Below are 56,723 nucleotides of genomic sequence, written 5' to 3'. Positions count from 1 at the left end.
GCAGGTGTCGGCCAGTGCGCTGGGCCAGTCCTCCACTGAACTGGGCAACGACGCGAGCCAGGCCCAACAACGCAGCCAGCAACAATCGCAGCAGATGGAGCTGGTGGCGACGGCCATCAACGAAGTCACCTACGGCGTGCAGGATGTGGCGAAGAACGCCGAGCATGCCGCCAACGAAATGCGCGATGCCGAAGCCCAGGCGCAGCAAGGCCAGATCAACATCGATAGCAGCCTGCAGCAGATCGACAAGCTGTCCGGCACCATTGATCAGGCCGTCGAAGTCATCCGTACGCTGGCGACGGAAAGCACGCAGATCGGCAGTGTTCTGGAAGTGATCCGTTCGATTGCCGAGCAGACAAACCTGCTGGCACTCAACGCCGCCATCGAAGCCGCCCGGGCCGGCGAACAGGGCCGTGGTTTTGCCGTGGTGGCCGATGAAGTCCGCCTGTTGGCGCAACGCACGCAGAAATCCACGGCGGAAATCCAGTCGATGATCGAGCGCCTGCAAAATCATTCCGAAGCCGCGGTGAAAGTGATCGGCGACAGCAGCAAGGCGTCGCAACTGACCATCGAGCAGGCCGGACTGGCCGGCGCCAGCCTCAATGCCATCGGCCAGGCGCTGCGCAACCTCAATGGCCTGAACGCATCGATTGCCAGTGCGACCCTGCAACAGGCGCACGTGGTCGAGGACATCAACCAGAACGTCACCCAGGCCGCCGGCCTTTCCCACAGCACCGCACTGGCTGCCGAGCAATCGAGTGCCGCCAGCGTGCGACTCGGACAGTTGAGCGAGCAACTGAACGGTTTGCTGCGCCAGTTCCGCGTGTGATCCCGGCCACCGGTGGGAGCTCACTCCCGCCGGTTTTTGGGTACAATCCGCTCCCTCTTTTACTCCCTCCAAGGATCTTGCATGTCCGGGCTCGAACTGTTTGCCGCCGCCCTCGGTGTGATCGCCGTCTGGCTGACGGTCAAACAGAACCCCTGGTGCTGGCCGATCGGGCTGGTCATGGTGCTGCTCTACAGCTGGATCTTCTTCGAGGTGAAGCTGTATTCGGACATGTTGCTGCAAGTGGTTTATGCCGCGCTGCAAGTTTACGGCTGGTGGCAATGGACCCGGGCCGGGACGATGCATGACGGGCGTGAGGTCAGCCGGCTCGACTCCCGTTCGATTCTGCAAGGGCTGGCCATCGGCGCCGCCGGCAGCCTTTTTCTGGGCGCGGCCATGGCGCACTGGACCGATGCCGCGCAGCCCTGGCTCGACGCAGCGCTGACCGCTTTCAGCCTGGTCGCGCAATTCTGGATGGCCCACAAGCGCCTGCAATGCTGGGCGCTGTGGTTCGTGCTGGATGTGATCTTCGTTGGCCTGTTTCTTTATAAAGGCCTTTACCTCACCGCTGCGCTGTACGCCCTGTTCACGTTGATCGCAGTGCAGGGCTGGCGGGAATGGCGCGCCGATCCGGCGTTACGCGCATGAAAGTCGTTGTTCTGACCGGGCCGGAATCCACAGGCAAGAGCTGGCTGGCGGCCGGGCTGCAGCAACAGTTCGGCGGTTTGCGGGTGGACGAGTACGTGCGCTGGTTCATCGAGCAGAATCCCCGGGACACCTGCCTCGCCGATATCCCCGAGATCGCTCGCGGCCAATTGCAGTGGGAAGACGAGGCGCGAGCGCAGCAGCCGTCGTTGCTGATTCTCGACACTCATCTGTTGAGCAATATTCTCTGGAGCCAGACGTTGTTCGGCGACTGTCCCGACTGGCTGGAACCGGAACTGCTGGCGCGTCATTACGACTTGCACCTGTTGCTCTCCCCCGAGCAGATCGACTGGACCGACGATGGCCAACGTTGTCAGCCAGCGCTCCGCGAACGCCTGGCCTTCTACGACGCCACCAAAACCTGGCTGGAAGAGCATCGACAACCTTTGCAGATCATTCACGGCGACTGGGCCGAGCGGCAGGTTCAAGCCTTCAACGCCGTCCGTAACCTGCTGGCAGGTTGACCCGGCTTTCGGGTTGCCTGCCCCGTGCATTTCCCCCGATTCGGGGTAAAAGTGTCCGATCCTGAAACACTCCTTCCCCTGCAAAGTCCCCGTTTCAACGGCCTTCATCGCTTTGTCACGCGACTTGTTACATCGCTGAAACACCCTTCTGCAAACCCTTGTCCCAGAGCATTGCAACGGCTTTGCCCAGCAGAATCGACAGGGGTCTGTTTCAGCGTTGAAACAGCATTTGTATCAGCCCTGCACACTCTTTGGCCAACCCATTGAAAAACCGACAGATTTGAAAACCGGCACAGCTTTCGCTCTCTCCTTCACAACGCTGACTTGGGCCAGCCCACTGAAGAAGGAATTGCCGCCGTGGGAAATATCAACAAAGCCTTCACTTGCCTTCTGCTGATCGGATCAGCAGCCAGCACATTCCTCAGTTTCAACGTTCAGGCCGAAGGCAATGGCGTGATCGTGCTCAATCGCGACGTCCAGCCCATTCCGATCGGGCGCAGCGCTCCCGGCAAAGACCCCTATCCGACCACGGTGAATGCCAATCCATCGGGTCGTATCAATCAAGCGATGACCAGCACCGAACTCAACGACGGTGACTTTGCCAGTGTAGCCAGCGGCGCCTCCATTCGCGGCAACATCGGGGTGGATTCCAGTCTGCCCGGCATGAACGTCCTGACCAATCCAAACGGTCTGCCCGGCATGAGCGCCGGTCACGGCGGCGGCGGTGGCGGCACGATTTCCAACACCATCAACCGCTCCCTCAGCACCGGTCTGGCTCCGCTGACCCGCATGGCCGGAGGCCAATAAGATGAATCGTTCCCTGCTCCTGCTGGCTCTGCTTGGCTGCACCAGCGTCATGGCCGATCCGAGCGCCGTGGACAGCGCCAACATTCAGAACTCCGGCGTTCAGTACAACGGCAACTTCAACGTCAACCAGGCCGCCGGCGATCAGCAGCAACAGACTAACGTCAAGTCGATTGCCATCGGCACGTCGGCCAGCGCGACCACCACCATTCACCAGAAACTCGACACCCCCGCCGACCGCTCGATCAACGCGAGCTCGACCATCGGCGGCACCTCATTCAGTAACGGCAACGGCGCACTGGGCGTGAACCAGGGCTCCGGGGCCAACAACCAGATGGCCAACGCCATGCGCATCAGCATCAGTGCTGCACCGCAGAGCGTTGACGATAGCGCCCTTTCCCAACAGAACGTGGCGTTGTTACCGAGCTCAGGAGCAACTGGCACCCCCGGCAGTCGCCAGGTCACGACAAGTGATCAGGCCTTCACCGGCAGTCGCGGGGTAATCCAGGTGAACCAGAGTGCCGGGGTGGGGAACCGAATGGCTAACACCCTGAGCATCCGGGTCGCAGACTGACCCAAACAAGAAGCAGTGCAATTAGAAAGTACCAACACTTAACCAACTAATAAGCACGTCGGAGAAACACCATGAAACCTACAATGGCTCTCAAACCACTGGTTTTCGCACTCGCAGCAGTGATGGCAATCGCAGCACAGGCAGGCGGTCGTGATGACAATCACGGTCATGGTCACGATCACGGCCCAAAAGGCCCAACCCTTGAAGAACTGCTACAAATCGGCGCTGGTGCCGGTGCTGCAGTACTCGACACGCAAAACAACTCTGGCAACACCGTGCTGAACCAGGGCACTCAAAACAACGCTAACGCAAGTAACGCTGTCAATGGCGCCAACGGCAACATTGGGATGAACAACGCCGCTGGCGATGGCAACCAGCAAGACAACGCCGCTGCACTGGCAACCGCCGACGAAAGCTTCATCTTCGGCTCCGCCGTATCCGCCTCCAGCGCAACCCAGGTCAACTCCAACAACACCGTTGCCAACTACTCCAGCACTGCCAACGCCAGCCTGAACAACGTCGGCAACGGCGGCTCGGGTAACATCGGCGTGAACAACGCCGCCGGCAACTTCAACCAACAGAAAAACAACCTGGCAATCGCTGTATCCGGTGGTCGTGTAGCGCAAGCCGCTGCCGCCGCCAACCAAAGCACCACCGGTCTGCAAGTCGGCAACAACGGCACTCAGACCTACAAAAAAGATACCCTTACTGACACATTCACCGCAGGCGGCGCATTCGTGGCCGCAGGCACTGCAACTACCAAAGACGATGATCACGGTCATGGTGGTTATGGTGGTGGCTACGGCGACAACGACCGTGGCCACGGTGGTAACGGCGGCAAAGATCAGAAATCTGATTTCGTTGCCGTGGGTGTCTTCGGTCTGGCTGGTGTGACCACTCAACAAGTGATGACTCCAGACGGCTGGAAAAACCCTGTCACCAACAACGCCAGCATGAGCAACGTAGGCAACAACTGGTCCGGCAACGGTGGCTTCAACAACGCAGCCGGCGTTGGCAACCAACAAAGCAACTCGCTGTCCATCGCTGCAGGTTGCAAAGCCTGCATGTAATCGCGATCGAAACGAAAGCCCCGGAAACGGGGCTTTTCCTCAGTCCGCATAGGCGTATCGATCATGCGTAAGACGACCCTCCTCGCCCTGCTTTGCCTGTCCGGCCTTGCCCAGGCTGCCCAGATGCCCGTGGCTGCCCTGCCGGGTGGCACACTCGTCTACAAGAACGTGCAAAGCATTCGTGAGCGCAAGTTTTCCGACATCGTCGAACAAAAAACCGATTTCAGCTGTGGCGCCGCCGCACTGGCAACGGTACTGCGCCAGGCTTATTGGCTCGACGTCGATGAAGAGCACATCATCAAAGGCATGCTGGTCAACTCCGACCAGGACCTTGTCCGTACACAAGGTTTCTCCATGCTGGACATGAAGCGCTACATAGAAAGCATCGGCATGCGCGCCAGGGGCTACAAGATTCCTCCGGAAAAACTCGACGCGGTCACTATTCCGGTGGTGGTACTGATGGAAATTCGCGGCTACAAGCATTTCGTGGTGCTGCAGCGGGCAGACAAGGATTGGGTCTACATCGGAGACCCGGTTTTAGGACACAAACGCTACAGCCATGATGACTTTGTCAAAGGTTGGAACGGCATCGTCTTTGCCATCGTCGGCCCCGGATACGACAAGACCAATGCGTTACGCAGTCCTCCGGCACCGCTGACCGCCAAGAACAAGCTGGATAACTTCAACCCCGTCAAAGATGCTGAATTGATGGACTTCGGGTTCATACAGAGCGACTTCTTTTAATCGCCGATTATAAAGAGTGGGGCTGGATGTCCCGGGAGCAGCAGATGAAAACCTCATACTGGCTGGCCGCCGCCTGCCTGGCAGCGAGTGCGTCAGGCTATGCCAATGCAGGATTCAAACCCATAGAAATCCAGGATTCGGAGCTGTCACAGCTTCGCGGTCGTTATGTCATGCCGGGGCGGATCATCAGCTTCGGCATCGTCATGAGCAGTACCTGGCGCAACGCCAGCGGTGATCTGATCGGGGCTGCGACCTCGATGCAATTGCAGGCAGCAACCGTAAAACCCGAATTCTATGTCTCGACCATCAAGGAAACCGGCAACGGCAGCACCCCGCAAACGGGTACCGGCTCGGTCATTGGTGGCGCGGGACTCAACAGTTCCCAGGGCGTGACGCAAAGCGTGCGCGCCGCCGGCGACGGCAATACGGCCTACAACAACGTTGCAATCAACGTTTCTGAAGCGAACCAGGCACCGGCGTTGGTACCGGTTCAAGGGCAAGCCTTGATGGCCGGACAAACGATTTCCGGCAGTAACGCTGCCGGCAGCGTCGCGGTTTCGGCCACCGGCGGTGGCGTGCAGATGGCCATCCAGGCTGCCGGCAATCAGGGCACGGCCCTGCAACAAGTGGCTCAAGGAGGCCTGCTGCAAAACACCCGCCTGCTCGGTAACGCGAACGTAGTCAACAACCTGACAACACTCAACGTTGTCCTGAACAACAACGGTATGAGCCCTGGTGCTCTGGACTGCAATCTCTCTCAACTAAGAGCACTACGCAATATCGGATATTGAACTACGCTGAGTCTCGATCCATTGGGCTTAAAGGGACGGCTTATTCATGTATCGATCAGTATCACTGCGTGCCGCTGTATGTTTGAGTACTCTTCTACCCGCGGCGATGCTGCAAGCAGCACCCGATGCGGATGTGGAGACCCTGAAACAGGAACTTCTGGAGCTTAAGCAACGATACGAAGTACAACAGAAAGCCCTGGCGGTGCTCGAACAACGGGTCCGCCAGGTCGAAGATCAACCGGCTTCTCCACCACCAAAACGTCTGGCCAAATCGCCAGCCGACATGAAAGGCAATCCCAAAGTGGCCACCGGTACCGGGGCTGCAGCAGCGTCGGGGGGCGCCGCCGGGGGCAGTGGCGCATCCTATGGCCAGTCGCTGGCCGACGATTCACAACCTGCACAGAGTGTGTCCAACCTGTACGACGAGGCCAGCGGCTTCTTTGGTGGGGGCAAGTTCAGCTTCGAAACCGGTATCACCTATTCGCGTTATGACACGCGCCAGTTGATTCTCAATGGCTTCCTGGCTCTGGACTCGATCTTTCTGGGCAACATCAACCTTGACCGGATCAAGGCCGACACCTGGACCCTCGACCTGACGGGCCGCTACAACTTCGATAACCGCTGGCAGTTCGACGTGAACGTACCGGTGGTGTATCGCGATTCGACTTATCAGTCGGGCGGCGGCAACCAGGGCGCGGCCAACGTGACCACGGAACAGGATGTAACGCGGGATCCGACCATTGGCGACGTCAACTTCGGCATCGCCTACAAGTTCCTGGACGAGTCGGTCAACACCCCGGACGCGGTGGTTACCCTGCGGGTCAAGGCGCCAACCGGCAAGGATCCGTTCGGCATCAAGCTGCGCCAGAGCGACGCCAATTCCAACCTGTTCGTGCCTGACACCCTGCCGACCGGCAACGGCGTCTGGTCGATCACCCCCGGTGTATCGCTGGTCAAGACGTTTGACCCGGCCGTGCTGTTCGGCAGTCTGTCCTACACCCATAACCTGGAAGAGTCGTTCGACGACATCAGCTCGACCGTCAACCAGAAAACACCGGGCAAGGTCCGTATTGGTGACAGCTTCCAGATTGGCGCAGGCATCGCCTTCGCACTCAACGAAAAAATGAGTATGTCGTTCTCGGTGTCCGACCTTGTGCAACGCAAGAGCAAGCTGAAACAGGATGGCGGAGACTGGCAATCGGTGGTGTCCAGCGACGCCAACGCCGGTTACTTTAACGTCGGCATGACCATCGCGGCCACCGACAACCTGACCATCGTGCCCAACTTGTCCATCGGCATGACCGACGATGCCCCGGACTTTTCCTTCAGCCTGAAATTCCCGTACTACTTCTAACCCGCCACAACATGAAAAGGCCCGCTGCGATGCACTCGCAGCGGGCCTTTTTCAGCTTCTTCCCCGAAGAAGCACCGCGCCCTAGCGGATCTGGTGTTTGTGCAACAAGCGGTAGAACGTCGGCCGTGAAACCCCCAGCACTTTGGCAGCCACACTGAGGTTGTCGCTGTGGCGGTTGAGCACATCGCACAATGCCTGGCGTTCGGCCCGGGTCTTGTAGTCTTCGAGGGTGCCCATCGGAGTGGCCAGCGACTGCTGACTGATCAGCCCCAGGTCACGGGCCTCGATCTGCCGCCCTTCAGCCAACACCAGCCCCCGGCGTACACGGTTGGCCAGTTCCCGGACATTGCCCGGCCAGTCGTGCTTGCCCATGGCAATCAGCGCGTCTTCACTGAAGCTACGCGGCCGACGGCCGGTTTCGTGGCTGTAGAAATGGGAAAAGTGGTTGGCCAGCATCGACAGATCACCATGCCGCTCTCGCAACGGCGCGGTCACGACTTGCAGCACATTGAGCCGGTAGTACAAGTCCTCACGAAAGCGCTTTTTCTCGATCGCCGCTTCAAGATCGACGTGGGTGGCCGCCAGCACCCGGACATCCACCGGGATCGGCTGGCTGCCGCCGACTCGTTCAATGTGTTTTTCCTGGAGAAAGCGCAGCAGATTGGCTTGCAGCTCCAGCGGCAGATCGCCGATTTCATCGAGAAACAATGTGCCGCCGTTTGCCGCCTCGATGCGTCCGACCTTGCGTTGATGGGCGCCGGTGAACGCGCCTTTTTCATGACCGAACAGCTCGGACTGGATCAGATGCTCAGGAATCGCCCCGCAGTTGATGGCCACGAACGGTTTGCTATGGCGCTGCGACTGTCGGTGCAGGGTTCGGGCGACCAGTTCTTTACCGGTCCCGCTTTCGCCGCGAATCAGTACCGGTGACTCGGTGGGGGCCAGTTTGCTGAGCAGTTTGCGTAATTCGCGGACCGGTTTGCTGTCACCCAGCAACTCGTGTTCCGGCTGGTCCACATGGACATTGCCTTGGCCACGCAGGCGCGCCATGCCGAATGCCCGACCAAGCGTGACCTGCACCCGCGACACGTCGAACGGCAAGGTATGAAAGTCGAAAAACCATTCACAAACGAAGTCCCCGACGTTCTGCAGGCGCAGCACTTCCTGATTCAGCACGGCGATCCACTCGGTACCGCTGCGGCTGATCAATTCTTTAACCGCTTCGGGACGTTCCAGGTGAAAGGGCTGCAAACGCAGCAAGCCGACATCGCAACTGCGGTCGGCGGCATTTTCGAGGCTACAACTATCAACATCCCAGCCTACGGCGCGTAAACCGGGCAACAATCGGTGACAGTCGTCACAAGGGTCGACTACCAATAAACGTCGTAACGCAGGCGCTTCGCTCATGACTGTTCCTTGGCGCCAAATTATAGGAAATGATTGTAAAAACAGTCATTTGGCAGACCTGGCTGTAACATTAGCAAGAATTTGACGGCGCCTTGTATCGATTGCTTATAGGTGTACAAGTGAAGCAGTTATAAGAACCTGTTTTGTTAGTTGGCTATCGACTCGAATCTTTCACCCAGCTTTCAAAAACTCTCGTCATAGAGATTGTATGAAAGAAAGACGAAATTTCTTCAAATCCTGTGTGACCTGTCAGCGGGTTGCGTGCATCAGTACAAGTAACTCGCCGCACGGTAAGCCCAACCGACGGCACATCACTTGATTGGGCATTACAGAGAGAAGACCCCATGACCGCCCCGCTCCGTATCAACGAAGCTCTTTTGATTGCCAACCACGCCTTTAAACCTTTCCAATGCGTGGCCTGGGCCCCACAAGACGGCAATGGCGAACTGAGCCTGACCGTTATCGACCGCACCAACTCGCAGATTGGTCGCACCCGTATTCCAAGCAGCGCCTATTCCGATCCGGCTCAGCTCGAATTCCTCTTGCAACAGGCTCGTGCCGAACTGAGTGATGAGGGTTATGCACTGCAGTCCTGGTCGATGCCACACTGATCCAAGGGCCATGCGGATGACTTTCAAGTCATCCGCCCTCTTCTTTTAAGTTGCTGAATCCTTTTTAACTTCAGCCACTTTGTACAACTTTCCTCCACACTTTCGCGCCTGAATGCTTGGCAGGCTTGCGACTGGTTCAAAAAGTCACTGTTCTGGCACACAACGACGCTCCACCTGTTAGTTCTGTCAGTTGTACTTGCCCCTGTTCAGGGATTGAATGTTTCGCCATGCAGTTACCGACCCGGCTCCCGGCTATTGGTCAACTTGCAAGGAGGAGCAGGTATGTCAATCCAGTCCGCTATTGCGCTCCCGGCGCTGGCGAATAACGCCGGACAACTCGACAAGAGATTTGCCAATAACGGCGTGGCTCAGGTTTATTTTTCCGGCAGCACGTCCAGCCTGACCCAGCATGTCGCACTTGACCCGCAAGGTCGCATCCTGATCGCCGCCAAGGTCGGCACGCCACAAGGCAGCCGTTTCGGCCTGGCCCGTCTGCTGAATGATGGTTCTGCGGATCTTGGCTTCGGCTTTCAGGGCAGCGTGATCGGCCAGTTCGCCTCTGGTTTCGAAGCCACGGGCAGCAAGGTTCAGGTATTGCCTGACGGGCGAATTCTGCTGGCAGGTCTGCATTACGAGTCCGAACATCGCACCTTGCCCGCCCTCGCCCTGTTCGATGCAGAGGGTCGGCCGGCCCCGGAATTCGGCGACAACGGCCGGAAAATAGTGCGTTTGCCCGGCGATCTGTCCATGGGCACCCGGGACACCTGGCTGCCCCCCGGCGTTCCGGGGGCAGAAGCCTGCGATTTTGCAGTCCAGGATGACGGGCATATTCTGTTGATTGCCAACCACCACTGCTCTTTGGCCGACCATGTCGGCATGCTGATCCGCGTCAAACCCGACGGTAATCTTGATGCAACCTTCAATGGCCGAGGGTTTGTCATGATCCGGCACTTGCTGCTCAATACCTGGCTGGGGAGCTTGTTGCTGCAAGAGGACGGACGAATCGTGGTGGCCGGCGCCATCGACTTCCCGCAGGAAGGCCTGCTCGCACGCTACCTGCCGGACGGGCAGCTCGACGAACGCTTTGCGCTGGACGGTTTCCTGGCCTTCAAGGCTCAAGGGCACAGCGCGCTGGTCAACCAGGTCATCGAATCCGCGAATCACCTGCATTGCTTTGGCAGCAGCCGCGACCCGATCCGTTGCATGGCGCTGTCTGTCCATGGCAACGGTCGCGCCGACCTGCACTGCAACAACGGTCAACCCACCCTTCTGGACATCGGCCCCAGCGGCTGCCAGTGGAGCGCCGCACAACGCATGCCGGACGGTCGGCTTATCGCGGCTGGCGCGACGATTGGCGGGGTCGAGGCCGATTTCATCGTTGCGCGTTATCTGGCCGACGGCCGACTGGACAACAGCTTTGGCGCCGGTCATGGCTGGTTACGTACGCGACTGGGCCGCAGTCTCGACACCGCTACATCCCTGGTGTTGCAACCGGAAGGCGGGATTCTGGTGGGCGGATATTCACTCGATGGCAACTACCGCGCCGTGGTTGCGCGCTATCTGAACCCATGAACAGAAACTTCCCACACTTGATCTTGCTCAACGCTTACGGCACCTTGCGCGCTTCTTAAAGCAAGGAGCAACCGATGTCCGGTTCGATGGCCCAGGCGTTCGCGCACAATTTTCTCGGGCATTCGCCCCGCTGGTACAAGGCGTGCATCGTCGGGTTCCTGATTCTCAACGCCGTGGTGTTGTGGCTGGCAGGTCCCGTTGCCGCCGGCTGGCTGCTGGTGATCGAGTTCATTTTCACCTTGGCCATGGCGCTCAAATGCTACCCGCTGATGCCCGGCGGCTTGCTGCTGATCGAAGCCTTGCTGTTGAAGATGACTACGCCTCAGGCGCTGTACGAAGAGCTTCAACACAACTTCCCGGTGATTCTGCTGCTGATGTTCATGGTCGCCGGCATCTATTTCATGAAGGATCTGCTGCTGTTCCTGTTCTCGCGGCTGCTGCTCGGCGTGCGTTCGAAGATGCTGCTGGCACTGATGTTCTGCTTTTTGTCGGCGTTTCTTTCGGCCTTTCTCGATGCGCTGACCGTAACCGCCGTGATCATCAGTGCCGCCGTCGGCTTCTATTCGGTCTATCACCGTGTCGCCTCCGGCAACGATCCGCGTCAGGACAGCGAATTCAGCGACGATCAGCATTTGCCGAAGCTGCATCACGAGGATTTGGAGCAGTTCCGTGCTTTCCTGCGCAGCCTGCTGATGCATGGCGCTGTCGGGACTGCGCTGGGCGGCGTCTGCACACTGGTTGGCGAGCCGCAGAACCTGCTGATCGGCCACGAGATGGGCTGGCACTTCGCCGAGTTTTTCCTCAAGGTCGCGCCGGTGTCTCTGCCGGTGCTGGTGGCCGGTCTGTTGACCTGCATGTTGCTGGAGAAGCTGCGTTGGTTCGGCTACGGCACCTTGCTGCCGAACAATGTCCGCGCAGTGCTGGCCGATTACGCCCGTGAAGACGATGCCGAACGCACGCCTCGCCAGCGTGCCGCGCTGTTGGTGCAAGGCGCGGCCGCATTGATCCTGATTGCCGGCCTCGCGTTCCATGTCGCCGAAGTGGGCCTGATCGGTCTGATGGTCATTATCCTGATCACCGCATTTACCGGCATCACTGACGAGCATCGTCTGGGCAGCGCGTTCAAGGACGCCATGCCGTTCACTGCACTGCTGGTGGTGTTTTTTGCCGTAGTGGCGGTGATCCATGATCAGCAACTGTTCGCGCCGTTGATCCAGTGGGTACTGGCACTGCCTGCCGAGCAGCAACCGGGGATGCTGTTCATCGCCAACGGTCTGTTGTCGGCGATCAGTGACAACGTGTTCGTGGCGACGATCTACATCACCGAAGTGAAACAGGCATTCCTGTCCGGCCACATGAGCCGTGAACACTTCGAGACCCTGGCGATTGCGATCAACACCGGCACCAACCTGCCGAGCGTGGCGACGCCCAATGGTCAGGCTGCGTTTCTGTTTCTGCTGACGTCGGCGATTGCACCGCTGGTACGGTTGTCCTACGGGCGGATGGTATGGATGGCGTTGCCTTACACCGTGGTGATGGGGCTGCTCGGCTGGTATGCCGTGAGTTACTGGCTGTAGAAACAACAACGGGAGCCCTGGGGCTCCCGTTTTTTTATGCGTCGATCAACGCGGCAAAATGTATTTCTCGATGGCCTGCGCCACACCGTCCTCGGTGTTCGGCCCGGTCACCGCGTCCGCCTGCCGCTTCACGGCGTCTTCTGCCTGGCCCATGGCGATCGACAGGCCGGCGACATGAAACATCGCCGGGTCGTTGCCACCATCGCCAATTGCTGCGGTCTGCGCCAATGGCACGCCGAGATGCTCGGCAAGAGTCGTCAGTGCAGCGCCCTTGTTGGCCTCCAGCGCCGTCACGTCCAGATACACCGGCTGCGAACGCGAGACCTGCGCCATGCCCTCGACCTTCGGCAGCAAGCGCGCCTCCAATTCGATCAGCAGTTCGGTGTTGTTGCTGGTCGCGACGATCTTGTCGATGCGCTCCAGATACGGCTCGAAGCTGTCGACCACCACCGGCGGATAACCCAGACCATGTTGTTCGCGAGGAACCATCGGCCCGTGCGGATCCTTGAGCAGCCAGTCACCACCACTGAACACCCAGATCTCGACTTCCGGCTGATCAGCGAAGAGCGCCAGCGCCGTCAGTGCCGCAGTGGCTGGCAGGTAGTGAGCGACCAGAATGCTGCCGTCCGGATTGACGATCGTGCCGCCGTTGAATGCCGCCGTCGGCAGATCGACGCCCAGGGCTTCGATCTGCTGCAGCATGGCCTTTGGGGGTCGCCCGGTAGCGAGGCTGAACAACACGCCCGCCTCGCGTAGCGCCCGGACGGCATCAATGGTGCGCTGGCTCAGGCTGTGATCGGGCAGCAACAGCGTGCCGTCCATGTCGCTCAGCAGAAAACGGATTGGCTCACTCATCCGAGACCATGCCAGACGCGACCATCGCGAGTCAGCAGATCATCGGCAGCCTGAGGCCCGTCTTCGCCGGCGGCATAAGGCTGAACGCTCGCGTCCTGTTGCCAGGCATCGAGAAACGGCTGCACCGCACGCCAGCCATTCTCGATATTGTCGGCGCGCTGGAACAGCGTCTGGTCACCGGTCAGGCAGTCGTAGATCAGGGTTTCGTAGCCGGTGGAAGGCTGCATTTCGAAGAAATCCTTGTAGGCGAATCCAAGCTCGATGTTGGCCATGTTCAGTGCCGGCCCCGGCCGCTTGGCCAAAAGGTCGAACCACATGCCTTCGTTGGGCTGGATCTGGATGCGCAGGTAGGTCGGCTGCAATTCGTCGACCTCGGTGTCGCGGAACTGCGCATACGGCGCCGGTTTGAAGCAGATGACGATCTCGGTGTCGCGCACGCTCATGCGTTTGCCGGTACGCAGGTAGAATGGCACGCCGACCCAGCGCCAGTTGTCGATCATCACCTTGAGCGCCACGTAGGTTTCGGTGGTGCTGTCGGGCGACACGTTGGCTTCTTCGCGATAACCGGCCAGTGGCTTGCCGTCGATTTCGCCGGCGCTGTACTGGCCGCGCACCGAATTGGCCCGCGCCTCTTCGGTGGTCCATGGACGAATCGCACCGACCACCTTGGCCTTCTCGCCCCGCACCGCATCGGCGCCGAACGCGGCCGGCGGCTCCATCGCCACCATGGCCAGCAACTGGAACAGGTGATTGGGCACCATGTCCCGCAGGGCGCCGGTGTGTTCGTAGAAACTGCCACGGGTTTCGACGCCGACGGTTTCGGCGGCGGTGATCTGTACGTGGTCGATGTAGTGGTTGTTCCAGAACGCTTCGAACAGGCTGTTGGAGAACCGGCTGACCAGAATGTTCTGTACGGTTTCCTTGCCCAGATAGTGATCGATCCGGTAGATCTGCTTTTCCGACATGACCTTGAGCAGGCGGGCGTTCAACGCCTCGGCGGTTTGCAGGTCGGAGCCGAACGGTTTTTCGATCACTACCCTTCTGAAGGCTTCCGGGGTTTCTTCCAGCAGTTTCGCGGCGCCGAGGCGACGCACCACTTCGCTGAAGAAACGCGGCGCGGTGGCCAGGTAGAACACCGCATTGCCGGTGCCGCTGTCGGCGATTTTCGCCGCCAGCGCGGAATAAGTGCTGTCGTCCAGGAAATCGCCCTGGACGTAGCTGATACCTTTGGCGAGCTTGGCCCACAAGGCCGGATCAAGCATCTGATCGCCCTTGCCGACCTTCGCCGCCACTTCGGTACGGATGAAGTCTTCGAGCTTTTGCGCGAAGGCTTCATCCGTGATGGCGTTGTGGTCAACGCCGACGATCCGCAGATTTTCGTCAAGCAAGCCGTCGCGACTGAGGTTGTACAGCGCCGGCATCAGCAAGCGCTTGACCAGGTCGCCGTGGGCACCGAACAAAAACAGCGTGGTCGGTGGTGCGGGTTCTGCCTTGGATTTTCTGCGGATCGTATGGGTCATTTCTTAGCCGTCTCTACGTGGCCGCCGAAGCCGAAGCGCTGGGCCGAGAGGATCTTGTCACCGAACGTGCCCTGACCGCGGGAGCGGTAGCGCGAGAACAGTGAGTTGGACAGCACCGGTACCGGCACCTTTTGTTCCATTGCCGCTTCGATGGTCCATTGACCTTCGCCGCTGTCGGCCACGGAACCGGAGAAGCCATCGAGTTTCGGGTCGACCGCCAGGGCATCGGCGGTCAGGTCGAGCAGCCACGACGACACCACGCTGCCGCGACGCCAGACTTCGGCGATGTCGGCCACGTTCAAGTCGAAACGCTGATCTTCCGGCAGAAGCTCGCTGGACTTGGTCTTGAGGATGTCGAAGCCTTCGGCGAAGGCCGCCATCATGCCGTACTCGATACCGTTGTGAATCATCTTCACGAAGTGACCGGCACCGGCGGGACCGGCGTGGATGTAGCCGTGCTCGGCACGGTGGTCATCGGACTTGCGGTCCTTGGTGCGCGGGATGTCGCCCATGCCCGGCGCCAGTGCGGCGAACAGCGGGTCCAGACGCTTAACGGTCTCGGCATCGCCGCCGATCATCATGCAGTAGCCGCGCTCAAGGCCCCAGACGCCCCCGGAGGTGCCGACGTCGATGTAGTGCAGGCCCTTCTCGGCCAGGGTCTTGGCCCGGCGGATGTCGTCCTTATAGTTGGTGTTGCCGCCATCGATGATGGTGTCGCCCGCCTCGAGCAGCGTGCTCAGGGTTTCGATGGTGTCTTCGGTCGGCGCGCCGGCCGGCAGCATGACCCACACGGCACGCGGCTTGGCCAGGCCTGCGACCAAGGCAGGCAGATCGGCAACGCCGGTAGAGCCCTCGGCGGCCAGGGTGTCGACAAAGGCGGTATTGCGGTCGTAAACAACGGTGGTGTGACCGTTGAGCATCAGACGCCGTGCAATATTGCCGCCCATGCGGCCCAGTCCAATAATCCCGAGTTGCATGTGCTGATGCTCCTTACTACAAATAAAAGTGTGTCAAAGGTTATAGCCCAACGCTCTCATGGAGGTTAGTCCAGAGCGTCGGTGTGAAGTTTCCGGGCATTGTGCCCGATCCAGACTGATAACGTCGGGAAACGTGGCGAAGACACAACGACCATGAAAAATAAAAAAGTTCCATTCACGAGCAAAAGAAACCAGAATCGGCGCCGATAGCAGATCAGCGCCCGTTATCGGGAGCGATCTGCAGTTGAGACACGCCATTTGCGAGGTGAGCAATGGGCACAGTACACACAGCAATGCCGCCACAAACCCTGTACGTCACGATCCGCCGCGATGAATTGCGTCAATTGAAAGACGAACGCGATCAGCTTAAACAAGAGCTGGCGCAACTGCGCCTGATGACCCAAGGCGCCGAGCCAAAGCCTCTGCCACGCGTCCAGCGCTCACCCCACGCCTGACCGCCCGCCTGATCGGGAACCGCTGCCCAGCCGTTCCCGACATGATCCACCCTCTGCCATTTGCGGCAACTAACGAAGTTTTCACATTGGCTTGTTGATACTCCGGCCCATTCTGCCGTGCGCGTCCGCGCGCGGCTTCCGTTCGTCGGTTTCATGCGCCCGATTTCATGAAACGTCCCGGCGGTGGCAATGGTGACTGAGTTGGAGTGCTGAATGGCATGGTTTAAACGCAGCAAGACTGCTGCGGCAGGTTTTGACTGGGCCGGTTTCATCTGGCTGTTTGTGTTCTTCTGGTACTTCTCCGGTATCACTCAACTGCTGATCCAGCTGACCGGCACCTCGGGCTTCACCGGATTCCGTCAGGCATTCGTGATGAGCGCGGTGTGGCTGGCGCCGATGCTGCTGTTCCCCAAACGCACCCGCCTGCTCGCCGCCGTGATCGGCGTGGTGCTGTGGGCCTGCTCGATGGCCAGCCTGGGCTACTTCTTCATCTATCAGCAGGAATTCTCCCAGAGCGTCATCTTCATCATGTTCGAGTCGAACGTGTCTGAAGCCGGCGAGTACATCACCCAGTACTTCGCCTGGTGGATGATTCCTGCGTTCCTCGCTCACACCGCATTCGCCTATTTCCTGTGGACCCGCCTGCGTCCGGTCTACATGCCGCGCGGCCGTGCCTTCGTGGCGGCCATGGCGATCCTGATCGCGGTGGTCGGTTATCCGCTGGTCAAGCAGACCCAGCGCACCGGCAGCTTCGCCGGCGGTTTCGAGAAATTCGAAACCCGCATCGAACCGGCCGTGCCGTGGCAGATGGCCGTGGCCTACCACCGTTACCTGGAAACTCTGGGCGAAATGCAGGGCATGCTCCACAGCGCGAGCAAGATCCCGCCGCTGCATAACCTCAAGGATGCCGGCGCCAATCAGCCTGCGACCCTGGTGCTGGTGATCGGCGAGTCCACCAACCGCCAGCGCATGAGCCTCTATGGCTATCAGCGCAAGACCACGCCGGAGCTGGACAAGCTCAAGGACCAGCTTTCGGTCTTCGATAACGTCGTCACCCCGCGCCCGTACACCATCGAAGCGCTGCAGCAGGTGCTGACCTTCGCCGACGAAGAAAACCCGGATCTGTACCTGTCCACGCCGTCGCTGGTCAGCATGATGAAACAGGCGGGCTACAAAACGTTCTGGATCACCAACCAGCAGACCATGACCAAGCGCAACACCATGCTCACGACCTTCTCCGAACAGGCCGACGAGCAGGTGTACCTGAATAACAACCGCAACCAGAACGCCGCGCAGTACGACGGCGACGTGATCGAGCCGTTCAACAAGGCCCTGACCGACCCGGCACCACGCAAGCTGATCGTCGTGCATCTGCTCGGCACGCACATGAGCTACCAGTACCGTTATCCGCCGAGCTACGACAAGTTCCAGGACCGCACTGGCGTTCCGGCCGGCGTGCGTGACGATCAGGTGCCGACCTACAACAGCTACGACAACGCGGTGCTGTACAACGACTTCGTGGTCTCGAGCCTGATCAAGGACTACGCCAAGTCCGATCCTAACGGTTTCCTGCTGTACCTCTCCGACCACGGTGAAGACGTGTTCGACTCGGCGGGTCACACCACACTGGGTCGTAACGAAAACAAACCGACCGCGCCGATGTACACCATTCCGTTCATGGCCTGGGCCTCGCCGAAATGGCGTGAAAACCACGACTGGAGTTTTGCCGCCGATCTGAGCCGGCCTTACAGCAGCGCCCACCTGATCCACACCTGGGCGGATCTGGCCGGTCTGAGTTTCGATGAGCTGGACCGCAGCAAAAGCGTGGTCAGCGACAGCTTCAAGCCGCGTCCGCTGCTGATCGGCAACCCTTACGAACGTGAACAGCGCGCCCTGATCGACTTCAGTCTGATGAAGCCGAAAAAAGCCCGAAGACGCTCCGAAAGAAGTGGTCAAGCAGTAACCTGAAAAGGGCCGGAAACGGCCCTTTTTTTATTCTGTCGCAACACCTCGAAATGACAATATTTCTCGTTTGTTACTAAATCGCCCTCTCCCCCTTCGTCTTTGAACCAAAGGAAATTTTCCCTCGAAGACAAGGAGTCGGCTGCGATGTTCGCGCCCATCACCCGTTCCATGACCCTCACCCTGGGCCTGTGCAGCGTTGCACTGAGCCCTGACCTGCTGGCTGAAACCGAGGCTGAAAAACAGCCACAAAACGCCGCTTCGGCACTGGAGCTGGCCTCCACCAGCGTCACCGCCGAAAGCCTCGGCAGCACCACCGAAGACACCGGGTCCTACACCACCGGCGCCATGAACACGGCGACGCGATTGAACCTGTCGATCAAGGAAACCCCGCAATCGGTGTCCGTCATCACCCGTCAGCAAATGAATGATTTCAAACTCGGTACATTGTCGGAGGCCATGAGCCAGACCACCGGCGTGGTGGTCCAGCACAACGACTCGGACCGGGTCAGCTATTCGGCACGCGGATACCCGATCAATAACTTCCAGATCGACGGGATGCTCAACACTTTCAATCGGATGAAGTCCGACTCCGACACGATCATTTACGACCGGATCGAAGTGGTTCGCGGCGCTACTGGCCTCACCACCGGTGCGGGCGATCCTTCGGCGACGATCAACATGGTGCGCAAACGCCCCACGACGCAATTGCAGGCGCAGGCCGGTGTCAGTGGTGGTAGCTACGACGATTACTACAGCTACGTGGACGTGGGCGGTCCCCTTGCCTTCGATGGCCGTCTGCGCGGGCGCAGCGTACTGGCCTATCGCGACAGCCAGTCGTTTCGCGACAAATACGCCCTGCAACGGGAAGTCGGCTACGGCATTCTCGAAGCCGACCTGACGGAGTCGACGGTGCTGGCTGTCGGATATGACTATCAGGACAAACAGGTGCAAGGCAGCTCCTGGGGCACCGTGCCCTATTGGAACGCCGACGGTGGCAAGGCCGGCCTGGGTCGCTCGACCAACATGGCGACGTCCTGGAGTTCCTGGCCGATCAAGGACAAGACCGCCTTCGCCACCCTGGACCAGGCGCTGGCCGGCGGCTGGCACCTGAAAGCGGCCTATACCCATCGCCAGAGCGATACTGACGGCAAGGTCTACTACGGCGGTGCGGGGTTCCCTGCAGACGATCGCAGCGGGATGACGGCCTACACGTCGCACATGATCGGCACGCAGAAAATGAAGGTGTATGACTTCAATGTCTCGGGGCCCTACGCCTTGTTCGGTCGCGAACACGAGTTGATGTTCGGTTACGGCGAGGCGGACCGCAGCGAACGCAACCCTTACACGATCGCAGGCGTGGTGCCCCCAGGTTACGGGCAGATTCGCGACTGGAAGTACATGGGTGACATCGCCAGATTCCCCGACACCGTCACCGGCTTGACCGGCTCAACCTCCAGCACCCGACAAAAGGCCGGTTACCTGGCCACGCGCCTGAACTTGACCGATGACCTGCATGCAGTGCTCGGCAGCCGCTACGGCAGCTGGAAGTCCTCGACCTCCTCCACCTCGTTCGATGACAACCTGCAAGTGAGCGGTGTCGATGCCAGCAGCCAGCAACACAACGACATGTGGACACCGTACGCCGGCCTGCTCTACGACCTGACGCCCGAATACACCGTGTATGTCAGCTACACCGACATCTTCAACCCGCAGGAATACCGCGACGCCAACCGCAAGTTCATCGAGCCGGTGGTCGGCAGCAACTATGAAGTGGGCCTCAAGGGCAGCCTGCTGGACGAGCGCCTGAACCTGGCCACCGCCGTGTTCTGGAGCAAGCAGGACAATGTCGCCGAGCTGGATGATTCGGTCGCGCCGGATCCGGTGACGGGCGAAGAGTTCTACAAGTCCGGCGGCAAGGGCAACAAGGTCAATGGTTTCGAAGCCGAAGTCTCGGGAGAGATCCTCGATGGCTGGAACATGACCGCCGGCTACACCTACACCCACGCGGTCAATGGCGAAAAGAATCGCGCCAACACCAACCAGCCGCTGAACATGCTGCGGCTGTCCACGGCCTATCGCCTGCCGGGCGACTGGCATGCCTTGACCGTCGGCGGTGCGGTGAACTGGCAGAGCGATGTCTATGGCAGTTCGAACCGGCCTGTCGGCCGTAGCACCGATGGCCGGATCATTACCGAACGGGCGCGGATCAGTCAGGGTGCGTACACGGTGGTCAAGTTGATGTCGCGCTATGAGTTCGACAGACACCTGTCAGCATCGCTGAACGTCGACAACCTGTTCGACAAGAAGTATTACGACAACGTCGGTTTCTACAACGGTGTTTACTGGGGCGATCCACGCACCGTGACGCTGAGCCTCGACTGGAAACTCTGAAGCCCTTCCCCGCACCCTGCACGCGTCGACCGCGCGTGCAGCGGTCGCCCTCCGACCCCGGAAACATGGAGTAAAAATGACTGAACGAGCGTTAACCCTTTGTTAATGCCCCGGGCAAACACTGCATCCCGAGAGTCTGATTCGTGGAGGAACGGCTCCGGTATTTTTAAGGAGGCACCATGAAAATCACGACTGCAATCCTTGCCAGTCTACTCACACTTGCATCCGCCAGCGCTTTCGCCGAGGGCGGTGCCGAGCGGATGCGTTATCACTGGGAGAACTTCCCGGTCCACACCGCGCAAAGCCAACAGGCTGACACCAAGGCCAACGAGCTTCGCGTCCCGGACGACCAGACCGCACAGGTCACCGAGGATTACCGTCCGTGATGTAGCAAGGTTTACCGATGGACCTGCGATGGCTCCGCTCTGGCTTCGCAGATGACAGTTGGGCGCCCTTCGGGGCGCCTTTTTTATGCCTGCAGTTCCTTGATCCAGAACAGCATGCGCCCGTGATTCGGGTCGAACATTCCCGGCGCAAAGCCGAATTTGGTGTAGGAGCCCTGAGCGACGGCATTACCTTCGAGCACTTCCAGGGTGATCTTGCAGCAGCCGCGCTGACGGGCGATTTCCTCGACCTTGTGCAGCATTTTCTGACTCAGTCCCAGGCCGCGAAATTTCGACACCACCGACACGTCGTGCACGTTGACCAGTGGTTTGCAGGCGAAGGTCGAAAAACCCTCGAAGCAGTTCACCAGCCCGGCCGGCTCCCCACCGACAAAGGCCAGCACGCTGAACGCGTGAGGCCGCTTGGCCAGCTCTACGGGCAATTGCTGCAACAGTTCGGGGGCAATGGGATGACCGCCGCCCATCGGGTCTTCGGCGTAATGATTGAGCACCACACCGATGGCCTCGGCATGCAGCGGGTTGGTATAGCTGGCTTGAAGTACCAAAATTTCTGCGGAATCCATTTCCATCCTCGATCGCACGGGCCCCGGTGCGTTTCATACGCACTGAAAGGCTCACCGACATTAGCGCGAGGCAACCTCCGACCACAACCCGACCGTCTCAGTGGCCCCAGATCAATTCTTCCGTCCAGCCCAGTTCGGCGAAATCCTCGGCCCGCAACCCGGATTCGCCGGCGCAGAAAAATTCATCCAGTTGCGGCGGTTTCACCGGCGTGCCGCTGAGCATGGCGTGGACCTGGCCACGGTGGTGGATCTGATGTTCGAACAGGTGCGAAATCATCCGCAGACGGCTGTCGTGCTGCGGCGTGTCCCGGGCAATGGTGACAATGCGCCCCAGATCGGCATCGCGCAGTTGTTCGCAATAGGCGATCAAGCGGCGGTCGACATGGGCCTGCTCGCGGCGCAAGGCCTGCGCCTCAGTGAAGGGTTCGTCTGCGCTGAAGAACACATAGCAATCGGGATGCGGCTCGTCACCGCGCAACTCGCGTTCCAGCGCATCGACGTAGAACCAGTCGCAGGTGAGGATGTGATTGAGGGTCAAGCGAATGCTCGGGAAGAAACTGACCCTGGGTGCTGCCAGCTCCCTGTCGTCGAGCTGAAGCCAGGCCTTGGCCAGTCGATGGTTGGCCCAGGCGTTCTGATAGGCCATGGTCAGCAAGTGATGGGACAGTGGCTGAGGCATGTCGCGCCCTCCGTGCATCAAGTGTCGGCAAAGCGTTGCAGCTGCATCTCCTGCAAACGGCTGAGGGTCCGGCGGAACGGGAATTCCAGATAACCTTCGGTGTACAGCGCGTCCATCGGTACATCGGCCTCGATGTACAGCGGCACCTTGCGGTCGTAACACTCGTCGACCAGAGCAATAAAGCGTCGCACGCCGTCATCGTGCACCGACAGTTGCGGCAATTCGCGGTCGCCGGCCACCACCCGCTCCGCGCCGTCCTCGGTGCCACGGGCGATCCGCCCTTCACGCTTTTGCGCGCTCAGGTTCGGCACCTCGCTCAACAGGATAGCCCGGTAGGTGTCGCACAGCGCGATGAAGTCCATCGCAGCGAAGGGTTGCTCGCACAGGTCGGCGTAACGGCACCACAACACCGATTCGCTGGCCTGCACCACGTTCAAGGCGCGGTAACCGACCGGCACCGGTTCGTCGCTGACGGTTTGCCCGGCGGCCAATGCGTCGAACACCTGGTTTAGCGCGCTACCCTGCCCCGGTGATGCAACCCAATAGCGTTGTTCGATGGCCCCCGGATGCAATCGATGATCTTCAGCGCCATTCACCGCCACCACCTGCATATGCTGCTTGATCGCCGTGATCGCCGGCAGGAAGCGGTCACGGTTGAACCCGTCGGCATACAACTGATCCGGCGGCAGGTTGGAGGTGCAGACCACCACCACGCCTTCGTCGAACATCACCTGGAACAACCGGCCGAGGATGATCGCATCGCCGATGTCATTGACGAACAGTTCATCGAAACACAGCACCCGCACTTCGGCCGCCAGCTCACGCGCCAAGGCCCGCAATGGGTCGGCGATGCCGGTCAGTTGAAACGAGCGCTGATGGACCCAGCCCATGAAATGATGAAAGTGCTGTCGCCGCGCCGGCACCCGCAGGCTTTGATGGAACTGGTCCATCAGCCAGGTCTTGCCGCGCCCGACCGGGCCCCACAGATAAACGCCGGTGACCGAACGGGCACCGGCGTGCAGGGCTTCATGGCATTTTTGCAACGCCCAGACCGCGTGCTCCTGGGCTTCATCCTGGATGAAGCCCTTGTGCTCGACGGCGTATTGCCAGGCGCTTAAGGGGGAGTCGAAAGTCATGCGCGGCAGTATGCCACGACGGCTACACGGAAATATCCAGCCGTGCGATTTTGCCCTGCTCGTTGAGGCGGAAGGTGTAGCGCAGCTCCAGCGGGCTGCCGGGAAATGTCCCGGAAATCAGCCCTTGCACCAGCACTTTGCCGGTGCGCTGCTGGACGCCCAGCACCTCGACCCGTGGCTGATAGCGTTGGGCGGTGTCTTGCATCCAGTCGGCGATGGCCTGCGGGCCGACCTGATGCCTGCCTTCATCAAACACATGGGCATCCTCGGCGAAAAAACTGCCGACCCGGGACGTATCCCGAGCATTGGCGGCGTTGATGTACTCAACGATGGCCGGGGCGAGTATCGAGGTGGGATGGAACATGAGTGCAACTCCTTGTTTTCGGTTCTGACGCCATCCTAGAACAGCCCTGCGTCAGTTTTTGTCAGGAGTGAAACGCCCGTTGTCGTCCAGTTGCATCTGCCGCTGCCAGGTGCGCAGCAGGTCGCTGCGGCGTCCCGGATAACGCTCGCCCTGCAAGCTGGCAGCGGCAATCCGGTCGGTGCGAAACGTGCGATACGCACTGCGCAACTCGCACCACGCCACGATGATCCGCACCTCGTTGAGAAACCCCAGTGCCAAAGGCCAGATCAAACGCTGGCTCGGCACCTGCTGTGCGTCGGCGTAATCGATGTGCAGCTTGGCCTGATCGCGGATCGCCTGACGAAACACATTCAACGGCACCACGTTCTGCGGAAACCCGTAACCGGGCGGCCCGGGCATGACGGTCGGATTGCGCATCGCCTCCTGAGCCTGGGGATCCAGCACCGCCGCGATTTTCGCCAGCGCATCCGCTGCGGCTTTGCTCAGGACCTCGTCGCCGCGCTGATCGACGTAACGCAAGCCCAGGACGATGGCTTCGGTCTCATCGGCGTTGAGCATCAGGGGAGGCAGAAAAAGACCGCTGCGCAGCACATAACCGATGCCCGCCTCGCCGTGGATCGGCGCGCCGAGGGCCGTCAGTTCGGCGATGTCGCGATAGAGGGTGCGTTCGGAGATTTCCAGCTCGGACGCCAGCGTCGCGGCGGTGACCGGACGTTTCTTGCCACGCAGCACTTGCAGCAAAGTCAGTAAACGAGTGGTTCGCGACACGATGCGGGGCTCTGGACGGAAATTTGCCGGAGCTTAGCAGAGCCTGGTGTCAGAAATTGTCAGGAGCTTTCACCAGGCCCAGAGCCGATTACGCGTCGACTTTATGCCTCGCCGCGTACAGACACAGCATCTCCATCGCCAGCGTTGCCGCCGCCAGCGACGTCACGTCCGCATGGTCGTAAGCCGGGGCCACTTCCACCACATCCATGCCCACCAGATTGATCCCGCGCAGCCCCCGAGGATTTCCAGCGCCTGCACCGTGCTCAACCCGCCGCAGACCGGTGTCCCGGTGCCCGGTGCGAAGGCCGGATCAAGGCAGTCGATGTCGAACGTCAGGTACACCGGATTGTCTCCGACCCGCGCACGAATGGCCTCGACAATCGCCTCGCAGCCACGGCGATGCACCTGCCGTGCGTCCAGCACCTGAAAGCCCTGATGATCGTCATTGGTGGTGCGCAAACCGATCTGCACCGAGCGCGCCGGATCCACCAGCCCTTCCCGCGCCGCGTGCCAGAACATGGTGCCGTGATCGACCCGCTTGCCGCCCTCGTCCGGCCAGGTGTCGCTGTGGGCATCGAAGTGGATCAGCGACAGCGTGCCGTGCTTGCGCGCGTGGGCCTTGAGCAGCGGATAGCTGATGAAGTGATCGCCGCCGAAGGTGAGCATCGCGCTGCCAGAGCTGAGAATGTGCTCGGCGTGGGCCTCGATGCTTTCCGGAATGCTGTGCGGCGAGCCGTAATCGAAATCGCAATCGCCGTAATCGATCACCGCCAGATGATCGAACGGGTCGAACGCCCAGGGCCAGTGCCGTTCCCAGGCGATCCCGGTGGACGCCGCTCGAATCCCGCGCGGCCCGAAACGCGCGCCCGGACGATTGCTGGTGGCAGTGTCGAATGGCACACCACTGACCGCCACGTCCACGCCGCGCAAGTCGCGGCTGTAGCGCCGGCGCATGAAACTGGTAATCCCGGCGTAGGTGCTTTCGGCGGCAGTGCCGTAGAGGCTTTCACGGGTCAGGGCCTGATCATTCTGCATTGGCACGTCCATCGATGTGCTCCTTTGGTATTTATCCAGGGTTATTGATGGCTACGGAAAGTGGTCCACAGGCGCGTGCGCTGGCGCATGTCCTTGAGGCTCATGCTGCGGTCGGCGTACAGCCGCTCGCGCACTTCGGGTTTCGGATAGATGTCCGGGTCGTTGCGCACCGCTTCGTCCACCAGCGGCGTGGCGGCCTGGTTGGCGGTGGCGAAGAACAGCGTATTGGTCAGCGCCGCCACGGATTCGGGGCGCAACATGAATTCGATGAAGGCCCGCGCGGCCTCCGGGTGCGGCGCGTCTTTGGGGATGGCAAGGTTGTCCTGCCACACCAGCGTGCCCTCTTCCGGAATCCGGTAAGCGACTTCGAACGGCTTGTTGGCCTTGCGTGCCTGATCGGCGGCCATGCTCGCGTCGCCGTTATAGGTCAGCGCCAGGCACACGCTGCCGTTGGCCAGATCGCTGATCTGCCGCCCCGTGGCGACGTAGAGCACCGAGGGCTGCAGCTTCTGCAACAAGGCTTCGGCGGCGGCCAGATCGTTCTTGTCGGTGCTGTAGGGGTCCTTGCCGAGGTAGTGCAGTGCGAGGCCGATCACTTCCTGCGGCGAATCGAGAATGGCAATCCCGCAATCCTTGAGCTTGCTGGCGTATTCGGGCTTGAACAGCAGATCGAGGCTGTTGAGTGGCACGTCCGGCAGGCGCTGCTTGACTGCCTCGACATTCATGCCCAGGCCGAGCGTACCCCAGGTGTAGGGCACGCCGTAGCGGTTGCCGGGGTCGACCGCCGCGAGTTTTTCCAGCAGATCCGGATCGAGATTGGCGTAGCCCTTGAGCCCCTCGTGAGGGATTTCCTTCAAGGCACCGGCGGCCAACCCGCGAGCCAGCACGGTGGAGGACGGCACCACCACGTCGTAGCCGCTGCCGCCGGTCAGCAGTTTGGTTTCCAGCACCTCGGAGGTATCGAAGGTGTCGTAGCGCACGTGAATGCCGGTTTCCTTTTCGAAACGCTGCAAGGTATCGGGCGCCACGTAATCGGCCCAGCTATAGAGGTTGAGTGTCTTGTCCTCGGCCTGGGCGGCGATGGAGACGGAGAGCAACAGCGCGGGCAAACACAGCTTGAACAAGGGACCCATGACGAACACCTGACCAGAGGAAGTGGTGGCAGGATGCGCCGTCGGATACATTGGAAAAATATCAAGTTTGTTAACCTGACTTTATCCAAGGCTAATGTGATGCTCGGTCAACTACACGATGTCGATTTGCAGCTGCTGCGCCTGTTTCTCGGGGTGGTCGAGTCCAACGGTTTCAGCGCCGCCCAAGGTGAGCTGGGGCTGAGCCAGTCGAGCATCAGCCAGCAAATGGCCAAGCTTGAAACCCGTCTCGGCTATCGTGTTTGCAACCGTGGCAAGGGTGGTTTCAGCCTCACGCCCAAAGGCGAGCAACTGCTGATTGCTGCCCGAAGCCTGTTCGATTCCATTGAAACCTTCCGTCATCAATCCAACGGCGTGGCCGGGCGCTTGATCGGCGAAGTGCGGCTGGGCCTGTCGGAAGCGGTCGATCAATCGGTGCTGCAACGGGTGGCCGAGGCGATCCGGCGGTTTCGCGAACGGGACGAATCGGTGCGCATCGAGCTGATCAGCGCCATGCCCGGCGAAATGGAGCGCCTGCTGCTGCAACAGCGGCTGGATCTGGCCATCGGTTACTTCTCCCAGGTGCAGAGCGCCTTTGATTACCGCGAACTGTTCAGCGAAACCCAGCATCTGTATTGCGCGCCCGGCCATCCACTGTTCACCAACGATGCCCCCGATGACGCAGCGTTGCAGGCCTGTGACCGGGTCGATCATCCGTACCGTTTTCTGCGCAGTGACGAACCGTTTCAGGGCAAGATCTGCTCGGCCCGCTCTGAGCAGGTCGAAGGCACCCTCGCCTTCATTCTGTCGGGTAAACATGTCGGCTACCTGCCCAGCCATTACGCCCGCCAATGGCAGGACAAAGGGCTGCTGCGTCCGGTGCTGGAAGGCGAGTTGAGCTTCGAAGTGGCGTTCCATTTGGCTCGCCATCGGGCACAGGTGCCGGGGGATGCGCAGAAGGCGTTTGAAGAAGATCTGCTGTCAGCCTTTGGTCGAACCTGACCTTTTGGGCAGTTTTAATGCGTTGCCCTCGCCCCTCGCTTGCGGCATCCTGCGCACCCATTTTCCGACCCGGCCCCGCATTGCGGCACGCAAACCACCATGACCGTCTCTGAAAAAGCCCCGCGCAACAACGATCTCATCTACGGTCTCAACGACCGTCCGCACTTCACCGCGACGGTGTTTGCCGCGCTGCAACACGTATTGGCCAGCTTCGTCGGCATCATCACCCCGACCCTGATCATGGGCGGCGCCCTCGGTCTGCAAAGTGAAATCCCCTACCTGATCAGCATGGCGCTGTTCGTGTCCGGCCTTGGCACCTTCGTTCAGGCCAAGCGTTTCGGCCCGGTCGGCTCGGGGTTGCTGTGCCTGCAGGGCACCAGTTTTTCCTTTATCAGCGTGATTCTCAGCGCCGGTTTCATGGTCAAGGCCCGGGGCGGCGGCACCGACGAGATCCTGTCGACGATCTTCGGCGTGTGCTTCTTTGCCGCGTTCATCGAAGTGGTGCTGAGCCAGTTCATCGGCAAGTTGCGCATGCTGATCACCCCGGTGGTGACCGGCACCATCATCACCTTGATGGGGCTGTCGCTGATCAAAGTGGCAATGACCGACATTGCCGGCGGCTTCGGCGCGGCGGACCTGGGCGCGGGCAGCCATGTGTTTCTGGCGGCGCTGGTGCTGGGCACGATTGTGGTGTTGAACCGGGTCGATGTGCCGTTCCTCCGGTTGGGCGCGATTGTCATCGGCCTGACCCTCGGCTACGTGGTGGCGTGGCTCATGGGCACCGTGGATTTCGCCAACCTGCCCGAAGTGCCGGTGGTCAGCGTGCCGGTGCCGTTCAAATACGGTTTCAATTTCGACTGGGTGGCGTTCGTGCCGGTGGCGGTGATCTTCCTGGTGTCGCCGCTGGAAGCTGCCGGTGACCTGACGGCCAACTCGATGATTTCCCGGCAACCGGTGAAAGGCCCGCTGTATATCCGCCGAATCAAGTCCGGACTGCTGGCCGACGGCCTCAACTCGGCGATGGCTGCGGTGTTCAACAGCATGCCGATGGTGACCTTCGCCCAGAACAACGGGGTGATCCAGCTCACCGGCGTGGCCAGCCGTTACGTGGCGTTCTTCATTGCCGGCCTGCTGGTGTTGCTGGGTCTGTTCCCGATGATCGGCGCGGTGCTGCAATTGATGCCGAAACCGGTACTCGGCGGCGCGGAATTGGTGATGTTCGGCACCGTGGCGGTGGCCGGGATCAAGATCCTCGCCGAGGCCGGCCTGCATCGGCGCAACATGCTGATCGTGGCGATTTCCGTCGGCATGGGCCTGGGCATCGCCGCCGTGCCGGAAGTGCTGCGCGAACTGCCGCAGGCGCTGCGCAATATTTTCGAGTCGCCGATCACTGTCGGTGCGCTGTGTGCGATCGTGCTGAACATCTTCCTGCCGGAAGAGTTCATCGAACTGGAAGAGGATGATTTCGACCCGGAAGCCTCTATCCTTCAGGTCATGGAAAACCCCGACGTGCCGGCCAAAGCTGAACCTGCCTCCCCGGCCGCTGTCGCACAGTTGAACCGTTGATCCTGTCCGCTCGATGAAAAAAGGGCTGATACCGGTAACGGTTCAGCCCTTTTTCAATGAGAGAGCATCAATGCGTCGTATCCATGCCGTCATCCTGTCCCTGCTTCTGCTCTCCCTCAGCGCTTGTGCGCTGTTTCCCAACCGCGATCCGGTGAACATCAACGTGGTCGGCGTCGAACCGCTGCCGAGCCAGGATCTGGAAGTGCGCTTCGCCATCAAGCTGCGGGTGCAGAACCCCAACGAAACCGCCATCGACTACAACGGCATTGCGCTGGATCTTGACGTGAACGGTCATTCGTTCGCGTCCGGTGTCAGCGATCAAAGTGGGTCCATTCCCCGGTTCTCCGAAGCCATCGTCAGCGTCCCGGTGAGCATTTCGGCGTTCTCGGTATTGCGCCAGACTCTCGGCCTGAGTCAGACCCAAACCCTCGACAACCTGCCTTATGTCCTGCGCGGCAAACTGGCGGGCGGTGTGTTTGGCACCATGCGTTTTGTCGACAGCGGCAAGCTCAGCCTACCCAAGGCCAGTGCCGCAACCTGGTAAAGATGCGGTAGCCTGCAGCGCTCACTGGAAGAAAAATGGAAAGCGCAGGTTTATGGAAAACACGCCCACGCTGTACACCGAACGGCTGATTCTGCGCCCGCTGGAGCTGGCGGACGCCGAGGCCATCCAGCAGCAGTTTGCGCACTGGGAAGTGGTGCGTTACCTGAACGCGTTGGTGCCCTGGCCTTATCCGGACGACGGCGCCCTCACCTACCTGCGGGACATTGCGCTGCCGGCGATTGCGGCGGGCAAAGAGTGGCACTGGACGATTCGTCTCAAGTCGGCACCTGAGCAATTGATCGGCAACATCAGCCTGATGGACGAGCCGGATAACCATCGCGGGTTCTGGCTCGCCCCGGCCTGGCAGGGCCAGGGCCTGATGACCGAAGCCAGCGAAGCCGTGACCCGCTACTGGTTTGAAGCCCTTGATCAACCGCTGATGCGCGTGCCGAAAGCCGCACCGAACATTGGCTCGCGCAAGCTCTCGGAGCGCACCGGCATGCGCTTGATCCGCACCGACGAGGATGACTTCGTCAGCGGCCGCTTCCCACGGGAAATCTGGGAAATCACCCGTGAGGAGTGGCAACAGCAGCACCTCAAGCGGTGAAGCGCACACCGGGTTTGGCGCGCTCGTCCACGCTCAATTCGAACACATCCGGCCGTGCATAGTGGCCGACCACGTCGTAGTCATAGCGGGCCCGCACCAGTTCATCGGTGTCGATCTCGGCGGTGAGCAATCCGGCCTCGCCGCGCAACGGCCCGGCCAGCACATCGCCCATCGGCCCGACGATCACGCTGCCACCGGCGATCAGTGGTCGATCCCCCGGCCAGTTGGCGATCTCCACGCCCAACTCGTTCGGCGAGGCCTGCACCTGACAGGCGCTGACCACAAAGCAGCGCCCTTCATGGGTGATGTGGCGCATGCTGACCTGCCACATCTCGCGCTCGTCCACGGTCGGCGCGCACCAGACTTCAATGCCCTTGGCGTACATCGCCGTGCGCAGCAGCGGCATCATGTTTTCCCAGCAGATGACCGCGCCGAGCTTGCCGACCTGAGTGTCGAGCACCGGCAGGGTCGAACCGTCGCCCTTGCCCCAGATCAGCCGCTCGGTGCCGGTGGGCATGAGTTTGCGGTGTCTGGCCACCAGGCCCGCCTGCGGATCGAAATACAGGGCGGTGCAATGCAGGGTGCTGCCGGCCCGTTCGATCACACCGATCACCAGATTGGCCCCGGTGCGCGCCGACAGTCCGGCCAGTGCTTCGGTTTCCACGCCCGGCACATCGATGGCGTTGGCGAAGTAACGGGCGTAGGCCTCGCGCCCTTCGGGCAGGCGATAACCCAGTTGCGTGCCGAAGCCCTCACCTTTCGGGTAACCGCCGAGCAGCGCTTCGGGCATCACCACCAGCGAGGCACCGGATTCGATGATGGCGCCTTCCCAGCTCAGAATCTGTTCCAGGGTTTCACCCTTGCCACCGGGCAAGGCACCGATCTGCAGGGCGGCAACGATTGATTTGGACATGGCGGTCACTCCGTGAAGTTCAGGTGTTGCTCATTCTCCGGCGCCACGGGATCATGAATAAAGCCCGACTCACTGCTGAATGATATGAGCCAAATGAATATCGCCATCGTTGATCTCAACCTGCTGAAAGTCTTTGAAGCCCTGCATGAAGAGTCCAGCGCCAGCCGCGCCGCGTTGCGTCTGGGCGTGACGCAATCGGCCGTCAGCGCGGCGTTGCGCCGGTTGCGTGAGGTTTACGGCGATCAATTGTTCGTGCGCACCGGCCGGGGTCTGGCGCCGACCCTCAAGGCCAATCAGTTGAAACCGGTGGTCAGCGATGCGCTGAACAAGTGCCGGCAGAGCCTGGCGATGGTCGATCCGGCGGCCAATCAGTACGACGGGCGCTCGGTCAGTGTCGGGCTGTCGGATGATTTCGAAATCGCCTACGGGCGGCGTCTGATCGAAGAAATCGATCGAAGGGCGCCGAAGCTGCGGCTGATCTTCCGCCAGACCCACAGCCAGATCGTCGCCCGGGCCCTGATGGAGCGCAGCATCGACCTGGCGATCACCGCCGGCGGCTTCGCCGAGCGGCTGCTCAGCCGTCAGGTGTTGGGTGAAGGGGGTTATGCGTGTCTGGTGGATCCGGCGAGTCTTGAGCCGGGCCAGCAGCAGATCGGTCTGGAGGAGTTCGTCACCCGGGAACACATCCTGGTGTCGTCGGGCGGTTTTATCGGGATCACCGATGAGGGGCTGGCAGCGCTCGGCTTGAGTCGCCGGGTGTGCGCCTCGACCACGCATTTCGCGGCGTTGCCGCACCTGCTCAAGGGCAGTACCGCTGTGGCAACCATCCCGACCCACGCGGCGCAGGCCATTGCGTCACTGAGCGGGCTGGCCCTGCTGCCTTGCCCGCTGGCCTTGCCGCGTTATCCGGTCGAACTGGGCTGGCGTACCAATACCCAGATTGATCCGGTGGTGCTGAAAGTGCGCGAAGCGATTGTTGCCAGTTTCAAGACCGAATGATTACTTGTTGGCCGCCATCAACCGGTTGACTTCACTGCGCACCATGTTGGCGAACTCCGGCGGCGACATGCCATCCAGTTCGGCGCGCACGAATTCGGCCCATTTGCCCTTGCGCTTGGAGCGCTCGCCGAACAATCGCGCAGCTTCGCCCTTGGCTTTGCCCAGATTGTTCTGCCAGAGTTCGAACAGTCGGGATTTTTCGTCTTCCAGCGCGGCGCGCTCTGCGAGGGATTTGTCGGCCAGATTGAAACTCATGGGGAATTACCTGCTGCATGAAATGGCGACATCTTACACGCTGGACGGAAATCTCCGGCGCTGGTTTTTCTTCCCGAGAGAAATTCACTGCAACTTTTCAAGCAGCGCCACACTCCATTGTTCACTGTCCATTCACCTGCAAGGAGTCACCCAATGGCCCGCAAAAGCGCCGTTCAAGCCGCTGAAGACCAAATCAAGGATCAAGCGTTCAGCGAACTTCAGGCTCTGATCGAAGAGTCGGACAAACTGCTCAAAAGCAGTGCCTCACTGGTCGGCGAGGAAGCGGAAACCCTGCGCGGACAAATCGCTTTGAAACTGCAGCAGGCACTGGATTCGGTGTCCAGCGTGCGTGACCGCACCAAACCGGCGGTGGATGCCACCGAAAGCTACATCGGTGGCCACCCATGGCAGACCGTGGCGATCTCGGCCGGTTTCGGTCTGGTGGTCGGTCTGTTGCTCGGCCGCCGCTGAACAAGAACAAAAAAGGCGAGCCGATCGGGCTCGCCTTTTTTCATGTCCGGCAAAACGTCATTCGCCCGCCAGTTCACGCAACTGCGCCAGGGTCTGCTCGTCCAGCACAATCCCCTGGGCCAATGATCTGGCTCGCTGCAAATGCCGGCGATCACCCGGCAGACGCTTGAGCCCCACGCTGTGCATCTGTCGCACCAGTTCCTGACTGCGCTCGGCAAAACTCTGCCCGGCGGTCTTGCTCGGGTCGATCACGATCAGCAACTGTCCGGTCCATGGGGTCTTGGCTCCGGGATGGTTCTTCCAGTCGAATTCGAACGAGAAATTGCCACCGGTCAGCGCAGCGGCAAGCAGCTCTACCATCATCGACAGCGCCGAACCCTTGTGCCCGCCAAACGGCAGTAAGGCGCCGCCCTCGAGAATCGCTTTCGGATCGCAGGTCGGCTGGCCGAGGCTGTCCACACCCATGCCCGCCGGCAGTTTTTCACCTTTGCGCGCGGCGATTTGCACGTCACCGTGGGCGATGGCGCTGGTGGCCAGGTCGAACACGATCGGCGCCCCGTCGGCCCGAGGCGCAGCGAAGGCGATCGGGTTGGTGCCGAACAGTGGTCGGTCGGCACCGTGCGGCACTACGCAAGTCATGCTGTTGACCACACTGAGCGCCACCAGGCCTTCTTCGGCGAAAGGCTCGACGTCCGGCCACAGCGCGGCAAAGTGATGGGAATTGCGGATCGCCAATATCGCGATCCCGGCACTGCGGGCCTTTTCCACCAGCAGCGGACGCGCCGCCGCCAGCGCAGGCTGGGCGAAACCGTTACCGGCATCGACACTGACAAACCCTGATGCGACGTCCTCGACCTTTGGCACGGCCTGGCCATTAACCCAGCCACTGTCGAGGGTCGAGACATAACCGGGAATCCGGAATACGCCATGACTGTGAGCACCGTCCCGCTCGGCGTTGGCGCAATTGGCGGCCAGCGTTCCGGCTACTTCCACCGAGGTGCCGTGACGGATGAAGATCGTTTCCAGCAGTTGAGTCAGCTCGTCCAGGGACAGCGTGGACGAGACCGCATGATCGTGTGGCGCAGACATCTGAAGCTCCAGAATAATTATTGGAGGGAACAACAGCGTACGAACTGACGCATCCGGATTAATCACGGGCAGCCGGCGACCTGTCAACCCTGCGATGTCTGCGGTGATACTTCCAGGCAATATTCATGTACCACCTGTGACAGCTCCCCGGCCCCTAGCCTCACGTCTCGCCATTCCTGTGCAAACGCACACTAGTCGAGACTTGAGATGCCCATACCCGTATTGCTTTTTCCCGACGCCCTCGACTCCCCGGCGCTGTGGCCCGAACTGGGCAGAATTCATGGCCTGGCAGACAAGGATTTCCGATGGCTGGCCGATGTCCGGCTGGCGTCCGATAGCTTAAGGCGCCAGCAGAGGCCGCCAATGTTGGCCGAACGTATTCTGCTCACCGCCGACAACCAGCTCCCCGTCACGCTGCCAGGCGCATTCGTTCTGAGTGAAACCCCGTACGACAAGGGCCAGATCCTGTACACACCGAACGACGGCATCCGCAAATATCACAGTCGTGCCAACCTGAGGGCACAGCTCGAAGCACGCCTCAGAACAACCGACGATCAGGACACCCTGCTGGCCTTTCTACCGTTGGCCCAACAACGACGACTGCAGGATGCCGAGCGCATTTCGGTGACGTTTTCGATCATCGAAGAAGATGTGTTCGAGGAACGCGATACCTCTCTCAGGCAAGGTCCGTTGCTCAATGCCCAGGCCATGCTGGACGAACTGAAGAAACTGCCGACCCTTACGCAATTGCTGGACAGCGCACTGGATGAGCTGCTTCGGCCTCACTTCGGGACGTTGCAGCAAAGTCGCACCCGGGTCAGCGTTTACTCGGCTCGCGACACGGATGGCAATCCCGAGCCTGCCGGAGATGCCCCCAGGGTCGACTCAATGAGCCTGAGCGAGGCCGTGTTGATGCACTACCGCCACCAGCGCTGGCCGGGTACTCGTCAGCCCGAGTTTTCCCATCCCGCCAGGACAACGGGCCCCCACGACCAGGAACAATGGAGAAATGCCGTCATCCAGGCATCGGGCATGCTGCCGGCGTTGCTGTTCCGGCAGCTGGAACATTACTGGAACGCTGCCGCACTCTTGGGTTCGACGCGCCGTGCTTTCCTGACTCGGGTGCTGGAGGATCAGGCGCGAGTCGACTGGATGCGCAAGCGCGAAGCCGGAATCCTCGACGCAAACCAGTTCGACACGCTGCATCAGTTGATTCGGCCGACAGCCGAGCACCCCGCTGCCCCCATCACCGAAACCGTCCGTCTCTGGGAAAACCCGGCCAATTATGTAGAGCTGGCAGGCTCGCTGATGATCAGCGCCGGTTCTGATGCGTTTCTCTACACGCCGTCTCAAGGACTGCACCAGCTCAAGGACTATCAGGACCTGAAAGCGACCCTGCAGAGCAAGTTCGTTGCCGAAGGCCACGAGGATGAACTCTATGCCCTGCTGAGCCTGGAGGAACGCAGCCGCTTCCTGGGCTTCGATCAGCCACAGGTTTCGGGAGACCGGGTAGCCGGCGAGGTGTTCCGGTTCCTGGGCGAATCGATCATCACCAAGCAACGACAGAACGTCGAGTATGCCCTGCAAGTGTTTCGTCTGAGCGACGGAGCGGTAAACCTCCATGCACTGTTCGACAAGAGCGTGGATATCCGCTCGATGATTCACGAACATCTGCTGCAACTCGATGCCCAGGGGCGCTGGAGCACACAACCGGTCTGGTCCGGCAGCCAGCAGCCTTCGATCCTTCTGGCCGACAAGGCCCGCGCGGCGATCAGGACGTACCATGCGGTCGAGACGCCACTGCTGGAGAAACTCGACAGACAGCCCATGACAACCCGGGACACCCAACGCGCCTGGCTTGAGAACATGAAAGCGGATCTGGCCCATGCCTGGTTCGTCGGCGTGAATGGCGAAGCCCGGCTCAGGGCATCGAGTGGCAGTCTGCCAGACTGGGTCCGGGCCGTCGTCGAAACCGTCATCAATGCAGACCGACCGAGTCGCCTGGAACGTCCGGGGCTTGGAGGTTTCCGGCCCGACGCCTTTGCCCTCACCCTCGAGACGCCCGACGGCAAGACCGTCTGGCCCCTGGCCCATTGCGTCTTCATGACCGAACGCGGCGGTCTCGACCCCCGTCACTCGGGACGTGCCGTTTTGTGGACGCCGGCACTGGGGCTGGAGGCTTTCGACAGCGTCGCCAATGCCCGAGACGCGCTGAACAGGCGGCTGCTCGACAACGTTCAAAGCCTGTCAATGCTGGAGAACATCCTTCACGAGCAGTACCAGCCTCATCAGCGTTATACCCTCGGGCGGTTGCGCACCCTTCATGGCAACGTGTTGCAAGACCGTATTCAGTCGGCCGTCGAGCACTATCTGTCGCGATGCGAACAGGTACGTCAGCGCCTCCAGGACGGCACGAAACGGGAAAAGGCCTTGTCGGCGCTGCGCGGGATGCCACCCCAGACCAACCTGCGCCTGGCGAGTGAACATGCCCGGGCCATCGAGAACCAACAGACATTTCCTGCCTGGCTGAGCATGGCCCCGGTCATGGATCAGAAGCGACACGTCGAACTGCTTGAACGCTGGAACCGCAATGTCGTCGACGACAAGGATTACCTGACAGGCGTCACACCGCTGGTCGAGCATGTCGAAAACGCACTGAAAACCTCGCTCGCCCTGCGCTTTCCGAACGAGCATCTCGATCCCCGACAGATCGAAATCATCCCTAATCTGGCGCTGGCCGGCCCTCCTCGCAACCTGGTCGAATTTGCCCTCAATCACGTCAACGTACTCCAGGGCACGGGTTACAGGGTGGTGTCGAAAACCACCGAATCGCTGCCTCCCGGACTGGATCGCAAGGCGGTCGATCAATTGCTGCTGTCGCTGGAGATCCCGACGAACTATGGACACAAGGTAGCGGCGGCACTCTCGACGGACACGCTTGAAGGTCGAGAGCGCAAGCAACGCTTTTTCCGCCAGGTGCCCTGGCAATTGATGCAGCATGCCCACGCATTGAAACTTCAGCAGCATTTGTCGACTGCCGCTTACACCCAGGTTTGCCAGGCACTGGACATGCCTGACGGCTATGCTCGCGCCACCCTGCCCGGTGCCCATGTCGTCGTGAGCCCGCTGGCACTGTTCAAGACAATCGGTGCCAGCGCAGAAACCGCGTTGGGACTTTACGTCTTTGCTCCGGGTCAGCGGCACGATGGGCCTCTGGTGTTGTACGCACCGTATGCCGAGCCGCTGTTTCACGAATTCAGGAATGAGGAGGAACTGATCGCCGCCCTGAATACACCGGGGCCTCTGCAGAACCTGTTGCTTCGGCGCCTGCCCGCCGGCCGGCAGGCGGTTTTTCGCAGCCTGTTGGCAGCCACGGCGGGCCAGACCAGCGAAATGACCCTGGCCGGTCACCCCATCGAAGGCAATCTGCTGGAGCAACTGTATAACGACAACCTCAAGCTCCTGCGGCAGCAGCTCGAATCGCAGACCGAACGCGAAGCACAGTCCGATTGGGAAAACGTCAAGACCCTGTTCAGCCATGGCATCAGGCAGGTCGCGACAACGTTGCAAGGCAAACTGGCCTTTGTGCCCTTTCTCTGGCGCGCCTACGAAGGCTTCAAAGACTCGGCCGAAGCCTTGCAGGACCATCACTGGAAACGGGCCATGCAGTCGTTTATTGCCGGCGGCGTGCAAATGGTGCAGATGGCGTTGCTGCCGGAGATTTCCACCGATGCCGCAACTGCCGGGCAACAACCCCGTGAAGCCGCGTCGTCCGATATCGGTGAAGTCGAGCCGACTTCGCCAGTACGCACCCTGATGCAATCATTCGAAGCCACCCACGTTGCGCTCAAGGATCTGGCGTACGGCTCGACAACGGGAACCTACAGCCAATCCAGCACCAACCGCGATTACGCTGCCATCAACGGCAAGGTTTACCAGGTCTCCCGGCACGAGTCGTACTGGCAACTGAGCGGCGCGGGAAAACACAGCCCCCTTTTTTCAGAAAAGCGGCCTGGCCATGGTTCAAGTACCGGCTCACCAGACCGTTCACTACGGTCAGGCGTTCAGGAAAATGGCCGAGCGCAATAACCTCTCCCGACTGCGGCGCTTGATGTTGAACATCGAGGCTCGCGGAATGGATGAAATTCGCCGCAAATACCCGGACAAGGCCCGAATGCTGGTGCACGCTATCGACCTCGCCCGACGCTATGCCTTTTACTGCCTGCATAATCTGGCACCGCTCAGCCACGGCACCGACAATCCCCGGGTGAGCCGATTCATTGAGCACTTTTTTGATGTGCCAACCGTCACTACGGCAACACTTGCCAAGATCAGCGCGACGATCCTGCCGATCTGTCGGGCGCTGGTGGATCCGGCCGATGAATTGCTGGATACCGATAGATTTGTCGTCGGTTCGAACCGTTTCATGCACGATGTGATTGCGTTCGTACTGGACGGTGACGAAAAAAAACTGGTGCATTTCACCGAGCACTTTTTCAACCAGCAACTGGATCAGTTCAAGAGCCATCTGCTGGCGCCGTTCGATGTCGATGGCCATGCTCAGGCCTCGACGCTGATTCACGAGTTTTCCCATCAATTCAGCAAGGCGCTGGATATTGCTTCGGTAAGGGCCCGGGAGCCATTCAGCGACCTGATCTCGACCATCACGGCTTCCGGCGCGCTATTGTTTCAGGAGCTGGAGTTCGATCAGAACTCTGCATTGTCACTGAGCACCCCACGGGCACAGCTGTTCGCGGAATGGAATACAACCCTCAAGTCCTGGGTCGACATCACCAGCGTCCCGGAGATGCAGGTTATCAGCGAGGCGATTCTCAAACTGACCGGCAGTAAAAACATGCAGGAAGCACGCAATGCCTTTCTCGATCAGCATTCACCGGACGTGCGGATCGACGTCATCCTGCACAATGCCGACTCCATCGCTCGCCTGATCTGCGAGATCGGCCGCCAGCTCGATCCGGTTCAGTCCCCTTGACGCACGTTGCGCGCGGGCCCGGCACCCGCGCGCAAATGCGAATAGTGCGCTTTTGATCATTTTTTCACTCTGCATCATGAATACTCTGTCCAATACATCCTGTGTTACAGGGGTATGACGGAGAAAACAGCTCCTCATTGATGGGAAATAGCCATGACGGCGGTTCTCGCCACCTTCCCGTCAAGGTTAGAATGCAGCAAATCAGGACGAGTCAATGACCCAGAACACCCTTTCCGAAGCCGAATACGATGCGATCACCGATGCCGCCGCGCACTGGTGCATGCGTCTGCACGCCGTCGACTGCACCGCCGAGGAACGGCTCGCATTCGAACAATGGCGCGATGCGCACCCGCTTCATGCCTTCGAATACGAGGCCATGCTGGAAATCTGGGATGTCGCCGAACACTTGCCGCGTCCCGAGCCCGCGGTGGTCGTACCGATCAGTCAGCCACCCCGGACCTGGCGTCAATATGCGGTAGCAGCCTCCGTTTGTGCGCTGGCGCTGCCACTGGCTGCCTGGACTGGCTGGAACCTTGGCTGGCTGCCCAGCAGCTATCAGCACTTCGCGGCCACCGACAATGTTCGCCATGTGACTCTGGATGATGGCAGCCAGGTCGAGTTGAACCTCAATACCGATCTGACCTTCAGCAATTACAAGGACGAGCGTCGGGTTACCCTGAAAAAGGGCGAGGCTTTCTTTGAGGTCAGCCACGACCTGAGCCACCCGTTCATCGTGAAGGCGGCCGAGGGCAGGATTCGCGTTACCGGTACTCGTTTCAATGTCTGGATGTATGAAGACCAGGTAAAGGTCAATCTGGTCGAAGGTTCGGTGCTGGTCACCAGCAATACTCAGTTGTCCGGTGACGGCCTGCGCCTGGGACCCGCGATGCAGGCTCGCTACAAGCACGGTGACTACATGCCGCAAATCAGCCAGACCTATGCCGGCGACACCTCGCTGGCCTGGCGTAGCGGTAAACTCGTGCTCGACAACCTGTCCCTGAACGAGGCCTTGCCGCTGATCAACCGTTACCTGGACAAACCGCTGATGCTGGCCGACAGCGCCACCGGCTCGATCCGGGTCGGCGGCATCTACAACGTCAAGGAGCTGAACAGCTTCGCCAGCTCGATGCCCAAGGTCCTGCCGGTGTTCATCACCCGCAACAAGGACGGCAACCCGGTGATCAATCCGATGCCTCAACAGCCACCAAAAAGCTGAAGGCCGCTCCTGTGAGGGAGCGGCCTTCCGTGTTTGTTGCGACAGCGTGGCGACGGACTATTGCGCCGCCACGTTCCCCGTTTTATCCATCTCTTCACTTACCCGCTGCACTTGATACTGCGGATCGGCCTTGATCTGCTGTTCGGTGAACGGCAACACGCTCCACTGTTTGTTCGAGAACGCCTCGGTCTGATCGCGGGAGTATTTCGACGCCGGATCACTGGACAACGAAAACGCCAGCAAGCCTTGAGCGTGCGGCCCCTTGTCGTCGAACGTCACCACTTGCAGATAGCTCGTCCCACTGACCACTTCGAGCTTGCCGTCCTCACGCGGCACGCTCTGGATTGCGTTGTAGATGCCGAGCGTGCCCGGCCCGCCATGGATCGGCGTCTGCTGACCGCCGCTGCTGACGACCTGGACATCGCCCCAACGGGTTTGCGCTGTCAGCCCCATTTTGCCGGCCGACTCGGCTGACGCCAGCATCGCCTCGCGCAGCACCTTGGCCACTTCGGTTTTTTCTGTCGCCAGTCCGCGCGGGGTGTGCTGCGCGTCTTTTGGATCGAATGCCACGCGCCAGATATCCGGAGTTTCCTGCAAGGCTTGCATGATGTTCTGGAAATGCACCAGACCCATTCCCGAATCCAGGCTCGCCCGACCGTCCCAGGCCTTGAGACTGGTACACACTGATGTCAATACGGTCTCGGCAGCAGCCGGCGAACCACAGAACTGCAACAGATCCGGCAGCACCTGACTGGCCAGATAAACCTGATCGTCCATCACCATATGTTGCAGGTCCTGCACCGAAACCGGCCCTTTTTTGCCAAGGCTCGCCAGACGATCCAATGCAAACCGTGAACGCAAGCCCAGTGGCTGGCCCTGTTGGCTGATCAGCGGAGAAAAACCGGTCAGCGGTTGTGCCGGGTTGGCCAACCAGGCCGAATCGTTGGAGTGCTGGACAAAGTCCTTGCGCAACAGTTGCGGCAATTGGCTGGATGCAAAGATTCCCTTCTGTGCCGCTTGTGGATCGATGTCCCAGGCGCAGTCACTGTTGGAGCCGTCGAGGACGATCATTTGCAGGCCGATACGCGGATCGCTGCACTTGGCCAGTTTGTCGGCGCTGACGTTCGGCACCACTGACAGGTTCATGTACAGCGTCTGCCCCTTGTCATCCACCGCCAGGGTGTTGACCCACGGGATGCCCTGGATCTTGTGCACCGAATCCTGCAGGTCCTTGAGATTGGCGGCGCGGTTCATCGAGTACCACTGCGTCAGCACACGATCATTGTCGAGGTTGGCATCGCGCAGGCTGTAGGCGTACTGGTTGTCCCAGTCGAGCTTGCCCGGCCACTGCACGATCGGGCCGAACTGCGAACTGTAGATATCACGCGATACCGGCGTCACTTGCCCGTCCGCCTGTTTGACCTGCACCGTCACCGTCTGCTTGTTCAACGGCAGTGATTTGCCATCGAGCACATAGCGGGTCGGATCCTTCGGATCGAGTTGCAGGCGATACAGGGTGAAGTGTTTGGACGAGTCAACGGTGTGAGTCCAGGCCAGGTGCTGGTTGAAACCGATATTGATCATCGGCAGACCCGGCAATGCTGCGCCCATCACATCCAGTTTGCCGGGAATGGTCAGGTGCATCTGATAGAAACGCATGCCGCCGACCCACGGAAAATGCGGGTTCGCCAGCAACATTCCGCGACCATTGAAAGAACGCTCGCTGCCCACGGCCACCGCATTGCTGCCGCGATCCAGGGCGAAACGTTGCAGGCGCGTGGCGGCCAGGTCATAGGCGCGGGCGTGACTCGGGTTTTGTGCAGTGGCTTGCGGCGGCGTGGCGCCGGCCAGTGCCTCGGCGAACTGACCGACGCCGCCCTCGACCAGCAGCCGACGCGTCAGCTTCACCAGGTCCTCGGCCGCGATATCACGCACCCACTCGCCCTGGCACTGTTGCGGCAGCCCTTGCTGGCGACGCTCGGCCAGATAGCGGTTGTAGCCGGCGGCATAACCCTCCACCAGATCGTGCACTTCGACCGGTTGCGCCTGCCAAAAGGCACTGACTGCTTGAGGGGTATTGAGCCATTGGAAGAACACGTCACTGACGCGGTTCTCGCGCTCTTCGACCGTCAATTGATCAGGCCCGAAGTAGCGCGACCGCTCACCATTGACCGTGACGATCTCGTTGGCCAGCAGGCACAGATTGTCTTGCGCATAGGCATAACCGATGCCAAATCCGAGGCCACGTTCGTTTTCAGCGCGGATGTGCGGTACGCCAAATCCCGTGCGACGAATGTCGGCGCCGGCCTGGGCGGATGGACTGAACGCATGCGCCGACAGACTCAGCCCGAGAAACATGCCGGCAAGGGTCAGCCCGGTTAACTGCCTGGAAATAATCACGCTCGCTCCTGATCGAAATGCCTGAGAGCGGATCCACGCGTGCAGAACTTTGAGGGGCAGCGGATCCGCTCCGGAAAACACCCACGCGTCCACGCGCAATGAGCCTGACCGGGAAACGAAACCGATGAAAAAAAATTTAGGGGATTACCGGACCGTTTAAAGCCCTGATCACGCGGAAAAGACGAATCAACGACAAATTTTCTACATTTTTCGCTTCATGATTTGTCGGGCTGATACGTCTTGTTTAGAGAGAGCACCAGAAACCCTTCCTGATCAGGCTCTGAAAAGGAGTAATCGCATGTACAACCCGCAACTACCATCGGACGGTAGCCAGGCACCACAAGGAGCTTCCATGGGTTCGCACGCCGGCGTATTCGGACCACGAGTCGAGCGCCACGGCAATGAACGTATTCGCCTGCTGCTCAAGAGCTTCGGCCTGCGCACCAGCCTGATTCGCCTGAAAGTCATTGATGCCCTTCTGGTCGCCGCCGAGAGCGAGCGCAGCCTGGGTGTGCGCGGTGTCCACAGCCAATTGCTGGAACTGGGCATTCCGCTGTCCTTTCTCAGCGTACGCGAAGTCTTGAAGCGCCTGTGCGCCGAAGGTGTGATCACCTTCAATGCCGACAAGAGCTACAGCCTGCATCCACAGGCTGCCGCCGTCCTCAACAGCGATTGATTCCCTTCTCGAGCGCCGTCAGGGTTTGACCTTGCGGCGCATCACACCGTTGATCACCACCACGACCACCGCCACGCCAATGGCGATGTACTGGAACACTTTTTGGCTGATCATCCCGGCGTTCTGCAACCAGGACAGGCCGAACATGATCGCCAGCACGGTAAGGGCGATCAGAATCGAGTATTTCAAACGTTGCGACTGAGTCATTGCGAATTCCTGAAACTTTGAAATGTATCGGGTTTGTATCGGCTTTCATGCCATGGGCATACCGTGTCACGGGGATGCGCCGCTGCAAACGGGGTCACATGTTACAGCCGATGAAGAGTTTTGACTCCATACGGCGTTAACCATGAGGACTTTTGAAATGCTGCGTCGAATCACCTGGCTGATTCCTGTATTGGCGCTGCTCACGCTGAGCGGCTGTATCATTTTCCCCCACGGCGGCTGGCATGGCGATCATCGCTACTACGGCGGAGGCCCTGGTTACTACCAACATCGATAAATCCGACATCGCAAGAGCACTGAAAATCGTCTCTTCAAATGCAACATTTGATTGAATGCCCATGAAAAATGCCCACGAGGATGTGGGCATTTTCCGTAATTCCTCCCCGTCAAAATGTAGGACATTTCGCCACGCACAATAGGACATTTGCCCTCCGCAAAATTGTGCAAACTGGTGACATACACCGTCACATCTATGACATAGAACACCTGCCCTTCTCGCCTCTAGCCTTCGCGTCCCCACTTGAAGGCCATGGAAGCGCATGCAAAGAACACTCATCGATATCCCCCCGCTAAAAACACTTGGCTTCTGTCTGGCCATCACGCTGTTCGAGTGGCTGACCTATATGGCCAGCGACATGATCATGCCGGCCATGCTCATCGTCACCGAAGACCTCGACGCCGACCCACGGCATATCCCCAATGCGTTCAACCTGTACCTGATTGGAGGCGTCTGCCTGCAATGGCTGATCGGGCCACTGTCCGACCGGTTTGGCCGCCGCCCCGTGTTGCTCATTGGCTGCGCGCTCTTCGCAGTGACCTGCGCGGCGGCGATCGTTACCCCCGGCATTGAAGTGTTCAATGCATTACGGCTGCTGCAAGGCATGGGGCTGGGGTTCGTGGTCGCTGTCAGTTATCCCGCACTCCAGGAAGTCTTCTCTGAAGCGGATGCCGTGCGGCTTATGGCGCTACTCGGAAATATCGCGCTGCTGTCACCGTTGCTGGGTCCACTGCTCGGCAGCCTGTTGCTGGAGTGGATGAGCTGGCGCGACCTGTTCCTCGCCCTGGGGCTGGCTGCCGCCATCGCGTGGATCGGGCTCTACACCTGCCTGCCGGAAACCATCGGAGTGGTTCGCCGCGATGGCGGCCAACAGGCCCCCGTTCCGCTGTCCTGGCGAAAGACCCGTCGTCGCTACCTGGCGCTGCTGCGCAACTCCGAGTTTCTTGGCGCGAGCCTTTCGCTCGGGCTGATGAGCCTGCCGCTGATTGCCTGGATCGGGCTCGCGCCACTGTTGCTGATCCAGTGGCTTGGCTTGTCGACGCGAGAGTACGCGCTGTGGCAGATCCCCATCTTTTCGGCGGTCATTGTCGGCAATCTGATCCTTGACCGACTGCTGCCCTCACGCAAGCTGCCGCAATTGATTCGCCTCGCACTCTGGCCGTTTTGCCTCGGGTTGCTGACCTTGCTGGCTGGCGCGTTGATCGGCGTATCCCTCGGTTTGCTGATTGCCGGCCTCACGCTGTATGCGGTTGGACTGGGCATCAGCAATGCCGTGCTGTATCGGCTGGCGCTGTTTTCCAGCGATGACAGCAAGGGGTTGGTCTCGGCAGCCGTGGGCATGATCTCGATTGCCGTGATGGGCACCGGCGGTTCACTCATCGCGGCCATCGGCGGCGGTGCCTGCCTCGAATCCTTCGCCCTCTGGGCGGCCGTGGGCGGGCTGCTGAGCCTGCCCCTCCTGTACCGGTTTCTACGAAACGCCTCGGCAGAAACCGCTTCCTCGCCACATCAATAACAAGGACGCCTGATGCTCCATTTCCCCCATAGCGACGCACTCTGTGCGTTGACGCAACCCTATTGTCCGGATTCCGTGCCGACAGGGCTTTTCGATCGAGCCATGGCCGAAATCAGCCGTTTTCATTGCGAGCACACGCCCGGTTATGAACGCTGGATCAATGCCAACGGGTTGGCAGCCGCAGACCTGGACAGCCTCGACGACTGGTCGAGACTGCCGCCGATCTTCGCCAGTTTTTTCAAACAACAACAACAACAACTGCTGAGCCCGACCGGTGCACAGGCACTGGAACTGACATCATCCGGCACCAGTGGTCAGAAGAGCCGCATGCGTTATGACGAGCGCAGCCTGGGGGCCGCGCAAAACATGGTCGAGCGAATTTTCCACCACTACGGCTGGGTCAGTCCGCAAACGCCGTGCAACTACTTGCTGCTAAGTTACGAACCCGAAGCCAGCATCACCCTGGGCACGTCGTTCACCGATCAGTTCCTGTGCCGGTTCGCGCCGGTCAACCGTGTGGCCTATGCCTTGCGACGAACCGGAGGCGGACACGAGTTTGACGGCTTCGGCGTCATCTCGGCCTTGCAGTCATTTGCCGAAGAAGGCCTGCCGGTGAGGATCATCGGTTTCCCGGCGTTTCTCTGGCAGACCCTTCAACGCATGCAGGCCACCGGAGTGGCGAACCTGCAATTGGCAGCGAACTCGCTGGCGCTGTTTGGCGGCGGCTGGAAAACCAGTGCGGCGCAGGAAATCCCTCGCCAGCATTTGTACGAGCGTATCCATCACCAACTCGGGATCGAACCGTCCCGTTGCCGCGACGGCTACGGCGCGGTCGAGCACCCGGTGCCTTACTTCGAGTGCGCTCACCATCATTTCCATGTTCCCGTCTATTCGAAGGTATTTGTGCGCAACCCATCGGATTTCTCCGTTTTGCCTTATGACCGGCCGGGGCTGCTGAGTGCGGTCTCGCCCTACATTTCCTCAAGCCCGGCCCATGCAGTCGTCATGAGCGACCTGATCACTCTGCACCCCGGCGCAAGCTGTGGCTGCGGTTTGGTCAGCGACTGGTTCGAACTGCATGGCCGTGCCGCTACCACTTCCGGCAGAAGCTGCGCCTTGGCGGCTTCCGAACTCCTGGGGAGGCACTGATATGTACTTGATCAATGGACAACTTCACGATGAATTCAGCCTTGATGCCGCGCTGGATCAACTGCACCAGACGCTGCCATTACGCCTGAACCTGCCCTTGCACAGCGAGACAGTTATCCGTGCAGCGGCCGCGTTTGCCGTCCGCTTGAGCAGCAACGCTCCGGCCCTGCCACTCGATGCCGAACAACGTCAGTCGCTGATCGAGTTCTGCCAGCCTCAAGGGCTGCTGCGCAAGCTCGAACGTGAGCTGGGCGATCAACCTGCTGCGCTGCGGCGTTTCGACTATCGCCAACCACGCTTCGAGTGCTGGAGCCCCTTGGGCCTGGTGGTTCACATCACTCCCGGCAACGCTACACTCCTGGCGTTCTGTGCGGTGGTCGAGAGTCTGCTGGCCGGCAACGTCAACTGGCTACGCCCCAGCAGCAGCGACAACGGCCTGACCGCGCAATTGCTCCATGCCCTGACGCAATGCGACCCCAGCGGCCAATTGGCCGGGCACGTCGCTGTCGTTCCGGCGACTACCGCGCAAATCGGCCAGTTGTGCCAATGGGCCAACGGCGTCTCGGCCTGGGGTGGCGAGTCGGCGCTGCGAGCGATCCGTGAGCAGATCCCCGCCGGGTGCCGCTGGATCGATTGGGGACATCGCATCAGCTTCGTTTATCTGACCCCGGACGCCGTCTCGCCACAGACACTGGATGACGTGGCGGATGAAGTCTGCCGACTCGATCAGCAAGCCTGCTCCAGTCCGCAATGGTTGCTCGTGGACAGCGACGATCCAGCCGTACTGCGCGAAATCGGTTTACGGCTGTCCGAAGCATTCGAACGCCGTGCGGGGCAATGGCCGCCATTGCCGCCAACCCTCCAGGAAGCCTCGCAAATCACCACCGATACGGCCATGGCCCGGCTCGCACACAGTTTCACCGAGGTGGCTGGCGAGGTCTGGGCAACATCGGGCTGGCGGGTGATCTGGACCCACGATCTGCAATTGCAGCCCTCACCGTTGTTTCGCAGCCTGCTACTCAAGCCACTGCCGCACGCACGGCTGATCGAGACGTTGCTGCCATGGCGAAACGTGCTGCAAAGCTGCGCTCTGATTTGCCCGGAACAGCAGATTGCAGCGCTTTCACGGAACCTGATCGCCGCCGGAGTCACCCGGATTGCCCCGATGTCGGCGATTCACGATGGCTACGAAGGCGAACCCCATGACGGCGTCTATGCCTTGCAGCGCCTGAGCCGGCGAGTCTCGGCAAGCCTGTCGTCGACACAACTGCCCTCTCACGCTTCACTTGACGGTGCAGCCACTGAACCCTGCGTGACGAACCTGCCGATCATGAGCAAGGAAGATTTTATCGCTCGCCCGATCAACCCTGCAGCCCAGTTGTATTTCCGCTCCGGTGGCAGCGGCGGCGTACCGGCGCTCTCGGGTTTCAGTTATCGCGATTTCCACCGGCAGATGCGCGCTACGGCCGACGGTCTGTTTGCAGCCGGACTCGATCCGAGCCGGGACCGAGTGATGAACCTTTTTTTCAGCGGCGGTCTGTATGGCGGTTTTTTCAGCTTCTCCAAAGTGCTGGAGCAACTGGACGTCACACACCTGCCGATGGGTGCCCCGGCCGATGACGACTACCGGGAGATTGCGCAATTGATCGTCGATCAGCGGGTCAACACGCTGATCGGCATGCCGAGCACCCTGCATCGCTTGTTCCTCAACGAACAAGTGCGTCTGCGCGCCTATGGCGGGGTCGAAAAAATATTTGTGGGCGGCGAGCACCTCGGTGAACAGAGCCGCCAGTTGCTGCAAGAGTGCGGTGTCAGCCTGATCCGCTCGGCGATTTACGGCAGTGTCGATGCCGGCCCGCTCGGTCATGCGTGCTCAGCCACCGACGATGGTGTGTTTCATCTTTTGAGCGATATCCAGCACCTGGAAATTGTCGAGTTCGAGGACGATCGTCCCGTCCATGGCACCGAAACCGGACGCCTGGTGTTCACGTCCATCGAACGGCAAGGTCAGAACGTGCAGCGTTATGACGTCGGCGACAGCGGTCGCTGGGTGCCCGGAGAGTGTGGATGTGGCCTGACGACGCCCCGGTTCGAATTGCTTCAGCGCCACGGCCGGCTGGTGCGCATCGGTACCGATTTCATCTGTTTTTCGGTGCTGGCGCAGCACCTGCAGAGCGAATTCCAGGTGGTCCTTGAACATGCTCCCGACGGACTCGAATGCATGAAATTCCGAAGTGCGCTCGAACCCCACAAGGTGCATGAACGATTGCTGGGCTACCCGACGCTGGCCACCCTCGTGCAGACCGGGCTGCTGACGGTAGAGGCACAAATGTGCGCCATCGACGGTTTCACCCGAAACAAACACAGCGGCAAGACGCCGCTGCTGATCGATAACCGGAGAGTTCGCGCGTCCTCCGTTCTGCAAGGAGCACACCATGAAGCCAGTAACTGATTGGCAAGAGCTGGTGGCTTTTGCGCGTCAGCATTCCAGCTTTTACGCCAGCCACTTCAGCGACGTGCCCGAGCAGGTAACGTCGCTGTCCGAACTGCCGGTCATTGACCCTGCGCAGTACTGGAAAGGCAGCCACGACCTCGACCACTGGCCAGTGCTGACCGCAGGTCTGGATAACGCATTGGTGTTCAAAACCGGCGGGACGACCGGCGATGGCAAGCTGTCGGTCTTCGAGCGCCGCGAATGGCAAACGCTGGTGGAAGATTTCGCGGGCAGCCTCAAGGGTCGGTTGAACAAGGGTGACCGGGTCGCCAACCTGTTTTTCGTCGGTGACCTGTATGCCAGTTTCATCTTTACCCACGACGCTCTGGCCCATGTACAGCCAGGCATCGTGGAGTTCCCTTTCACCGGCCACGTCGATTCGGCCGTCCTGGCCGAGGCGATTATCCGGCACCGGATCAATGTGCTGGCAGGTTTACCCGCGCATTTGCTGTCCTTTGCTGCATGGCTGGAGCGCCAGGGACGCCGGCTGAAGTGCGTCGATTCCCTGCTCTACGCCGGTGAAAGCCTGTTCCCGGCACAGTTGCAACTGCTGGGTCGGGTATTCCCCAATGTGCGGGTTGCGTCCATGGGATACGCGAGTGTCGACGCCGGCTTCATCGGCGCCAGCCATTTCGACTGCGCATTGGGTGAACATCGAATGCCTCAGGGTCACAGCGTGCTGGAAATCCTCGACGAGCAGACCGGCGAAGTGATCGAGGAATGCGGTCGCACCGGACGCCTGGTGATGACCAATCTCACCCGACGGTTGATGCCGTTGATTCGCTACCCGGTCGGTGACCGCGCCTGCTGGCGAGAGGTTGAGCAAACCCCCGCACGCAAATTCGCATTGATGGGCCGTAGCGCCGACAGCCAGCGAGTCCGGGTGGGCATTCTGACGTTACTGCCTGATGAAATTGGCAATGCCGTACAACACGTGACCCGCAGTGACGACTGGCAACTGGTGATCGAGCAGAGCGGGACAAAAGACATCCTGACCCTGAAATGGGCTCCGGATGCAGTGCGACCCGCGCCGGTGGAATCAGAGCGGATGCTGCGCAGCGCGTTGATCGAACGCTATCCGTTAATTTCGCAATTGAACGCTGATCATCTGCTGGATTTACAGATTGATTGTTGCACTGTTCAAGACCTTTCACGCCACCCACGCTCAGGCAAGCGTCAGCGCGTGCTGGACCTGCGGGTCTACAACAGTCCTCCCGCGGCGCTTAGCTGATGGAAAGCGTAACGCTGCGGAACTACCGCACCAGCGACGCAAAAGCCGTGAGCATGCTGTTTCGCAAAATCTATGGCGACCTCTACGCCCAGGCCCACGTCTATCTGCCCTGCATGATCGACCGCAACCATGCGCAAGGCCGCTGGCACTCACGGGTAGCGGTGACCGGAGATCAAGTGCTGGGGAACGCGACATTGCTTCGCGCCGAGGACTCGCCTGTCGCCGAACTGGCGCTCAGCGTGGTTGCCTCCGAAACCCGCGGCCAGAATGTTGCCACCCGGCTGGCGCGGCAACTGTTGATCGATGCCGAGACGCTGGGATGTCGGGGCGTGACGATCAAGCAGGTGACCTGTCACCCCTACACCCAGCGCATGGCAACCGGCCTCGGCTTTCACAATACGGGATGGCTGCCCGACGGTGTCCCGTCTCCGCATGACGCCTCGGCACGGGAGTCGCTCGTCATCGGGTACCTGCCCATCGATGGAAACCGGCGTCCGCTTCCAGCCCTGGCATGGCCCGACAGCTGTCGAGAGTTCATGCAGCAGATGTGCAGTGTGTTCGGGACGCAGGAAAAGGCCGCGCCATGGGTGGGCGAACCGGCGCATCTTGAACAGCGGTGGGATCGATATGAAGGGACTTTCAAGGCACTTGATAGCTGTTTGCTCAAGCAGTTGCAGGAACTGCCGGCGCATTGGCTCATTTCAATCCGGCTGAGGCTGGCGCAGGGGTTTGATAGCGCTTGGCACGCGCTGACGACGGCGGGTTTCGTGTTCACCGGACTGGCGCCGGATGAGCGAGGTGCAGGATGGCTGGCGTTGTTTCACCGCGGCGCAAAACCTCCCCCGCTGACGTTGACTTGCCCGCACATGCAGCGGCTGCACGATGACCTGCAACGGAAGTCAGAAAGCGTGGCACGATAACGACAAGCCCCCTTATCGGGGGCTTGTCGTTGCAGGGTCATGCCTTGGCGCTGACACCTTTATCGGACGGTGGCGGACGGTCGCCGCCCTGTCCATAGACCTTCAGGTTTTGCAGCACGTAAATAGCTTTCTTGTACTCGGGAATCAGCCCGTTGGCGTATTTGTTGCCTTTCAGATTGTTGTTCTGGATGGTGTCCAGTTGCGTGGCGAAATATTCCAACGCATTGAACTTGGCATCCGGGTCTTTCTGAACGCCGAAGCGGTCGAACTTGTCGCCGGCATTGAGCAACGTCATCGAGGTCACTTCTGAAATAAGGCCCCGACTGCGCAGGAAGTCGCTCAGTTTGCCCAATTGCTTGGCAGAGACGTTTTCCGGATCGAACCCCTTGATGTTCTTGTGCAAACGCTGCTTGTCCATTTCCGCCGTATTGAGAACGGTGGGGTCGTTGCCGACCAAGGCCAGCATCTGCTTGACCTTTACGCTTTGAGAAACCGGTTTGCCCGAACTACCTGTATCTCGAACCAGCAAACCTGTCTTGGCCTGCCACGCGCCGGTGTAGCCAATGGTCATGAGCGTGCTCCTTGCGAAGAGAACATGAAAATATCCTTGTGGAACGTCTTGAGTTGCCCGGAGTATCGGCCGGCAAATTGATGGCACCAATCTGTTTTTCATTTTTTTACAACTTTTGTACATTCTCGATACAAAGCAGTCCGATCCCAACAGACCTTGGGCCAGAGCGTTTTTGCCGGAACAGTTTGAATCGACTTTTTACTCTAACGAACGGGCTGGTGAGTTTGAATGTGTCGAGCCTGTTACTTGCCGATCTTTGTTTCAACACTTTTTAGTACGTGAGTACCTAAAGCTTCCTCTCGCAACGACGATACGTAAGGGATACCCCTACTGTTTTGCTCCTTGCCCCTAACAAGAAACGAAGGACCGGTCTCCATGCCCGCATTCCGTACCATTCAGGCTCGCTACACGTTGTTTCTGGTTCTGTTCATCCTGTTGCTGTCGGTCCTGACCGTGGTGGGTATCAGCCAACTGGTCGCCCCCAAGCTGCGGCATACCGAAGAGCAAGTGGTGCTCAACCGCATCGCCGAAGTCGCCGAACAGATCCAGGGCGAACTGAACAAGGTTCAGTCGCAGCAACGCAGCATCACCCAGACCATTCCACTGCTCGACAGCGCCGCCATCGATACCGTGCTGCCGGGGCTGGTGGATCAGTACGGCGAATTGAAGGTGTTCGGCGGCGGTATCTGGCCGTTGCCCGGCCAGCGTGAGGCGGGACGCAACAAATTCAGTACCTTCTGGCACCGTGACAGTTCCGGCAAACTCGCCGTGAACACCTTCTGGAACAGCGACGCCGCACCCAACTACTACGACCAGAGCTGGTACAAGGGCGGTATGCAGACCCCGCGCGGTCAATGCGCCTGGGCCGCTGCCTATAAAGATGATGCGAGCGCCGAGCCGCGCACCAACTGCGCCATGGCCATCCAGAAAAAACGGCAGCGCCTGGGGCGTATCGACCATCGACGTGACCCTGGGCTTCTTCAACGATCTGGTGGCGCGCAAGGAAAAAGACCTCAACGCCGAAATGCTGATCGTCGAAGCCGACGGCAAGATCATCAGCAACAGCTCGCGCATCAGCGGCCCGATCGTGTTGAAGAACATCAGCGAACTGGCCGCCGGTTCGACCTTCGCCAGCCAGGTCAAGGCTGGCCTGCAGAATCGTGATCAAGCGCAGCGTGTCGAATTCGACAACAACGGTGAAGCCAGCACATTCTTCATGCGTCCGATCGAAGGCACGCCGTGGTTTCTCGCCACTGCGCTGCCGACCAAAATGCTTACTGCGCAACGTGACGACGTACTCAGCAGTCTCAGCCTGTTGCAGATTCCGTTGGTGATCCTGCTGGTGTTGTTGCAGGTCTACGCGATCCGCCAACTGGTTGCGCGCATGAAAGCGCTCAAGGCCAATATCGATTCGCTGTCCAGCGGCGATGCCGATCTGACCCGCCGCATCACCATCCGTGCCGAAGACGAACTCGGTGCGATCGGTCACTCGGTCAACACCTTCATCGCCTATCTGCAGAACATGATCGGCGAAGTCACCCAGGCCACCGGCGCAATGGCTTCGAGCCTCGACAACCTGCAACGCACCTCGGCACACACCAGCCAGATCCTGCTGCGCCATGCCTCGGAAACCGACCAGACCGTCACCGCCATCAACGAGATGAGTTCGACCGCCGAAAGCGTCGCGCAGAATGCTGCCGAAACCGCTGCGTTTACCCAACGTGCCAACGAAAACGCCGACCGTTCGCGGGTCGTGGTGGGCGAAGCCACCAGCAGCGTCGTGGCGCTGATTGATGAAGTGGCCAGCGCCACCCACAAAGTCGAAAACATGCAGCAGGACGCCCAGCGCATTACCGAGATCCTCGGTGTGATCGGGGCAATTGCCGGGCAGACCAACCTGCTGGCATTGAACGCCGCCATCGAAGCCGCCCGCGCCGGTGAACAGGGTCGCGGTTTCGCGGTGGTGGCCGACGAGGTACGCGCCCTCGCCGCCCGGACCCAGGCCAGCACCTCGGAGATCAACGAAATGCTGGCCCGCCTGACTCAGGGCGTGAGCTCGTCGGTCAGCGCCATGGAAAACACCCAGGCCAGTTGCCAGTCCGCCGCCGACGCCACCGCCCGCGTCACCAGCGGGCTCGATGACATGGCCGGCTCCGTCAGCCATATCAACAGCGTCAGCGCCCAGATCGCCACCGCCGCCGAACAGCAGAGCGCCGTTACCGAGGAGATCAACCGGAGCATGGTACAGATCCGGCACATGGTGGATGAGCTGGTACAAAGCGGCCAGGCCAGTGAAACCAATACCCGCCAGCTGCTGGAAGCCAACGGCCGGGTGAGCGCGATCATGGGACGGTTCAAGGTCCGCTGACGGATTTGTCATCTTGCGCTCAGGAGGCTGTCAGCGTTGATCTACGATCATGCTGACAGCCTGCCTTGTATCAACTGGAAACACTCCGTTGATGCCCGGTCGGAAAAACCGGTCAAAATGCGTTCTTTTTGACCGTCACCCGAGTCGAGAACCCTGCATGAAAAACCCTCTGCGTCTGGCCGCCCTGAGCGCCCTGCTCCTTTCCTCCCTGGCGCAAGCCGCCGACCTCATTCCGATCGAAGTCCACCGCGACGCCAACTGTGGCTGCTGCAAGAAGTGGATCAGCCATCTGGAAGCCAACGGCTTCAAGGTCGAAGATCACGTCGAAAGCGACATGAGCAGCTTCAAGCAACAACACGGTGTGCCCCCACGTCTCGCGTCCTGCCACACCGCAATCATCAACGGCAAATTCGTCGAAGGCCACGTGCCTGCAGAGCAGGTGCTGGCCCTGAGCAAACGTGACGATCTGGTTGGCGTGGCTGCTCCGGGCATGCCGATGGGCTCGCCGGGGATGGAAATGGACGGCATGAGCGATGCGTACCAAGTGATCGGCCTGAAGAAGGACGGTGCCGATGTGGTGGTGGCGGATTACCCGGCCCATTGATGACGGCGGGTTATCTCGGGCTGTTCTTCGCTGCATTTGGCGCGGCGACGCTGTTGCCGCTGCAATCGGAAGCGGTGCTGGTCGGGCTGCTGGTCAGCGATCGTTACTGGCTCTGGGGGCTGCTGGCCGTGGCGACCCTGGGCAATGTCCTCGGTTCGCTGGTCAACTGGTGGCTGGGACGAGGACTGGAACGGTTTCAGGATCGGCGCTGGTTTCCGGTCAACCCGAAGCACATGGCCCGCGCCCGTGCGCACTATCAGCGCTATGGTCACTGGTCGCTGCTGCTCAGCTGGCTGCCGGTCATCGGCGACCCCCTGACACTGATCGCCGGGGTCATGCGCGAACCGCTCGGGAGATTCCTGTTGATCGTCACCCTGGCCAAAGGCGCCCGTTACGGCGTGCTGGCCATGCTCACCCTGGGCTGGCTCGGTTGAACGATCGGGCGCGGGCATTGCCTGTGTTTAACGTCGCCCTAATCCGGCCGTTCCAGCATCGGCCGATTTCCTGTGGAGTTGTCCCATGTCTGTGTCGCTGACCCGCTGGCTGCCCGGCCTGCTGTTGACCGCTGCCCTGCCCCTGTTCGCCCATGCCGAAGGCGCGCAATACGGCCCGGAACTGCAGGGTTTCGATTATCCCTATACCCTCAAGCACTTTGCCTTTCAGTCCCAGGGCCAGTCTCTGCAGATGGGTTACATGGACGTCGCCGCCCACGGCAAGGCCAACGGACGCACCGTGGTGCTGATGCACGGCAAGAATTTCTGCGGCGCGACCTGGGACAGTTCGATCCAGGCCCTGAGCGAGGCAGGTTATCGGGTGGTCGCCCCGGATCAGATCGGTTTCTGTACCTCCAGCAAACCCGATCATTACCAGTACACGTTCCAGCAACTGGCGGCCAACACCCAGCAATTGCTCAAGGCGCTGGGCATCCAGAAAGCCACTCTCCTCGGTCATTCCACCGGCGGCATGCTGGCCACCCGCTACGCCCTGCAATACCCGGATCAGGTCGAGCAACTGGCACTGGTCAATCCGATCGGCCTGGAAGACTGGAAAGCCCTCGGCGTGCCGTATCGCAGCGTTGACCAGTGGTATCAGCGCGAACTGAAAGTTACCGCTCAGGGTATCCGCGACTATGAGCGCAGCACTTATTACGACGGTCGCTGGAAACCCGAATTCGACCGCTGGGTGGACATGCTCGCCGGCCTGAGCAATGGTTCGGGCAAGACTCAGGTCGCATGGAACTCGGCGCTGATCTACGACATGATCTTCACCCAGCCGGTGTACTACGAGTTCAAGGACTTGAAGATGCCGACCCTGTTGCTGATCGGCACGTCCGACACCACGGCCATCGGCAAGGACATTGCGCCACCCGAGGTGAAAGCGAAAATCGGCCACTACGAGGTGCTGGGCAAGCAGGTCGCCAAGCTGATTCCACAGTCCACGCTGGTGGAATTCCCCGGCCTGGGCCACGCCCCGCAGATGGAAGAACCGGCGCAGTTCCATCAGGCGCTGCTCGGCTGGCTGAACAAAACCAATCCCGTTCGTTGAGGAGTCAAGGCTGATGGCGGTGCAGATTGCAGTGATCGATGACTGGCAGGACGTGGCGCGAAACGTGGTCGACTGGTCGGTGCTGGACAGTCTCGGCGAAGTGACCTTTGTTCATGAGTACCCGGCGGACAACGCCACACTGGCCGAGCGCTTGGGCCGGTTCGAGGTGATTTGCGTGATGCGCGAACGCACGCGTTTCGATGAAGACCTGCTCAAGCGTTTGCCGAACCTCAAATTGCTGGTCACCGGCGGCATGCGCAACGCTGCGCTGGACATGCCCGCCGCCGCCCGGCTCGGAATCAAGGTCTGCGGCACCGACAGCTACAAACATGCCGCACCGGAACTGACCTG

General features: G+C 60.3%; 54 protein-coding genes and 1 pseudogene (2 of these 55 running past the window's edge). 37 read left to right on the top strand and 18 right to left on the bottom strand.

The window, feature by feature from the left end:
* The 9 genes from R1A29_RS13155 to R1A29_RS13115 all read left to right on the top strand — a co-directional run.
* Positions 1-829 carry the 3' portion of a methyl-accepting chemotaxis protein gene (locus R1A29_RS13155; RefSeq protein WP_438301788.1) on the top strand. Its footprint begins 806 nt before the window's first position, so 829 of the gene's 1,635 nt are visible here — the last part of the coding sequence; the start codon falls outside the window, past its left edge; the stop codon is at positions 827-829.
* 81 nt (positions 830-910) lie between these two features.
* The gene (pnuC, locus tag R1A29_RS13150) at positions 911-1,474 is read left to right on the top strand and encodes a nicotinamide riboside transporter PnuC (protein WP_438301787.1); all 564 of its coding nucleotides are present in this window, start codon (positions 911-913) and stop codon (positions 1,472-1,474) included.
* Positions 1,471-1,995 (top strand): AAA family ATPase, encoded by a 525-nt coding sequence (locus tag R1A29_RS13145; protein ID WP_438301786.1) that lies wholly within the window; start codon positions 1,471-1,473, stop codon positions 1,993-1,995. Before pnuC ends, R1A29_RS13145 begins: the two co-directional genes overlap by 4 nt.
* A 357-nt stretch (positions 1,996-2,352) precedes the next feature.
* On the top strand, positions 2,353-2,802 hold the full coding sequence (locus tag R1A29_RS13140) for a hypothetical protein (RefSeq protein WP_438301785.1): 450 nt from the start codon (positions 2,353-2,355) through the stop codon (positions 2,800-2,802).
* Between the two features lies 1 nt (position 2,803).
* The gene (locus R1A29_RS13135; protein ID WP_085708161.1) at positions 2,804-3,373 is read left to right on the top strand and encodes an adhesin; all 570 of its coding nucleotides are present in this window, start codon (positions 2,804-2,806) and stop codon (positions 3,371-3,373) included.
* A 71-nt stretch (positions 3,374-3,444) separates the two neighbouring features.
* Positions 3,445-4,443, top strand: coding sequence for a heme utilization protein (locus R1A29_RS13130; RefSeq protein ID WP_438301784.1), 999 nt, complete (start codon positions 3,445-3,447; stop codon positions 4,441-4,443).
* 63 nt (positions 4,444-4,506) lie between these two features.
* A complete protein-coding gene (locus tag R1A29_RS13125) occupies positions 4,507-5,187 on the top strand; it encodes a C39 family peptidase (protein ID WP_438301783.1) in 681 nt (226 codons plus the stop codon).
* Positions 5,188-5,231: 44 nt separating this feature from the next.
* Positions 5,232-5,978: a hypothetical protein gene (locus R1A29_RS13120; RefSeq protein ID WP_438301782.1), complete on the top strand. Its 747-nt coding sequence runs from the start codon at positions 5,232-5,234 to the stop codon at positions 5,976-5,978.
* Between the two features lie 46 nt (positions 5,979-6,024).
* The gene (locus tag R1A29_RS13115; protein WP_408985213.1) at positions 6,025-7,332 is read left to right on the top strand and encodes a hypothetical protein; all 1,308 of its coding nucleotides are present in this window, start codon (positions 6,025-6,027) and stop codon (positions 7,330-7,332) included.
* A gap of 81 nt (positions 7,333-7,413) precedes the next feature.
* On the opposite strand, the gene R1A29_RS13110 is transcribed toward R1A29_RS13115, so the two are convergent.
* Positions 7,414-8,739, bottom strand: a complete 1,326-nt coding sequence (locus R1A29_RS13110; protein ID WP_085708166.1) for a sigma-54 dependent transcriptional regulator — start codon at positions 8,737-8,739, stop codon at positions 7,414-7,416.
* Between the two features lie 344 nt (positions 8,740-9,083).
* Between R1A29_RS13110 and R1A29_RS13105 the strand changes: the two genes are divergently transcribed.
* The 3 genes from R1A29_RS13105 (at position 9,084) to nhaB (ending at position 12,499) form a co-directional block, all read left to right on the top strand.
* Complete coding sequence (locus R1A29_RS13105; protein WP_085731086.1) at positions 9,084-9,350, top strand: hypothetical protein; 267 nt, start codon at positions 9,084-9,086, stop codon at positions 9,348-9,350.
* Positions 9,351-9,632: 282 nt separating this feature from the next.
* A complete protein-coding gene (locus R1A29_RS13100) occupies positions 9,633-10,922 on the top strand; it encodes a hypothetical protein (protein WP_438301781.1) in 1,290 nt (429 codons plus the stop codon).
* A 74-nt stretch (positions 10,923-10,996) separates the two neighbouring features.
* The gene (gene nhaB / locus R1A29_RS13095) at positions 10,997-12,499 is read left to right on the top strand and encodes a sodium/proton antiporter NhaB (RefSeq protein WP_438301780.1); all 1,503 of its coding nucleotides are present in this window, start codon (positions 10,997-10,999) and stop codon (positions 12,497-12,499) included.
* Positions 12,500-12,544: 45 nt separating this feature from the next.
* On the opposite strand, the gene R1A29_RS13090 is transcribed toward nhaB, so the two are convergent.
* Genes R1A29_RS13090 through gnd form a run of 3 tightly spaced genes read right to left on the bottom strand, consistent with a single transcriptional unit; the run spans position 12,545 to position 15,851 of the window.
* Positions 12,545-13,354, bottom strand: a complete 810-nt coding sequence (locus tag R1A29_RS13090) for an HAD family hydrolase (RefSeq protein WP_438301779.1) — start codon at positions 13,352-13,354, stop codon at positions 12,545-12,547.
* Positions 13,351-14,874, bottom strand: coding sequence for a glucose-6-phosphate dehydrogenase (gene zwf, locus R1A29_RS13085; RefSeq protein WP_438301778.1), 1,524 nt, complete (start codon positions 14,872-14,874; stop codon positions 13,351-13,353). Before zwf ends, R1A29_RS13090 begins: the two co-directional genes overlap by 4 nt.
* Positions 14,871-15,851, bottom strand: coding sequence for a phosphogluconate dehydrogenase (NAD(+)-dependent, decarboxylating) (gnd, locus tag R1A29_RS13080; RefSeq protein ID WP_085708172.1), 981 nt, complete (start codon positions 15,849-15,851; stop codon positions 14,871-14,873). The genes zwf and gnd overlap by 4 nt, the downstream gene beginning before the upstream one ends.
* Before the next feature lie 272 nt (positions 15,852-16,123).
* On the opposite strand from gnd, the gene R1A29_RS13075 reads away from it, so the two are divergent.
* The 4 genes from R1A29_RS13075 to R1A29_RS13060 all read left to right on the top strand — a co-directional run bounded on the left by R1A29_RS13075 (position 16,124) and on the right by R1A29_RS13060 (position 21,048).
* Positions 16,124-16,306: a DUF6026 family protein gene (locus R1A29_RS13075; RefSeq protein WP_438301777.1), complete on the top strand. Its 183-nt coding sequence runs from the start codon at positions 16,124-16,126 to the stop codon at positions 16,304-16,306.
* Positions 16,307-16,519: 213 nt separating this feature from the next.
* Positions 16,520-18,274: a phosphoethanolamine transferase CptA gene (locus R1A29_RS13070; RefSeq protein ID WP_438301776.1), complete on the top strand. Its 1,755-nt coding sequence runs from the start codon at positions 16,520-16,522 to the stop codon at positions 18,272-18,274.
* Positions 18,275-18,415: 141 nt separating this feature from the next.
* The gene (locus tag R1A29_RS13065) at positions 18,416-20,662 is read left to right on the top strand and encodes a TonB-dependent siderophore receptor (protein WP_438301775.1); all 2,247 of its coding nucleotides are present in this window, start codon (positions 18,416-18,418) and stop codon (positions 20,660-20,662) included.
* Positions 20,663-20,841: 179 nt separating this feature from the next.
* Positions 20,842-21,048 carry a hypothetical protein gene (locus R1A29_RS13060; RefSeq protein ID WP_438301774.1) on the top strand — a complete coding sequence of 69 codons (207 nt, stop codon included), beginning with the start codon at positions 20,842-20,844 and terminating at the stop codon, positions 21,046-21,048.
* An 83-nt stretch (positions 21,049-21,131) separates the two neighbouring features.
* Here R1A29_RS13060 and R1A29_RS13055 read toward each other — a convergent pair whose 3' ends face one another.
* The 7 genes and pseudogenes from R1A29_RS13055 to R1A29_RS13025 all read right to left on the bottom strand — a co-directional run bounded on the left by R1A29_RS13055 (position 21,132) and on the right by R1A29_RS13025 (position 26,744).
* A complete protein-coding gene (locus R1A29_RS13055) occupies positions 21,132-21,629 on the bottom strand; it encodes a GNAT family N-acetyltransferase (protein WP_114882770.1) in 498 nt (165 codons plus the stop codon).
* Between the two features lie 97 nt (positions 21,630-21,726).
* Positions 21,727-22,308 (bottom strand): DinB family protein, encoded by a 582-nt coding sequence (locus R1A29_RS13050; RefSeq protein ID WP_438301773.1) that lies wholly within the window; start codon positions 22,306-22,308, stop codon positions 21,727-21,729.
* A 17-nt stretch (positions 22,309-22,325) separates the two neighbouring features.
* Positions 22,326-23,444, bottom strand: coding sequence for a cell division protein ZapE (gene zapE / locus R1A29_RS13045; protein ID WP_438301772.1), 1,119 nt, complete (start codon positions 23,442-23,444; stop codon positions 22,326-22,328).
* Between the two features lie 22 nt (positions 23,445-23,466).
* On the bottom strand, positions 23,467-23,808 hold the full coding sequence (locus R1A29_RS13040) for a nuclear transport factor 2 family protein (RefSeq protein ID WP_085708179.1): 342 nt from the start codon (positions 23,806-23,808) through the stop codon (positions 23,467-23,469).
* Between the two features lie 51 nt (positions 23,809-23,859).
* Positions 23,860-24,576, bottom strand: coding sequence for a helix-turn-helix transcriptional regulator (locus tag R1A29_RS13035; RefSeq protein WP_114882765.1), 717 nt, complete (start codon positions 24,574-24,576; stop codon positions 23,860-23,862).
* An 88-nt stretch (positions 24,577-24,664) separates the two neighbouring features.
* Positions 24,665-25,623 (bottom strand): annotated as a pseudogene (gene speB, locus R1A29_RS13030) (agmatinase).
* Between the two features lie 29 nt (positions 25,624-25,652).
* On the bottom strand, positions 25,653-26,744 hold the full coding sequence (locus tag R1A29_RS13025; protein WP_438301771.1) for a polyamine ABC transporter substrate-binding protein: 1,092 nt from the start codon (positions 26,742-26,744) through the stop codon (positions 25,653-25,655).
* Between the two features lie 99 nt (positions 26,745-26,843).
* On the opposite strand from R1A29_RS13025, the gene R1A29_RS13020 reads away from it, so the two are divergent.
* From R1A29_RS13020 to R1A29_RS13005, 4 genes are all read left to right on the top strand, one after another.
* Positions 26,844-27,743: a LysR family transcriptional regulator gene (locus R1A29_RS13020; RefSeq protein ID WP_438301770.1), complete on the top strand. Its 900-nt coding sequence runs from the start codon at positions 26,844-26,846 to the stop codon at positions 27,741-27,743.
* 99 nt (positions 27,744-27,842) lie between these two features.
* Complete coding sequence (locus R1A29_RS13015; protein WP_248741488.1) at positions 27,843-29,309, top strand: nucleobase:cation symporter-2 family protein; 1,467 nt, start codon at positions 27,843-27,845, stop codon at positions 29,307-29,309.
* A gap of 70 nt (positions 29,310-29,379) precedes the next feature.
* Complete coding sequence (locus R1A29_RS13010; RefSeq protein WP_438301769.1) at positions 29,380-29,853, top strand: LEA type 2 family protein; 474 nt, start codon at positions 29,380-29,382, stop codon at positions 29,851-29,853.
* Between the two features lie 52 nt (positions 29,854-29,905).
* Positions 29,906-30,460: a GNAT family N-acetyltransferase gene (locus tag R1A29_RS13005; RefSeq protein WP_438301768.1), complete on the top strand. Its 555-nt coding sequence runs from the start codon at positions 29,906-29,908 to the stop codon at positions 30,458-30,460.
* On the opposite strand, the gene R1A29_RS13000 is transcribed toward R1A29_RS13005, so the two are convergent.
* Positions 30,450-31,373 carry a carbon-nitrogen hydrolase family protein gene (locus R1A29_RS13000; RefSeq protein ID WP_438301767.1) on the bottom strand — a complete coding sequence of 308 codons (924 nt, stop codon included), beginning with the start codon at positions 31,371-31,373 and terminating at the stop codon, positions 30,450-30,452. The genes R1A29_RS13005 and R1A29_RS13000 overlap by 11 nt on opposite strands.
* Positions 31,374-31,457: 84 nt before the next feature.
* On the opposite strand from R1A29_RS13000, the gene R1A29_RS12995 reads away from it, so the two are divergent.
* Positions 31,458-32,372 (top strand): LysR substrate-binding domain-containing protein, encoded by a 915-nt coding sequence (locus tag R1A29_RS12995; RefSeq protein WP_438301766.1) that lies wholly within the window; start codon positions 31,458-31,460, stop codon positions 32,370-32,372.
* Here the strand turns inward: R1A29_RS12995 and R1A29_RS12990 are convergent, their stop codons facing one another.
* Positions 32,373-32,627, bottom strand: coding sequence for a hypothetical protein (locus tag R1A29_RS12990; RefSeq protein ID WP_007957535.1), 255 nt, complete (start codon positions 32,625-32,627; stop codon positions 32,373-32,375). It abuts the gene before it with no gap.
* A gap of 153 nt (positions 32,628-32,780) precedes the next feature.
* Between R1A29_RS12990 and R1A29_RS12985 the strand changes: the two genes are divergently transcribed.
* Positions 32,781-33,098 (top strand): DUF883 family protein, encoded by a 318-nt coding sequence (locus R1A29_RS12985; RefSeq protein WP_016982860.1) that lies wholly within the window; start codon positions 32,781-32,783, stop codon positions 33,096-33,098.
* A 57-nt stretch (positions 33,099-33,155) separates the two neighbouring features.
* On the opposite strand, the gene R1A29_RS12980 is transcribed toward R1A29_RS12985, so the two are convergent.
* Positions 33,156-34,187, bottom strand: a complete 1,032-nt coding sequence (locus R1A29_RS12980) for an Ldh family oxidoreductase (RefSeq protein ID WP_438301765.1) — start codon at positions 34,185-34,187, stop codon at positions 33,156-33,158.
* A gap of 363 nt (positions 34,188-34,550) precedes the next feature.
* Between R1A29_RS12980 and R1A29_RS12975 the strand changes: the two genes are divergently transcribed.
* From R1A29_RS12975 to R1A29_RS12965, 3 genes are all read left to right on the top strand, one after another.
* The gene (locus R1A29_RS12975) at positions 34,551-38,276 is read left to right on the top strand and encodes a dermonecrotic toxin domain-containing protein (protein ID WP_438301764.1); all 3,726 of its coding nucleotides are present in this window, start codon (positions 34,551-34,553) and stop codon (positions 38,274-38,276) included.
* The gene (locus tag R1A29_RS12970) at positions 38,206-39,180 is read left to right on the top strand and encodes a hypothetical protein (RefSeq protein WP_438301763.1); all 975 of its coding nucleotides are present in this window, start codon (positions 38,206-38,208) and stop codon (positions 39,178-39,180) included. Before R1A29_RS12975 ends, R1A29_RS12970 begins: the two co-directional genes overlap by 71 nt.
* Positions 39,181-39,394: 214 nt before the next feature.
* Positions 39,395-40,396 (top strand): FecR family protein, encoded by a 1,002-nt coding sequence (locus R1A29_RS12965; RefSeq protein WP_438301762.1) that lies wholly within the window; start codon positions 39,395-39,397, stop codon positions 40,394-40,396.
* A 57-nt stretch (positions 40,397-40,453) separates the two neighbouring features.
* On the opposite strand, the gene pvdQ is transcribed toward R1A29_RS12965, so the two are convergent.
* Entirely contained in the window at positions 40,454-42,796 is a 2,343-nt protein-coding gene (gene pvdQ / locus R1A29_RS12960) for a bifunctional acylase PvdQ (protein WP_438301761.1), read from the bottom strand.
* Between the two features lie 298 nt (positions 42,797-43,094).
* Between pvdQ and R1A29_RS12955 the strand changes: the two genes are divergently transcribed.
* Positions 43,095-43,472 (top strand): fe2+ zn2+ uptake regulation protein, encoded by a 378-nt coding sequence (locus R1A29_RS12955; protein ID WP_119426197.1) that lies wholly within the window; start codon positions 43,095-43,097, stop codon positions 43,470-43,472.
* 18 nt (positions 43,473-43,490) lie between these two features.
* Here the strand turns inward: R1A29_RS12955 and R1A29_RS12950 are convergent, their stop codons facing one another.
* Together R1A29_RS12950 and R1A29_RS12945 are read right to left on the bottom strand one after the other, a co-directional pair.
* Positions 43,491-43,679, bottom strand: a complete 189-nt coding sequence (locus R1A29_RS12950; RefSeq protein WP_085708192.1) for a hypothetical protein — start codon at positions 43,677-43,679, stop codon at positions 43,491-43,493.
* Between the two features lie 136 nt (positions 43,680-43,815).
* A complete protein-coding gene (locus tag R1A29_RS12945; RefSeq protein WP_438302108.1) occupies positions 43,816-44,064 on the bottom strand; it encodes a hypothetical protein in 249 nt (82 codons plus the stop codon).
* Positions 44,065-44,236: 172 nt separating this feature from the next.
* Here R1A29_RS12945 and R1A29_RS12940 point away from each other — a divergent pair, with 172 nt between their 5' ends.
* The 5 genes from R1A29_RS12940 to R1A29_RS12920 are packed head-to-tail and all read left to right on the top strand — an operon-like array spanning position 44,237 to position 51,284.
* On the top strand, positions 44,237-45,490 hold the full coding sequence (locus R1A29_RS12940; protein ID WP_438301760.1) for an MFS transporter: 1,254 nt from the start codon (positions 44,237-44,239) through the stop codon (positions 45,488-45,490).
* Positions 45,491-45,502: 12 nt separating this feature from the next.
* Positions 45,503-46,639, top strand: coding sequence for an acyl-protein synthase (locus R1A29_RS12935; protein WP_438301759.1), 1,137 nt, complete (start codon positions 45,503-45,505; stop codon positions 46,637-46,639).
* Position 46,640: 1 nt separating this feature from the next.
* Positions 46,641-49,091, top strand: a complete 2,451-nt coding sequence (locus R1A29_RS12930) for an acyl-CoA reductase (RefSeq protein WP_438301758.1) — start codon at positions 46,641-46,643, stop codon at positions 49,089-49,091.
* Positions 49,075-50,364 (top strand): phenylacetate--CoA ligase family protein, encoded by a 1,290-nt coding sequence (locus tag R1A29_RS12925; RefSeq protein ID WP_438301757.1) that lies wholly within the window; start codon positions 49,075-49,077, stop codon positions 50,362-50,364. Before R1A29_RS12930 ends, R1A29_RS12925 begins: the two co-directional genes overlap by 17 nt.
* Positions 50,364-51,284, top strand: a complete 921-nt coding sequence (locus R1A29_RS12920) for a GNAT family N-acetyltransferase (protein WP_438301756.1) — start codon at positions 50,364-50,366, stop codon at positions 51,282-51,284. The genes R1A29_RS12925 and R1A29_RS12920 overlap by 1 nt, the downstream gene beginning before the upstream one ends.
* Positions 51,285-51,321: 37 nt before the next feature.
* On the opposite strand, the gene R1A29_RS12915 is transcribed toward R1A29_RS12920, so the two are convergent.
* The gene (locus R1A29_RS12915; protein ID WP_438301755.1) at positions 51,322-51,855 is read right to left on the bottom strand and encodes a hypothetical protein; all 534 of its coding nucleotides are present in this window, start codon (positions 51,853-51,855) and stop codon (positions 51,322-51,324) included.
* A gap of 375 nt (positions 51,856-52,230) precedes the next feature.
* On the opposite strand from R1A29_RS12915, the gene R1A29_RS12910 reads away from it, so the two are divergent.
* The 6 genes from R1A29_RS12910 to R1A29_RS12885 all read left to right on the top strand — a co-directional run.
* Complete coding sequence (locus R1A29_RS12910) at positions 52,231-53,019, top strand: hypothetical protein (protein WP_438301754.1); 789 nt, start codon at positions 52,231-52,233, stop codon at positions 53,017-53,019.
* A 52-nt stretch (positions 53,020-53,071) separates the two neighbouring features.
* Entirely contained in the window at positions 53,072-54,223 is a 1,152-nt protein-coding gene (locus tag R1A29_RS12905; protein WP_438302042.1) for a methyl-accepting chemotaxis protein, read from the top strand.
* Between the two features lie 157 nt (positions 54,224-54,380).
* On the top strand, positions 54,381-54,827 hold the full coding sequence (locus R1A29_RS12900) for a DUF411 domain-containing protein (protein WP_438301753.1): 447 nt from the start codon (positions 54,381-54,383) through the stop codon (positions 54,825-54,827).
* A complete protein-coding gene (locus R1A29_RS12895; RefSeq protein WP_438301752.1) occupies positions 54,827-55,261 on the top strand; it encodes a YqaA family protein in 435 nt (144 codons plus the stop codon). The genes R1A29_RS12900 and R1A29_RS12895 overlap by 1 nt, the downstream gene beginning before the upstream one ends.
* An 85-nt stretch (positions 55,262-55,346) precedes the next feature.
* Positions 55,347-56,372: an alpha/beta fold hydrolase gene (locus R1A29_RS12890; RefSeq protein WP_438301751.1), complete on the top strand. Its 1,026-nt coding sequence runs from the start codon at positions 55,347-55,349 to the stop codon at positions 56,370-56,372.
* 13 nt (positions 56,373-56,385) lie between these two features.
* Positions 56,386-56,723 carry the beginning of a D-2-hydroxyacid dehydrogenase family protein gene (locus R1A29_RS12885; RefSeq protein WP_438301750.1) on the top strand. It continues 616 nt past the right edge of the window, so the window shows 338 of its 954 coding nt (coding positions 1-338); it begins with the start codon at positions 56,386-56,388; the stop codon falls past the right edge of the window.

Origin of the sequence: Pseudomonas sp. NMS19W, from assembly GCF_051554255.1 — a bacterium.
Lineage (GTDB): Bacteria > Pseudomonadota > Gammaproteobacteria > Pseudomonadales > Pseudomonadaceae > Aquipseudomonas > Aquipseudomonas kribbensis.
This window is presented reverse-complemented; position numbering and strand designations above follow the sequence as displayed.

Bases quoted from the DNA above. Each gene is read 5' to 3' on its own strand.
- pnuC (WP_438301787.1), top strand. From the start codon at position 911: ATGTCCGGGCTCGAACTGTTTGCCGCCGCCCTCGGTGTGATCGCCGTC.
- R1A29_RS13145 (WP_438301786.1), top strand. From the start codon at position 1,471: ATGAAAGTCGTTGTTCTGACCGGGCCGGAATCCACAGGCAAGAGCTGG.
- R1A29_RS13135 (WP_085708161.1), top strand. From the start codon at position 2,804: ATGAATCGTTCCCTGCTCCTGCTGGCTCTGCTTGGCTGCACCAGCGTC.
- R1A29_RS13130 (WP_438301784.1), top strand. From the start codon at position 3,445: ATGAAACCTACAATGGCTCTCAAACCACTGGTTTTCGCACTCGCAGCA.
- R1A29_RS13125 (WP_438301783.1), top strand. From the start codon at position 4,507: ATGCGTAAGACGACCCTCCTCGCCCTGCTTTGCCTGTCCGGCCTTGCC.
- R1A29_RS13120 (WP_438301782.1), top strand. From the start codon at position 5,232: ATGAAAACCTCATACTGGCTGGCCGCCGCCTGCCTGGCAGCGAGTGCG.
- R1A29_RS13115 (WP_408985213.1), top strand. From the start codon at position 6,025: ATGTATCGATCAGTATCACTGCGTGCCGCTGTATGTTTGAGTACTCTT.
- R1A29_RS13110 (WP_085708166.1), bottom strand. From the start codon at position 8,739: ATGAGCGAAGCGCCTGCGTTACGACGTTTATTGGTAGTCGACCCTTGT.
- R1A29_RS13105 (WP_085731086.1), top strand. From the start codon at position 9,084: ATGACCGCCCCGCTCCGTATCAACGAAGCTCTTTTGATTGCCAACCAC.
- R1A29_RS13100 (WP_438301781.1), top strand. From the start codon at position 9,633: ATGTCAATCCAGTCCGCTATTGCGCTCCCGGCGCTGGCGAATAACGCC.
- nhaB (WP_438301780.1), top strand. From the start codon at position 10,997: ATGTCCGGTTCGATGGCCCAGGCGTTCGCGCACAATTTTCTCGGGCAT.
- R1A29_RS13090 (WP_438301779.1), bottom strand. From the start codon at position 13,354: ATGAGTGAGCCAATCCGTTTTCTGCTGAGCGACATGGACGGCACGCTG.
- zwf (WP_438301778.1), bottom strand. From the start codon at position 14,874: ATGACCCATACGATCCGCAGAAAATCCAAGGCAGAACCCGCACCACCG.
- gnd (WP_085708172.1), bottom strand. From the start codon at position 15,851: ATGCAACTCGGGATTATTGGACTGGGCCGCATGGGCGGCAATATTGCA.
- R1A29_RS13075 (WP_438301777.1), top strand. From the start codon at position 16,124: ATGGGCACAGTACACACAGCAATGCCGCCACAAACCCTGTACGTCACG.
- R1A29_RS13070 (WP_438301776.1), top strand. From the start codon at position 16,520: ATGGCATGGTTTAAACGCAGCAAGACTGCTGCGGCAGGTTTTGACTGG.
- R1A29_RS13065 (WP_438301775.1), top strand. From the start codon at position 18,416: ATGTTCGCGCCCATCACCCGTTCCATGACCCTCACCCTGGGCCTGTGC.
- R1A29_RS13060 (WP_438301774.1), top strand. From the start codon at position 20,842: ATGAAAATCACGACTGCAATCCTTGCCAGTCTACTCACACTTGCATCC.
- R1A29_RS13055 (WP_114882770.1), bottom strand. From the start codon at position 21,629: ATGGATTCCGCAGAAATTTTGGTACTTCAAGCCAGCTATACCAACCCG.
- R1A29_RS13050 (WP_438301773.1), bottom strand. From the start codon at position 22,308: ATGCCTCAGCCACTGTCCCATCACTTGCTGACCATGGCCTATCAGAAC.
- zapE (WP_438301772.1), bottom strand. From the start codon at position 23,444: ATGACTTTCGACTCCCCCTTAAGCGCCTGGCAATACGCCGTCGAGCAC.
- R1A29_RS13040 (WP_085708179.1), bottom strand. From the start codon at position 23,808: ATGTTCCATCCCACCTCGATACTCGCCCCGGCCATCGTTGAGTACATC.
- R1A29_RS13025 (WP_438301771.1), bottom strand. From the start codon at position 26,744: ATGGGTCCCTTGTTCAAGCTGTGTTTGCCCGCGCTGTTGCTCTCCGTC.
- R1A29_RS13020 (WP_438301770.1), top strand. From the start codon at position 26,844: ATGCTCGGTCAACTACACGATGTCGATTTGCAGCTGCTGCGCCTGTTT.
- R1A29_RS13015 (WP_248741488.1), top strand. From the start codon at position 27,843: ATGACCGTCTCTGAAAAAGCCCCGCGCAACAACGATCTCATCTACGGT.
- R1A29_RS13010 (WP_438301769.1), top strand. From the start codon at position 29,380: ATGCGTCGTATCCATGCCGTCATCCTGTCCCTGCTTCTGCTCTCCCTC.
- R1A29_RS13005 (WP_438301768.1), top strand. From the start codon at position 29,906: ATGGAAAACACGCCCACGCTGTACACCGAACGGCTGATTCTGCGCCCG.
- R1A29_RS13000 (WP_438301767.1), bottom strand. From the start codon at position 31,373: ATGTCCAAATCAATCGTTGCCGCCCTGCAGATCGGTGCCTTGCCCGGT.
- R1A29_RS12995 (WP_438301766.1), top strand. From the start codon at position 31,458: ATGAGCCAAATGAATATCGCCATCGTTGATCTCAACCTGCTGAAAGTC.
- R1A29_RS12990 (WP_007957535.1), bottom strand. From the start codon at position 32,627: ATGAGTTTCAATCTGGCCGACAAATCCCTCGCAGAGCGCGCCGCGCTG.
- R1A29_RS12985 (WP_016982860.1), top strand. From the start codon at position 32,781: ATGGCCCGCAAAAGCGCCGTTCAAGCCGCTGAAGACCAAATCAAGGAT.
- R1A29_RS12980 (WP_438301765.1), bottom strand. From the start codon at position 34,187: ATGTCTGCGCCACACGATCATGCGGTCTCGTCCACGCTGTCCCTGGAC.
- R1A29_RS12975 (WP_438301764.1), top strand. From the start codon at position 34,551: ATGTTGGCCGAACGTATTCTGCTCACCGCCGACAACCAGCTCCCCGTC.
- R1A29_RS12970 (WP_438301763.1), top strand. From the start codon at position 38,206: ATGGTTCAAGTACCGGCTCACCAGACCGTTCACTACGGTCAGGCGTTC.
- R1A29_RS12965 (WP_438301762.1), top strand. From the start codon at position 39,395: ATGACCCAGAACACCCTTTCCGAAGCCGAATACGATGCGATCACCGAT.
- R1A29_RS12955 (WP_119426197.1), top strand. From the start codon at position 43,095: ATGTACAACCCGCAACTACCATCGGACGGTAGCCAGGCACCACAAGGA.
- R1A29_RS12950 (WP_085708192.1), bottom strand. From the start codon at position 43,679: ATGACTCAGTCGCAACGTTTGAAATACTCGATTCTGATCGCCCTTACC.
- R1A29_RS12945 (WP_438302108.1), bottom strand. From the start codon at position 44,064: ATGCCCACATCCTCGTGGGCATTTTTCATGGGCATTCAATCAAATGTT.
- R1A29_RS12940 (WP_438301760.1), top strand. From the start codon at position 44,237: ATGCAAAGAACACTCATCGATATCCCCCCGCTAAAAACACTTGGCTTC.
- R1A29_RS12935 (WP_438301759.1), top strand. From the start codon at position 45,503: ATGCTCCATTTCCCCCATAGCGACGCACTCTGTGCGTTGACGCAACCC.
- R1A29_RS12930 (WP_438301758.1), top strand. From the start codon at position 46,641: ATGTACTTGATCAATGGACAACTTCACGATGAATTCAGCCTTGATGCC.
- R1A29_RS12925 (WP_438301757.1), top strand. From the start codon at position 49,075: ATGAAGCCAGTAACTGATTGGCAAGAGCTGGTGGCTTTTGCGCGTCAG.
- R1A29_RS12920 (WP_438301756.1), top strand. From the start codon at position 50,364: ATGGAAAGCGTAACGCTGCGGAACTACCGCACCAGCGACGCAAAAGCC.
- R1A29_RS12915 (WP_438301755.1), bottom strand. From the start codon at position 51,855: ATGACCATTGGCTACACCGGCGCGTGGCAGGCCAAGACAGGTTTGCTG.
- R1A29_RS12910 (WP_438301754.1), top strand. From the start codon at position 52,231: ATGCCCGCATTCCGTACCATTCAGGCTCGCTACACGTTGTTTCTGGTT.
- R1A29_RS12905 (WP_438302042.1), top strand. From the start codon at position 53,072: ATGCGTCCGATCGAAGGCACGCCGTGGTTTCTCGCCACTGCGCTGCCG.
- R1A29_RS12900 (WP_438301753.1), top strand. From the start codon at position 54,381: ATGAAAAACCCTCTGCGTCTGGCCGCCCTGAGCGCCCTGCTCCTTTCC.
- R1A29_RS12895 (WP_438301752.1), top strand. From the start codon at position 54,827: ATGACGGCGGGTTATCTCGGGCTGTTCTTCGCTGCATTTGGCGCGGCG.
- R1A29_RS12890 (WP_438301751.1), top strand. From the start codon at position 55,347: ATGTCTGTGTCGCTGACCCGCTGGCTGCCCGGCCTGCTGTTGACCGCT.